We start from the raw sequence: 47,164 nt of genomic DNA, 5'->3' as shown, positions 1-47,164 counted from the left end.
TCAAACGAACAAATAGAGCAGATAGAATTTGCACTCAACCATCGTCCTAGAAAAACACTAGGTTGGTATACGCCTAGTGAAGTTATGGCTGGTTTTTATACTGTTGCACTTGCCGCTTGAATCCGCCATTTAATAAAATAAATCTCAGCGACTTTATCGAGATTGGAATCAGAGAGCTCGAGTCTCCTTTCCCGCTCCAGATTCAAAAAAGCCCTGATCGAAAGATCGGGGCTTTTTTTAGGCATTGCCTATTTTAACCAATAAACGCTGACCAGCCCAAAACGAGTGCTTAGTCAGAGTTTGTCTTCATTTAAAATTAGAAAGTGACCCGCTGATAATCACGATATTGCGGTGTCCAGAAATTATGCTCAATCGCTAACTGCAAGTCCTCAATACTTACTTTAGGCGCCACCCCATCCTCAATGGCTGCAAGGGCGACTTTCAACGCAATCTGCTTTGAAATAGACTGCAAATGATCGAGACTTGGCAATAAATCCGCTTGTGGGTCTTGCAACTTAGGCGAACAATCCGCCAAAGCATTACTAGAAGCCATCAGCATATTATCTGTAACACGCTTCGCACCCGAAGCAATCACCCCCAACCCAATTCCGGGGAAAATATAAGAATTATTGCACTGTGAAATATGATGGATTTTTTCCTGATAATTCACCGGTGCAAAGGGGCTACCTGTGGCAATCAGCGCTCTACCCTTAGTCCATTGCAAAATATCTGCCGGTACTGCTTCTACCTGTGAAGTCGGATTGGATAAAGGGAAAATAATTGGCTGCACGCTATTCTCAGCCATAGCTTCAACCACTTCCTGCGTGAATAATCCCGGTTGCCCCGAAACCCCAATCAGTACTGTTGGCTTAGCATGCTTCACGACATCTGTTAATGAAATCATGGCTTCAGCATCTGCCCAGCTTTCTACATGTTCAGCAGGCTGTGCCAATTTACGCTGAAAATTTAGTAAATTCGGCTGATTTTCAGTGATCAGACCAAAGCGGTCGACCATAAAGATTCGTGCACGTGCTTCGCTATCGCTCAAGCCTTCCGCAATCATTTGTTTAATGATCTGTTCCGCAATCCCGCAACCAGCTGAACCAGCCCCCAGAAATGCCACCACCTGATCTTTCAACTGCTTGCCTGCTGCACGCGAAGCGGCAATTAAACTTCCGACCGAAACCGCAGCGGTTCCCTGAATATCATCATTAAAGCAGCAAATGCGATCACGGTATTTTTCCAGCAAAGGCATGGCATTTTTCTGCGCAAAGTCTTCAAACTGAATCAATGCATCCGGCCAGCGCTGCTGAATGGCCTGAATCACCATTTCGACAAAAGCATAGTATTCATCGCCGCTGATCCGCGGTTCACGCCAACCCATATAAATCGGATCATTCAGCAATTGCTGATTATTGGTGCCGACATCGAGAGTGATCGGTAAGGTATACGCTGGGCTGATTCCACCACAGGCAGTATAGAGCGCCAATTTACCAATCGGAATCCCCATTCCGCCAATCCCCTGATCGCCTAAACCCAAAATGCGTTCGCCATCGGTAATCACAATCACTTTCACGTTCTTTTTATTAATATTGTGAATAATCTGCTCGATCTGATCGCGATCCGGATAGGAAATAAAGATCCCGCGATGACGGCGATAAATATCAGAAAAGCGCTGACATGCCTCCCCCACAGTCGGGGTGTAAATAATCGGCATCATCTCGCTAAGGTGATTTTCAATCAGGTGATAAAACAGGGTTTCATTGGTATCCTGAATATTACGCAAATAAATATGCTTGTTGATATCACTATTAAAAGCACAATATTGCTGATAAGAGCGCTGACTCTGTTCCTCAATGGTCTCGGTCACATGAGGAATTAAACCATGCAAATTAAAGCTTCTACGCTCTTCTTCAGTAAATGCAGAACCTTTATTGAGTAACGGGAGTTCTAATAAGGTGTTTCCAGCATACGGAATATATAAAGGGCGTTTACTGTTCAAATTTTCTCTGGGCATTATTTAACTCTTCTAATCAATCCTCGGCACTTCGCCGAAAACAATGACATCACTATCGTTATTTTATATAGCCTATCCTGATTTTAGCCTTTTGGGGTATTTAGTAAATTGATAATGCTTTTAGCAGGATTTTATAATCTGATAACGTAGCGTGATAGGAGAGATTTTGGTTAATTTTGTAATAAATTTCTTTTATCCATCAAAAATGCTTGTTCTATTTTAAAATCTCACTGATTTAAAATGGGTTATGGCCTATTTATATAGTGTTGATCTTTTTCATACTGCTAAGGCAGAAGATTGATTTGACAAAAAGTTAAAGCTCATCAAGGATAAAGTATAAATTCAATAATATAAATGAGTATAAAAATGAGTGAATTCCAGCCCCTTTATCAAGCTGATATTTTAGGCATCGGCTATGAGCAAGCCACCTTGAGCTTTCCAGATGACTATGAGGGCAAAGTTGTAGCAACCCTGATACGTAAAAAAGCAGCGCAGCCTACTCCTAAAGCGGTTTTATATATTCATGGATTTATTGATTATTTCTTCCAGACTGAAATGGCGGAACGCTTTAATCAGCAGGGTTTTTATTTTTATGCGCTGGATTTAAGAAAATATGGCCGTTCGATTCTGCCGCATCAGAACTATTATAATGTGCATGAGCTGTCTGAATATGATGCAGAAATTAGCCAGGCACTGGATATTATCGCAAGCGAGGGCCATGATGCTGCCCTGCTCTGTGGTCATTCTACCGGCGGCCTTATCACCACATTGTACGCGGCACATCACCCTAATCATCGGTTAATCAAAGCACTCTGGGTCAACAGTCCATTTTATAACTTTAATATGAATCCGATAAAACGTGCGCTCGGCATCCCGCAGTTAAGCAAACTGGCGAAAATTTTTCCCGACCTTAAATTTCCGAGTGAGTTAAATAAATGGTATGCCGCCAGTCTGCACAAGGATTTAAAAGGTGAATGGGACTTCAGTCTGGACTGGAAAAAGACCCGCTATCCAAGGGTACGGATCAGTTTTATTCGTGCCATCTATGAAGCACAAAAAGAAATTCATCGCGGTATCGAACTCGATATTCCGGTTCTGGTCATGCATTCGCATCAGACTTTATATCCCAAAAAATGGGGCAAGGCAGCGCAAACTAGTGATGTGATTTTGGGAGTTAAAGACATTCAGAAATATGCCAAAAAAATTAAAGCTGATGTCACGGTTCAAAGCATTCAGAATGGTTTACACGATCTGGTGCTTTCAGACAAATCTGTACGTGAACAGGTCTACCAGCAGCTGTTTCAATGGCTCAACAGCAAAGGACTATAATGCCGGCAAACAGGAAAGATGATTTTAGGCTCCTGTTTTCTGTTAAGTGTTTTGATTGAATAAAATAGCCCTCTTGAATGTAATCCGCAACCATCAGAAATACATGAATCCTTCGATTTTTTAAGCGCCAGTTAAATGCTTATTTCTTAGGATAAGCTTCGATTAAATATAAAATTTAATTCCTATACTTCATATTCCAAATGTTGTCTTTTGTAGCAAGCGTGTAATCAAAGCACCACCTGTCTTTTTCCCTCTTTATAGTAGAGCTGACTGCTGAAACTGTAGCATTTTCAATTGAGAAAATAGGGTCAGCATGTACCAATAACAATCATATAAAGGAATAGATTATGCGTTATGCAGACCCCAATACTGACGGTGCAAAAATTCAATTTAAAGCCCAATACGACAACTTCATTGGCGGCGAATGGGTCGCTCCAGTTAAAGGCGAATACTTTGACAATATCTCTCCGGTAGATGGCAAAGTCTTTACCAAAGTGCCGCGCTCTTCTGTAGAAGACATCGAATTGGCCCTAGATGCAGCGCACAAGGCCAAAGCACAGTGGAATACATCCTCAGCCACCACCCGTTCCAATATCCTGCTAAAAATTGCAGATCGTCTGGAACAAAATCTGGAACTGCTGGCGGTGGCAGAAACCTGGGACAACGGCAAGCCGATCCGTGAAACCTTAGCGGCCGATATTCCGCTATGTATTGATCATTTCCGTTATTTTGCCGGCTGTATCCGCGCACAAGAAGGCGGCATTTCCGAGATTGATGAAGATACCATTGCCTACCATTTCCATGAACCGTTGGGTGTGGTGGGTCAAATCATTCCGTGGAACTTCCCAATCCTGATGGCGGCCTGGAAACTCGCACCCGCCTTGGCAGCAGGCAACTGTATCGTGCTGAAACCTGCGGAACAAACCCCGGTCAGCATTTTAGTTTTAGCTGAACTGATTCAGGACATTTTGCCGCCGGGTGTACTGAATATTGTCAATGGTTATGGTATCGAAGTCGGTCGTCCACTCGCGACCAATCCGCGCATTGCCAAGATTGCCTTTACCGGTTCAACCGCAGTCGGTCAGCAAATCATGCAATACGCCACCGAGAATATTATTCCGGTAACACTGGAACTTGGCGGAAAGTCACCAAACCTGTTCTTTGCCGACATTATGGATCAGGAAGATGATTATCTGGACAAGGCACTGGAAGGCTTTGCCATGTTTGCCCTGAATCAGGGTGAAATCTGTACCTGTCCTTCTCGTGCCTTGGTGCAGGAAAGTATTGCCGATGAGTTTCTGGCGCGTGCGGTAGAACGGGTGCAACGCATTAAAACCGGTCATCCGCTCGACACCGACACCATGATTGGTGCGCAAGCCTCACAGGAACAGCAGGACAAGATTCTGGGCTGTATTGCTACTGGCCGCGAAGAGGGTGCGCAAATTCTGACCGGTGGTGAAGCACGTCAGGAAGTGGGACAAGGTTTTTATATTGAACCGACCATTTTCAAAGGCACCAATGACATGAAAACCTTTCAGGATGAAATCTTCGGGCCGGTGCTGGCGGTGGCGACATTTAAGGACTTTGATGATGCCATTAAAATCGCCAATGACACCATTTATGGTTTAGGAGCAGGTGTGTGGTCACGTTCAGCACACACCTCTTACCGTGCAGGACGCGCGATTCAAGCGGGTCGGGTCTGGACCAACTGTTATCATATTTATCCTGCACATGCGGCTTTCGGTGGCTATAAAAAATCAGGGATTGGCCGTGAGAATCACAGAATGATGCTGGATCATTATCAACAGACCAAAAACCTGCTGGTGAGTTATTCAACCAAACCGGCTGGTTTCTTCTAAGTATGAATTTTCTCAAAAGCGAACTGCGGTTCGCTTTTTTTGTTTTATTCAAGTTTTTTAATATCTGGTAAATTTTTCTGCTCTTGATCGTTGACCAGCAAAATAAAAATCTGAAAATCACAAAAACAGGAATAAAACTGTATAAAAAACAAATTAATACTTTAACTTAGAAGGACTTTGCCTAAGTTTTTCATTTTTTATGCATTTTAACTGTTCAAAAAACCTGCATAAAGCCCTGGCTTTCATTTAAAGTCGGCTTTTCATGATTCCCAAGACTGTGTATAACATTGAACCACTATAGGGAAACTAATAAGCATAGGCAAAATTGCTTAAAAAGCGTTAGACTATGTACCCAATAATGTCATGATTCGGTCTGATCAAGATCAAAAAAGAAGGTGAAGGTTGATGCCGCTCAATACTGTTGAAGAGCTTGTAGCAGATATCCGTGCAGGAAAAATGGTCATCCTGATGGATGATGAAGATCGTGAAAATGAAGGTGACTTAGTGATTGCTGCCACGCACGTACGTCCTGAAGACATCAACTTCATGATCACCCATGCACGTGGTCTGGTCTGCCTGACTTTAAGCAAAGAGCGTTGCCAGCAGTTGAATCTGCCTTTGATGGTCGATGCAAACGGTGCCCAGCATGGAACCAATTTTACCCTGTCAATTGAAGCAGCCAAAGGTATTTCTACCGGGATCTCACCGGCTGAACGTGCGCACACGATTCAAACTGCGGTGGCTGCTCATGCCAAACCGGCAGATATTGTACAGCCAGGACACATCTTCCCGCTGATGGCGCAGCCGGGTGGCGTATTGCACCGTGCCGGGCATACCGAGGCAGGTTGTGATCTTTCTCGTTTAGCAGGACTGGAACCGGCTTCGGTGATTTGTGAAATCATCAATGAAGATGGCACCATGGCGCGCCGTCCGGATCTTGAAGTTTTTGCTGAAAAGCATGGTTTGAAAATTGGCACCATTGCCGACCTGATTCATTACCGCATGACCAATGAGCAAACGGTTGAGCGTCTCGATCATCAAAAACTCGACACCGAATACGGCACATTTGATTTATATCGTTATCGTGAACTGGGCAACCCGGATATTCATTTGGCCTTGGTCAAAGGTGAGCCTAAAGATGGCGTGACCACCGTTCGTGTACATGGTTTTAATCCGACCCGTGATTTGCTCAAACTGAAAAAACAGGACGGCGAACCGGCCTGGAATTTAGACCGTGCACTAAAAGAAATTTCCAATAGTGATCGTGGTGTACTGGTCTGGATTGGGCAACGTCATTTACAGGATTTGGGTCCGGCTTTAGATACCTTAAATGCACCAAAAAATGTAAAATCAAATTCTGCACTGTCTCAGCAGTATCAGACCATTGGTGTCGGTGCACAAATTTTGCGTGATCTAGGCGTTGAAAAAATGAAGCTGCTCAGCTCTCCATTGCGCTTCAATGCACTATCAGGCTTTAACTTAGAAGTGGTGGAATACATCACCGCACAACAAACATCTTAAGAAATCATCGAGGTTGCTATGGCAGTTCGCCGTATTGAAGGTATGTTACATCTCGCGAACGAAGACCGTTATGCGATTTTAGTTGGTCGTTTTAACAGCTTTGTGGTTGAACATCTGTTAGAAGGTGCCATTGATACATTGAAACGTCATGGTGTATCAGAGGATAATATCACTGTTGTTCATGCCCCTGGTGCCTGGGAACTTCCTGTAGTTGCGAAAAAACTGGCAACTTCAGATCGTTTCGATGCCATCATCGCGCTTGGCGCCGTGATTCGTGGTAGCACGCCTCACTTCGATTTCGTTGCAGGCGAATGTGCCAAAGGTTTAGGCGTGGTTGGCCTGGACACTGGCTTACCTGTCATTAACGGTGTACTCACTACGGACAGTATTGAACAAGCGATTGAACGCTCTGGAACAAAAGCAGGCAATAAAGGTAGCGAAGCTGCCCTGACTGCGATTGAAATGGTTAACTTGTTAAAGGCTATTTAACGCTATGTCGCAAACACTTCAAGCAACTTATGCAGCAAAACGTAAAGCACGTCGCTTTGCTGTACAAGGAATTTATGAATGGCAAATGAGCCACAATCCGGTGCATGAGATTGAAGCACGTACGCGTGTGGAAAATGCCATGCATAAAGTGGATCTGAGCTATTATCATGAATTGTTGACTCAAGTGGTTGCCAATCATGAAGCATTGGATGCGCTCTTAATTCCGGTACTCGATCGTGAACTTTCAGCACTGGATGGTGTTGAACTCGCAACCTTGCGTCTAGGCGCGTATGAACTCAAAGAACATCTTGAGATTCCATATCGCGTGGTTCTAGACGAAGCGATCGAGTTGGCTAAACATTTTGGCGGTGCCGACAGCCACAAATACATCAACGGTGTATTGGATCGTTTAGCGACAACTTTACGTGCAGCAGAAAAGCAACAAGCAAACTAATTAAAGTCGAATTGTTGTATGGCTGAATTTTCGATTATCGACACCTATTTCAATCGCAAGAATACGCATTCTGTCGATTTAGGCGTCGGTGACGATTCAGCCTTGCTCACCCCTCCGCCTCAGCAACAACTGGTCATCTGTGCCGATACACTGGTTGCTGGACGACACTTCCCTCTCGATACAAATCCGCATGCCATTGGCTGGAAATCGGTTGCTGTTAATCTTTCCGATATTGCCGCGATGGGTGCAAAACCGCATAGTATTCTTCTGGCATTGAGCCTACCCCAAATTGATCATGACTGGCTCAAAGGCTTTAGTCAGGGTTTATACGATTGCTGCGATCAATTTGGCGTGAGTTTAATCGGGGGTGATACCACCCAAAGTCCGCATCTCACTTTATCTGTGACAGCCTTAGGCTGGGTCGATATTGGCCAAGCGGTGCCACGCTCAGGTGCAAAACCAGGTGATCTGATCTGTGTCAGTGGAACTGTCGGCGATGCTGCTTTTGCCTTAAATCATTTAGGTCATCCGCTACAGAAACGTCTGGACTATCCGACGCCACGTTGTCAGCTCGGTGCCTCCTTAAAAGGTCTGGCACATAGCATGATTGATGTCTCGGATGGTTTGGCCCAAGATCTTGGACATATTCTCAAAGCCTCGCAAGTCGGTGCCAAGCTACAACTGGAACATTTACCGATCAGTCCTGCCCTGCAGGCCTTAAGCGAGGCACAAAAATGGCAGTATGCACTGGCAGGTGGCGACGATTATGAATTATGTTTTACAATAAGCCCGCAAAATTACGAAAAATTATTGCAAAAACAACTTGATGTTTCGATTAGTATAGTCGGCACAATTCAGCAGCAGCACGGCTTAACTTTTGAAAAAGATGGCGTAGATCATTTGCTTCAATTTAATGGGTATCAACATTTTGCATAAACCTGCGATCAATTTTAAAGCCATGTCATGGACCGACCGACTGATTGTATTTAGTGGCGTTGGCTTCGGCTCAGGACTGGTGCCTAAAGCACCGGGGACCTTTGGTTCGGCTTTTGCACTGTTATTTATCCCGATTTGGCTGCATCTTGATTTTTTAAACAGTCTTTTTGCCATTGCCATCATGTCCCTGATTGGCATATATATCTGCGGGCATACTGCCAAGCTCATGGGCGTTCATGATGATGGCCGCATTGTCTGGGATGAATTCGCCGGACAATCCATCACATTTTTACCCCTGATCTATCTCGGCCAGATGAACTGGCTCTGGCTGCTGGTCGGTTTTGCGCTATTCAGATTATTTGATATCTGGAAACCGTGGCCGATTCGGGTCATTGACCGTCAGGTCGACGGCGGTTTTGGCATCATGCTGGATGACATCATTGCTGGCCTGTGGGCGGCTCTTTGTATTTTGATTTATTTTTACTTCACCGTGGCATAAGCCATATTTAGGATTAGAACATGTCAACGACTGTTATTATTCTTGCTGCAGGTAAAGGCACGCGTATGCGTTCAAGCTTACCGAAAGTATTACAACCGCTTGCAGGACGTCCTTTACTGGGTCATGTCATTGACACAGCAAAAAAATTAAACGCAGATAATATTATTACCATTTACGGGCACGGTGGCGAGCAGGTTCAAGCTGCTTTTACAGCACAAAAAATTAAATGGGTTGAACAGAGCGAACAGCTGGGGACCGGTCATGCCGTACAAATGACTTTACCTGTCCTGCCCCAAGACGGCGTATCGCTGATTCTTTCTGGTGATGTACCCTGTATTAACCCGCTTACCTTGCAAAAATTACTCGATGCCACTGCAGAAACTGGCATTGGTCTGGTCACACTCACCTTGCCAGATGCCAATGGTTATGGTCGCATCGTGCGTAAAAATGGTCAGATTCAGGCCATTGTTGAACATAAAGATGCAACGAACGAGCAACGTCAGATCCAAGAAATTAATACTGGCATTTATGCGGTCAGCAATGCCAAGTTGCATCAATGGCTGCCAAATTTAAGCAATGAGAATGTTCAGGGTGAATACTATCTGACCGATATTGTGGCGATGGCTCTGGCAGATGGTATGCAGGTTGCTTCGGTAGAACCTGAACAAGCCTTTGAAGTTGAAGGCGTAAATGACCGTGTGCAACTGGCAGCATTAGAACGTCAGTTTCAGGCATTTCAGGCCAAACAGCTGATGCAGCAAGGTGTACATCTGATTGATCCGAGCCGTTTTGATTTGCGTGGTAATTTAACTGTCGGTCAAGATGTACAGATTGATATCAATGTCATCATCGAAGGTGATTGCGAGCTGGGCGACCATGTTGAAATTGGTGCTGGCTGTATCATCAAAAATACCAAAATTGCAGCTGGGACTAAAGTGCAACCTTATAGCATTTTTGACAATGCTATCGTCGGTGAAGATACCCAGATTGGCCCTTTTGCACGACTGCGTCCGGGTGCGAAGCTTGCTGCCGAGGTGCATATCGGTAACTTTGTAGAAGTGAAAAATACCACAATTGGCGTAGGCTCTAAAGCCAACCACTTCACCTATCTCGGGGATGCTGAAATCGGTGCCGGTTCTAATATTGGTGCAGGTACCATTACCTGCAATTATGATGGTGTGAATAAATTTAAAACCATCATTGGTGATCAGGCTTTCATTGGTTCGAACAGTTCATTGGTTGCACCTGTGAAAATTGGCAATGGTGCTACAGTGGGTGCAGGCTCGACGATTACTCGTGATGTGGAAGACAACAGTTTGGCGGTAGAACGTTCTAAGCAATTTGCCAAAGAAAACTATCCACGTCCGCAAAAAATCAAGAAATAAGGGGGAATAAATATGTGTGGTATCGTCGGTGGCATTGCAGAACGTAGCATTACCAATATTTTGATTGAAGGCTTAAAACGCCTGGAATACCGGGGTTATGATTCAGCAGGTTTGGCACTCATCAACAATAGCCAGGTCCTGCGTGAACGTCGTGTCGGCAAGGTCGCGAATCTTGAACAGGCCGTAAATGAATCACAGATCAGCGGTTCACTTGGCATTGCACATACACGCTGGGCAACCCATGGCAAACCGACTGAAGAAAATGCCCATCCGCATATTTCTGAAAATGTGGCAGTGGTCCATAACGGAATCATTGAGAACTATCAAGAACTCAAAGATGATCTTGAAGCTTTGGGTTATGTCTTTACTTCACAGACCGATACAGAAGTGGTTGCACATCTGATCAATGACGCCCTGAAATCTACCCCAAGCTTAATGGAAGCTGTGCGCCAGGTGGTACCACAACTCAAAGGTGCTTATGCCCTAGGTATCGTGCATACAGATCATCCGGATGAACTGATTACCGTACGTGAAGGTTCGCCACTCGTCATTGGTGTGGGGATTGGCGAGAACTTTATCAGTTCTGACCAGCTGGCACTGCTCCCGATTACCAATCGTTTTATCTACCTGGAAGAAGGTGATATTGCGCGTTTGACCCGCAGCACGATTGAAGTTTTCGTCGATGGTCAACTGGTCGATCGTCCGGTCAAGGAACTGGATGCTGCGGTCAGCAATGCCTCTAAAGGTGAATATAAGCACTACATGCTCAAAGAAATTTATGAGCAGCCTGAAGCGATCAAACAGACCATTTCTCAAGCCTTAAATGGCAATGACCTGCGCGAAGACTTCCTTGCCAGTGCAGAACAGGACTTCACAAAAATCCAGCAAATCCAGATTATTGCCTGTGGTACCAGTTATCATGCCGGCATGATTGCCAAATACTGGTTTGAACAGCTGATTGATCTGCCGTGTCAGGTCGAGATTGCCAGCGAATTCCGTTATCGTACGCCAGTCATTGTGAATCACACGCTGTATGTATGTATCTCCCAGTCCGGTGAAACTGCCGACACTTTGGCTGCCTTACGTGATACACAAAAACGTGCAGCAGTCAAAGGACTGGACATCACCACGATGACCATCTGTAACGTGGCGACCTCTTCGATGGTGCGTGAAACTCAGCATAGTCTGTTGACGCTGGCAGGTCCTGAAATTGGGGTAGCGTCGACCAAAGCCTTTACCGCCCAGCTTGCTGCATTGATGCTGTTGGTCCTCAAAATCGGTTCGGTCAAAAATAGCATTTCTACAGAACAGATGACGGAGATCACCACAGAACTTTGGCATATGCCTAAAGTCATTCTCGACACCTTACGCCATGATGATGAAATTTTACGTCTCTCTGAACTGTTTGTTGAGAAGCAGCACTGCCTGTTCTTAGGCCGTGGTACGCACTTCCCGATCGCTCTGGAAGGTGCACTCAAACTGAAAGAAATTTCATATATTCATGCTGAAGGTTATGCCGCTGGTGAGCTGAAACATGGGCCATTGGCGCTGGTGGATAATGACATGCCGGTAGTGATTCTGGCACCACAGGACGATATGTTGGACAAACTCAAATCCAATATGGAAGAAGTGCAGGCACGTGGGGGTGAACTGTTCGTCTTTGCTGATGAAAACAGTGATATTAAAGCCAAAGACCGTCAACATGTAGTCTTTGTACCAAGCGTCGATCCAATCTTGGCACCAATTGTGTATAGCATTCCGGTGCAATTACTGTCTTATCATGTGGCTGTACTTCGTGGTACGGATGTCGATCAGCCACGTAATCTGGCAAAATCAGTCACTGTAGAATAATTTTTTTTGTTAACGACTGGGGAACCGGCCTTTTTTGTATATATCAACATAAGAGCATATAGAACATGACATTGACTTGCTTTAAAGCTTATGACATTCGCGGCAAACTGGGCACCGAGTTGAATGAAGACATTGCCTACCGAATTGGTCGCGCCTATGGACAAATCTATCAACCAAAAACAGTTGTCATTGGCTGTGACATTCGCCTTAGCAGCGAAGGCTTAAAACAGGCCACTATCCGCGGTTTAAATGATGCCGGTGTTAATGTACTTGATCTTGGCATGACCGGCACGGAAGAAGTTTATTTTGGCGCCTTCCATCTGGATGTTCAAGGTGGTATTGAAATCACGGCCAGCCATAATCCGATGGACTATAATGGCATGAAACTGGTACGTGAAAATGCCCGTCCAATCAGTGCCGATACTGGTCTTAAAGAGATTCAGGCTTTAGCAGAATCAGATGAATTTATTGACGTCAGCAATAAAGGCCGTACTGAGAAATACAATATTCTGCCTGAATTTGTAAATCATCTGATGAGCTATATTGATCCGGCAAAAATCCGCCCGATGAAACTGGTGGTGAATGCGGGTAATGGTGCAGCAGGTCATGTCATTGATGCAATCGAAGTAAAATTTAAAGAACTCAATATTCCGGTTGAATTTATCAAAATTCATCATGAAGCCGATGGCAACTTCCCGAATGGGATTCCCAACCCGATTCTGGTTGAAAACCGTGCTAGTACTCGCGATGCTGTGATTGAGCATGCTGCCGACATGGGCATTGCCTGGGATGGTGACTTTGACCGATGCTTCCTGTTCGATGAAAAAGGCCAGTTTATTGAAGGCTATTATATTGTTGGTCTTTTGGCTCAAGCCTTCTTGCTGAAGCAATCTGGCGAAAAAATTGTACATGATCCGCGTCTGGTCTGGAATACACTGGATATTGTAGAGCAATACCAAGGGATCACGGTTCAGTCAAAATCAGGTCACGCCTTTATTAAAGATGTGATGCGTGAGCATAATGCGGCCTATGGCGGGGAAATGAGTGCCCATCATTATTTCCGTGACTTTGCCTATTGCGATAGCGGCATGATTCCATGGTTACTGGCGATAGTAGTACTGTCTGAAACAGGAAAATCCTTATCTTCTCTGGTGGAGGAGATGATCGCCAAGTTCCCATGCAGTGGTGAAATCAACTTTAAAGTCGCCGATACCCAAGCGACCATCCAAAAACTTTTCGATCATTATGCCGATCAGCAGCCGGAGATCGATCAGACCGATGGGGTCAGCCTTAATTTTGGTGCATGGCGTTTTAATGTGCGGGCATCGAATACTGAACCGCTATTGCGTCTGAATATTGAAAGCCGTCGTGATCACAATCCCCGACCAATGCAGGACTATGTCGATGAATTGACTCAGCTGATTCAGAGTTAATCTTCACGCATACAGTACAATAAAATGGGAGCTGTTCATCAAAAGCTCCCATTTTTATTTATATCGTTATAAAAATTTTAACGATAGCCATTCGGATTCTGTTTCTGCCAGTTCCAGCTATCTGTCAGCATATCTTCAAGTTCATACTCAGCAGCCCAACCCAGTTCTTGTTGAGCACGCTGGCTGTCTGCATAGAAGCTAGCCAAATCACCTGTACGTCGTGTCGCGAACTCAAACGGAATCTGGATCTGATTCACCTGTTCAAAGGTATTTTTAATCGTTAACACTGATATGGGTTGGCCTGTGCCAATATTCCAAGCACGACAACCTTGATGATTTAAACGGTTCTGAATCGCCAGAACATGGGCTTTCGCTAAATCAACCACATGAATGAAGTCACGTTCACAGGTGCCATCTTCAGTTGGATAGTCATTGCCGAAAATGGAAAGCTTTTCACGCTTGCCTACTGCGACTTGGGTTACAAAAGGCATCAGATTATTGGGAATACCTTGTGGATCTTCCCCAATCTGGCCACTTTTATGCGCGCCGACCGGATTAAAATAACGTAATAAGGCAATCGACCAACGTTCATCCGCCACAGACAACTTTTCCAAGAGTTGTTCCACAATCAGCTTGGTATAGCCATAATTATTATTGGGCATACCGAGTAGCATATCTTCCTGATACGGAGAAGGATTATTTTCTCCATAGACCGTGGCTGAGGAACTAAATACCAGCTTAAAAACCTGTGCGCGCTGCATCGCCTGAACCAGGCTGATTGAACCGGTAATATTATTGTCAAAATAAGCTAGGGGAATTTGCTGACTTTCACCGACGGCTTTAAGCCCGGCAAAATGAATCACTGCATCAATCGAGTGTTGCTGAAATACCTGATCTAATAATTGAGCATCACGGATATCACCTTGTATAAATGTCAGGCTTTTTTGGGTCAACTGTTGCACCCGATTCAAAGACTCAGCAGCGCTATTGCAGAGATTATCTAAAACCACCACCTCATGGCCGGCATTTAATAACTCAACACAAGTATGCGAACCAATATAGCCTGCCCCGCCCGTTACCAGAATTTTAGCCATGCTGCTTCCCTAATAAAATGTTAATTAAACCTTGAGTTGAACCATCCAGACCACCTAGCTCAGACTGTTCACCATTCAAAATAGGCAGCAACTGGTTGGCAATTTCCTTGCCTTTTTCCACGCCCCACTGGTCAAATGGGTTGATATTCCACAGCACCGACTGAACAAACACCTTATGCTCATACAATGCAATCAGCATCCCCAGACTATAGGGATTCAGCTCTTGCAGTAACAAGGTACTGCTCGGCTGATTGCCTTCATACTGCTTATAAGCCGGCAAGCTAGCCAATTCGTTTTGATCCAGCGCTTCATTACCAAAAGCCAGTAAACGCGATTGCGCCAGACAATTCGACAATGCCAAATGATGCTGCTCGATTAATGCCTCAGCACTATCGGCATAGGTATATTGCTGACTGTTATAGCGCTTTACCGGTGCAATAAAGTCACAACTGACTGACTGGGTGCCCTGATGCAGAAGTTGATAGAAAGCATGTTGCGCATTCGGGCCAACCTCTCCCCAAATAATTGGACAGGTATCCAGCTGCACTTTTTCACCATTGCGCTGGATCGACTTGCCATTCGATTCCATTTCCAGCTGCTGCAAGTAGGAAGCAAAGTATTTTAGCCGGCCATCATAAGGCAGGATGGCATGGGTCTGAATATCCAGAAAATTGTTATTCCATGCACCCAAGAGCCCCATCAAGACCGGAATATTGCGCTCAAAAGGCTGATACTGAAAATGCTGATCGACCGCATAGGCACCGGCCAGCAGCTGCTTAAAACCTTCAATGCCGATACTCAGTGCAATCGGCAATCCGATACAGGACCACAGTGAATAGCGACCACCGACCCAGTCCCACAACAGTAGCTGGTTTTCCGGAGCAATTCCCCAGGCCGTCATTTTCTCCGGTTTGGTCGATACCCCGATAAAATGATGCTTGAGAATATAAGGATGCTGACCCAATGCTTTTTCCAGCCACAAACGCACGGTCTGGGCATTAGTGAGGGTATCAATCGTACCAAATGATTTGGATGAAATGATAAATAGCGTGGTTTCCGGACGCAGTTGATGCAACAACTCGGACAGCTGACTGCCATCCATGGTCGAGACGAAATGCACATTGAGTGGCTGGGCAGACTGGTATTTAAAATCCGATAAGGCATGAGTCACCATTAGAGGGCCAAGATCTGATCCGCCCACCCCAATATTGACCACATCCTGAATCACTTCACCGGTGGCGCCACGACGCTGCCCGGCATGGATTTGCTCGACCAAGGCATACATGCGCTCAAGTTGAGCATGCACATCAGCGGCCAGATCCGCATGCTGCTGATCCTGTGCTGGCAAGCGTAATGCCCAATGCATGGCAGCACGTTGCTCGGTATAATTAATATCCTGATTTGAAAATAAAGACCCGATCCAGGATCTTAGGTTTTGTGCATCTGCCCATTCAATCAGGCCCTGCATCACCGTGCTGTTCATTCTATGTTTACTATAATCGAAGACCAGCTGTTCAAACTGAATTGAATATTTGTTAAAACGCTGGGGGTCTGCAGCAAACAATTCTCGTAGATGCACCGCATCAAGTTGTTCTTTGCTCGAGGCGAGTTTTTGACACACAGTTTCAGTATTTAGATCTGGTTTAAGCTGACTTAACATTAACGTCCCACCCCAATATAATTAAAACCACGCGCCTTGATATAGGCCGGATCATACAGATTACGACCATCCAAAATCAGGGGATGCTGCATCAGTTTAATGAGGTGTGGATAATCTGGACTACCATACTGCTTCCAGGCAGTCATCAAACATAAGGCATCTGCACCTTCAACTGCCTGATATTGATCTTCACATAGGATTAGATCCTGCCGTATCCCATAGACTTTTTTAATATTGGCCAATGCTTGCGGATCATGCAGTTTGACCGTCACCCCTTGCGCCCATAATGCAGTGAGCATGGCATGCACTGGAGATTGCTGGATGCTCGGGGTATTTTCTTTAAAGGCTGCGCCCCAAATCGCCACCACTTTTCCCTGTAAATCGCCACGGAAATAATTCCATAGTTTGCGGAACAGTAATTCTTTTTGTTGTTCGTTAATCTCCCAGACCTGTTCCAGCAACTGGTTTTTCACCCCTGAATCTGCTACTGCATGCGTCAAAGTGCGGATATCATGCGAGAAGTTCTCTCCACCAAAACCGACGCCCGGAAACAGATAAGCCGAACCAATCCGGTTATCCGCCGCCATGCCTTGGCGCACCTGTTCAATATCAATCCCAAGTTTTTCTGCCACACTGGCCAGATCATTCATATAACTGATCCGGGTGGCCAGCATGCCGGAAATACTCAGCTTGGTAAATTCGGCATCCAGAACCGGCATAAATAAATACTGCTGCGCGCGTGGAAATAATGGGCGTAAGAGTTCTTTGATTTTAGGCTGTATATCTGCATGATCACAGCCCACAATCAGCTGGGTGGCCTGAGTAAAGCTACGCAGTGCATTGCCTTCCTGAATAATATCTGGCAGATAAATCCAGTCATCATTCGGCAGCAACTGCTGAAAGCGCTGGGTACCATGCAAGCCAAAGGTCGAGGCATTAATCATCAGTTTGGGATGGGCAAAACAGGCATGCCGGATGGTCTCTAGCATCTGAAATACCTGCTGTTCTTCAGTCGCATTAAAACTAAAGAAAAAAACATCCTGATTAAAATCCAGATGCTGAAAATTGCAACAGTTTAAAAAGCCAGATTTTTCCTGTTTTTGCAGTAATTGCTGTAGAGATTCATCCTGGAAATAGGGCCGAGCTGACTCATCTACATCGAAGCTGTTACACCAGACCACCTGATGACCACATTCAGATAAAAGGGCCGACATGACCCCAGAAAATAGGGTTTTTCCCAATACTGCGACTTTCATATTATTCCTTTTTATTATTTTTTCTTACAAAGCCAGTTCCTGAATTAATGCTTTAAACTCGGCACCGAGTTTAGGATGATCAACACCATAATGTAAAACAGCCTTTAAATAACCTAACTTGCTGCCACAGTCAAAGGTCTGACCTTTCATGCGATAGGCTTCTACGGCTTCGGTTTGCTGTAGCATGGCAATCGCATCGGTGAGCTGAATTTCATTGCCTGCCCCGCGTGGTGTCTGTTCCAGAAGCTGCATGATTTTTGCCGGCAGGATATAACGCCCGACCACAGACAGATTCGATGGTGCGGTGCCGACTGCCGGTTTTTCAACAATCCCTTGCATGACAATGCTTTCGCCTTCGGCCGGAGATGCGGCCACATCGACAATGCCATATTGATCCACCAGATGTTCAGGCACCGCTTCAACCATGATTTGTGCTGCTTGAGACGCGTCATAACGCTGAATCATGCGAGACAAATCATTTTCCGGATCCTGATCCTTGACCAGCACATCTGGTAATAATACCGCAAAATCTTCATCGCCAATCACGGCTTTGGCACAGAGTACTGCATGACCTAAGCCCAAAGGCTGCGGTTGACGTACACTAATAATACTTACACCGCTAGGCAGAATTTCAGTAATTTCCTTGAGTAAATCGGTTTTGTTTTTTTGCTCAAGCGTGGTTTCAAGTTCAAAATTACGATCGAAGTAATTTTCAATCGATGCTTTTGAAGAATGAGTCACCAAAATAATTTGTTCAATCCCGGCGGCTACCGCTTCACGGACCACATATTCAATCGCCGGACGATCAACCACAGTGACCATTTCTTTGGGAATCGATTTGCTGGCCGGTAAAAAACGCGTACCAAGGCCGGCCACAGGAAGAATTGCTTTCTTAATCATATCTATAAATAACCTAGTTCACTTGAATTTCGTTGCCACGGACATAACCATCGACATAGTATTCCAGCTGCGCCAATGCCCATTCAATATCGGACTGGGTCGCTGAAAGTTCATGCATCCGGTTAAATACTTCCAGAATTTCTGCCAATGGATAATGCTTCTCGACTGATCTCAAAATACGCTTATGCGAGGTAATTTCTGTATTTTCTTCATCAATCAGCAGTTCTTCATACAGCTTTTCACCCGGACGTAAGCCGGTATATTGAATTTCAATATCACCATTTGGATTTTTTTCTTCACGGACTTTGAGTCCACTGAGTGAAATCATTTGTCGTGCCAGATCCTGAATCCGTACCGGCTCGCCCATGTCCAGCAGGAACACGTCGCCTCCTGTACCTAAAGCACCGGCCTGAATCACCAGCTGCGAGGCTTCCGGAATGGTCATAAAGAACCGGGTCACTTCTGGATCAGTCACGGTAATTGGCCCGCCCTTGGCAATTTGCTGTTTAAACAGCGGTACTACTGAGCCAGAAGAACCCAACACATTACCAAAGCGCACGATACTGATCTGGGTCTGATCCTGAGCTTCCGCCATGGCCTGACAATACAGCTCTGCCATGCGTTTGGTTGCTCCCATGACATTCGTCGGACGTACCGCTTTATCGGTTGAGATCAGAACAAAAGTTTCAACGCCTTTTTTCACTGCTGCATTCACACTGAATGCTGTTCCCACCGCATTATTTTTCAGGCCAGCCAGCGGATTACACTCCACCAGCGGCACATGCTTATAAGCAGCAGCGTGATAAACGGTTTGTACGCCATATTGTTCAATCACCCGTTCTAACTTCCGTTCGTCGAGAACTGAACCTAAAATTGGAATAATTTCACACGTGGCAGTCAGACGTAATTCTTTATCAATACGATATAAAGCAAATTCTGTCAGTTCATAAATGATAATTTTGACAGGCTGATTTCTAATAATTTGGCGACATAGTTCTGAACCAATCGAGCCACCCGCGCCTGTGACCATGACTACTTTATTGTTAATATTTTTAGCCAAAAGCGCTGGAACTGGCGGTACAGGATCACGCCCCAGTAAATCAATAATATCCACTTCCTGAATATCAGAAATTCGAATTTCACCATTGACCAGTTTAGTCAGACCCGGAATCTCGGTAATTTTTAAATGAGCCGGCTCTAAAAACTTGATAATTTCGCTTTTACGTATTCGCCCTACTGACGGGAGTGCAATTAAAATTTCATCAATACGTAATTTAACCAAACACTTTAAAGCTCTATGTGGTGAATATACTTGAACCCCCCCAATATTCTGGCCTCTTAAAGACGGGTTATCATCAATAAATATAATCGGCAAATGCTCATGGGAGCGATTTAAAGTCGCTGCAACCTGTTGGCCTGCATAACCAGCCCCATAAATAGCAATCCGTTTTTTAGGCACATTAGCCTGTAAGTAGGATCTCACCACAAAACGAATCACACTACGACTAAACCAGATCCAGGCAAACATCATAAAGCCGAACATCAAGGGGATAGATGTCGGAATAAAAGCATGGGTGCTATAAGCCAGCAAGTACAATCCGATCACGCTTAATATCGTGGCCAGGCCCAATTTAACAATAAAAAACTCATTAAAAGTCCGTACAATAAAACGGTATACACCACAAATAAACAGCATGAATACCGCAATTATACTCACCCAAACCGAGCCAAAAGCAATGTTCGGCACAACCTCTGCACCAAGATCAAACTGTCGAATAGCATAACAAAGCCAGATTAGAACAGGGAAAATACAAAAGTCTAAAATGACTAAAAACGCGAGTTTTGCTGAACGTGGAGATTCAACCAGAGGAATTACAAGAGATTTCATATATTTTTCAGCACGTCATATCTTAATTTAAAGAAGTTGTTATTAAGACTTATGTTCTATGATACTTCCCACTTCCAAGAAAGAAAATGTAGGGATAATATTATTACTTGCAACTTTCACCCCAATACTTAAGTGTACAAATTGTTCAACCACCACATCATGATCCAATAATGTACCCATATTTAAAATAGCACCATCTTGGATAACCGTATTCGTTCCAATAACACACCCAGCCATAATACTTACCCCCTGCCCTATTTTTACACTAGGAGCAATGACTGTTTGTGGATGTATAATAGTCGTAATTGGTATAGATAAATCAAGCAGTAATTGTTGCCACTTTTGTCGTATTTGGTTATTTCCAACGGCAATGATGGCCTCGAAATCTTGTTGCTTAATTAAGGATAAGTTTTGAATATTTGAAACAATAGGATAACAACCTAACCATTGTTGCTCAGGCCATTGATCATCAACAAAAGAAATATTCTCCCAATTACCTAAAAGTTCAGCAACTTCAGCAATTGTTTGGCCAAAACCGCCTGCCCCAAGAATCAGTAATTTTTTTTCAGGCATTAGGCTTTCCTGCTTTTAATTTAATAGCAATCAATATTAAAGGTAAATAAGCAATCAGTACTGCCCATTCAGGGTACGCCCATGCTTGTGTAACCGTCAAATAAGCGATAGGAAATAACCACAATAGGTTAATCGCGGCAACCGCCAACGTCACGGGGGTATGACTCCCGCATTTACGCGATAAAATTTGATAGCTATGGCTTCGATGTGCATCATACATTTTATAGCCGCTCAATACGCGTTTTATTAGGGTATAAGTCGCATCGACCACAAATACACCTAGACAAATGATCCACGCACAAAACAGTGCCAAGTTTTCTTTTAGAGCGATAAGCGCCAAAATACCCAAAGTGAGACCGAGAAATCCGCTACAGGCATCGCCCATAAAAATTTTAGCCTTGGGAAAGTTCCACAATAAAAACCCAAATACACAGGCTGCCAATAACCACAATATGTCTGAGTTTAATGTAGTATTTAGCACATAATACAAAATGGCCATACTAACAACAGTGGTAATTGCTTCAACACTGGCAATGCCATTAATTCCATCCATAAAGTTATATAGATTCAACATCCACACCAAAAATAGTACCGCAATAATATTGGCGATAAAGCCGAGTTGCACACCATTAAAAGCCGTAACTTCGCTAAAGCCACCCAAGCTGATCACCACGCCAATGGCCACTAAAAAGTGTACTGCTAAGCGCAACATGGAATTAATGTGCCCATGGTCATCCAAGAAACCAAGTAAAGCGATGACAAAACCCGCTGCTATCAGGGTTAAACCAATATGTACGGTCAATTGTTGGCTATATATCAGCACAGCCAGCGCCAACAAGTAGCTACACACCACCGCAACACCACCTCCACGGGGCGTGGGTACACTGTGGGAACTACGTTCATTGGGGTTATCTATTATATTTTTCTTTAGGGCGTAGGCACGCATGAAATAGGTCATCGCAAACGCAAGTAAAAAGAAAATAATAAGGGGTAGCATGGACATATTTGTGACTAGGCTCAGTTTTGATGCGCTGTATTAAACATTTTTTCTAGGCTTGTATCGACATTATACGGTGCTGTCCAACCTAAAAGTTGTGTATTTTTAGTGGTATCTACCACCAGTTCTGAACATAGACGTGAAGCAACCGCTTTTTTCCCCACCAAACTTGCCAGAAAACTGATCAAACTTTTTGGTACAGGTAGCATTAGTAATTGGTTATTTTGGTATTTTGCTAATTTTTCAAATAGTTGTTTGACTGAAATGTCATCCTGATCACTGGCTAAAAATACTTCACGGTTCGCATTTGGATGAGTCATACAAGTATAAATCAGGTCAGCCAAGTTATAGACACTCACCATACTGCGTTTATTGTCTAAACAACCAATCGGTAAAGGGAGTTTTTTTCTTACCAAGTTCACCATACTTTTAAAGTTGGCTTTTACATTAGGACCATAAATGAGGACTGGACGAATAATAACCACTTCTAAACCTGTATGTTGAGATAGCTCAAGTAAGGCTTGTTCTGCTTCATATTTAGATAGGCCATATGGGTCATTTGTGTGGACATCGTCATTAGGATGAAAGGCTTGTGTCGTAGTTTGTTCGCCATTGACTTTAATGCTGCTTAAGTAAATAAAGCGTTTGACGCCACTTTGTACTGCTTTTTGTGCAAGGTTTAATGTGCCTTGTACATTGGTTTGGCGATATGCTTCAAGTGGTGATGCTGCAGTTTCATGCATGACATGCGCACGACCTGCACAGTGAATAATAACCTCAACCTCACTCAAATCGATATTGTCTAAATTGTCATTTAGGTCAAAATTAATATTACTAATATTTGGATGATCAAATGTTTGGGCTTTACGTGTATGCGCTAAAACTGAATCGCCTTTTTCAGCCAAGAATTGCGACAAATATTGACCTAAGAAACCGTTACTGCCTGTGAGTAAAATATGATTCATAATACCTTCACTGAATTTAACTTTATTTAGACTTATTCTTTCTTAAAAAATTATTATAAATAAAAGCTAGCATGTTTGAAGGAATAAGACGAATTGAAGCACGAGCTAAGAAAATTAGATTAGCTGCTACTGAACCTTGCAATTTCAACTCTTTTTTCAAATCTAAAAGCTTTTTCTCACTTTTAAAATATTGCCAACCTTTTCTACGTGCATACATGCCATTACCTACTCTCGCATAGAGTAATACATCAGAATGATTACCAACTTTATATCCTGCCCCAATTACTCGAAACCATAAATTATAATCTTCCATAAGCAAGTGATGTTGATAACCCCCCAAGCCCAAAATTATATCTTTTCTATAAGCGACCGCCATGTGATTAAAAGGACAACGTTTTAAGGCAAATTTTTTAATTTCCTCATATTCAGTAGGTACAATTTTCAACTTAGTTGCATCTTCAATAGTTTCATTAAATTCAATAATTTGACCACTAAATAAAACCACATCTGGATTTTTTTGTATATATTCTATTTGCTTTTCAAAACGATCAGGTAAACAGATATCATCTGTATCCATACGAAAAACCCAGTCGTGTGAGCAGTGTTTAAGCCCTTCATTTAGCGCCATGCCTAACCCAATATTTTGGCTTAATGGGATAACTTGTAAGGGCTGACCAATAATCTGTTGCCATTTTCCTACACATTGTTTAAGCTCTTCGCCAACTGGACCATCAAGTACCAAAATTATTTCATCGGGTTTAACGGTTTGTAAATCCCAAATACTCTCCAAAGCCTTATCAAAATATTGTAGATTTTCTTTAAAATACAATGACAATAATACAGAAAATTTCAAAATTTAAATCTCTTCTATGACCAATTAAATAGAACCTTTTTTATTTTTTATACCATCAATCATACCCTTATTCATAAAATGAAAATATTTCTTACCTTCACTTAAAAATAAAGTGTAATAAAAATATTTAACAAAGTATTTAATTCCATTTGAAAATTTCCAATATAAAGGAACATAATCTCTATTCAATAATCTAATGAAATTCCTAAATTGATAATAAGTTCTAATTGGTGCTGGAATATGAATATTCAAAGCTAAAAATTTTTTATCACCTTCTCCAAGTTGATGGCTTAAAATTTCGTCTTCAAAAATAAAAAAACGATAATTACCCTTATATTTAGCACGCCAACACCATTCGTGATCAACAGCATCGATAAATAGACCATCTTCCATAAGCCCCACTTTATTGAAACAATCAACTGCTATTAGTGAGGATGAACTAATTAACTCATTTACTTCAGTAATGTTATTATTAAATTTCTTACCTTTATTTATAACACCTTGATATTTTTTGTTTTCACCACGATTAAAAGGACGTGGTCCTACGGCTCCAACACTAATACTATTATCTTTCAAAAAGCTATAAACATTCATTAAGCTTTCAACTAAGTTTTCCGAAGGTATGCTATCCTGATCCAAAAATAAGATATAATCGAAATTCCTTTCTTGAAAAAATTTCAATCCTATATTTTGTGCGGAAGCAATACCTATATTTTTTCCTAATTTATCAAAGACTACATTACAATAATTTGAAAAATTAAAATTATTATCTACTATAGAATTATCTACAATATAGACAATTGATACTTGATTTGTTATCCTATTCAATATATTGTATAACATTAATAAATCTGGATTATACAAAACTATTATACAACCTATTTTCTTTTCTGAATTCATAAATCAACCTTAGCACAATAATTAAAACAATATGATTTGTATCTAAAAAATATGGATTACTAACGGCATATGTTAAATAAACTATATAAATAAATAATAAATCTTTATAAAATATTTTTTTAAATGCCAAATAAAACATTAGTCCAAAAAAAATCAACGAATTTAAAATACCTAATTGATATATATAATATACACCTTGCAGCTCAAAGTAAATATCTCCTGTGTAATCTCGAAATGAAGTTCTTACAGATAATGTTGAACCTAATCCATTACCAAAAGTAAAGTGATTAATATTATCAGTCAAACCACTGATCAAAACAAAAAATTGATCACCTCTTGTTCCTAATGAGTCTACTTTTCTCGATAGAACATCGGTAACATAATGAAAAATATAGCCTGCTGCTAAAATTACTGTAATTAACACAATTATTGCATTTAATATCCTATTTTTTCCAAAAAATATAGAATATCCAACTAAAAAAATAAAAGTAGATATCCAAAATGCGAAATTACCAGCAATGCATATACCAGCAAAAGCGATGAATCTATGAAATTTATTATATTTTAAAGAAAATTTAACTTCTTTAATAAACGTTAAGAAAAAAGCAAATGGTATAAGTGCATTGCCTTTTACTTGAATTCTATAAAAAAAATCATTATATGTATATAAATCTCCCCACCCCTTATCTATAAAAATCTCTCTCAATATCAAATATGAACTAGGTGTATAAAATATATTTAACACGAGCTCCATGAAAATCAAAAATAAAGACTGTAAAGTAATGAGGATAAAGAAAATCTGCAAAAATATTTTGGGTATGTTTTGAGCAAAATTACTTGATAACAACAAAATAATTGCTATCATAAAATGTATTATAAGGGTAGCTTCATTCCCTGAGAATAAGGAGTATATAAATAAAACACTCAACCATAAACTTATATAAGAAATACTGACTATACTATTTCTGTTAGAATTAATTAATAATAATAATAATATTATTATTGCAATATTTGATATAAATGAATAACTTGAAAAAGGAACTTGTCTGGTTAAGATAAATAATACAATAAAAAATAAGAAACAGCATAGACTATGTCTTCCGCTTACAGTCATCATTTTTCCCTTTAATAATATTAATCATATTAACCAAAATTTTAGCAAGATAGCCATGAAACCTTTCTTTAAAAAAATCCAAAACAGATAAGAAATCTACAAATTGTTAAAATTTTAAATCTTAACGAATTATAACCTATTTTTATTAAATTAATAACCTAGAATTCATAAATAAAACACAAAAAATATTCAACATACTAATTCTTTATAATGTTCCTGTAGTATACATATGAAATATAAACCATTATTAAAGTAATAACAGTTTCCACTAACAACATGCTATAAAAAACCCCCATCAACCCATAAGACCTTTGCATGTAGTTAAAGGTTAATAAAAATACAATCATCCCAAAAAAATATATTTTCTTTAAAACACGCCCTTTTCCAATAGGAATAATGTAAAGATTAACCATAATCATTGCAATAGAAATAATAATTTGATTAAAAATTCCAATACTCAAATAATCAACTAAATTAATATCTTTTGTAATAAAAATACCAATAATTTCCTCACCAATAAAATAATTTGTTGTTAGTGAAAATACACCTATAAGAATATATATTTTAAATACATTAATAAAAATGAAAAAGTTAGCACACAAAACCAAATCATAAAACAATAAAATATATGATCAGTTAATGGATAAAACTGATTCCCTACAAGTAAACCAATAAAAAAAACAAAAAACCAAGATACAACATGCAATGATAAAGGAGAAAAATAATCGACTTTTCCGCTAGTCAATATAAAAAATAAGAAAAAGAAAGTTATAAAAAAACCTAAGTAGATATATTCCATATTAACTTACTCAACTTTCCTTTAAGATATTTTTTTGATCAAGAAAAATTAACAACCCCATATCTACAAACATACGGATTGTCCATGCCCAAGCTGCACCAAGCAAACCATAATATTGAATTAGATATAATAATAAAAGTACGTATGGTACCACTTCGAATAGATGGAGCATTGCTGTAATTCTAGAGCCACCCTGTGCTTGTATACTAGTAAAAGGTACTTGAGCAATTGAATTAAAAATTAATCCTAAAATTAAAACTTGAAAAATAATAGTTGATTTTAATGCAAACTGACTACCTAGCCAAAGATCCAAAATATTTTCAGCAAAATATGCTGTAATAATACCAAACGGCACTATAGATAAAAAAACTAATAGATATGATATTTTTTTGATTTGCTTATTGTCTGCCTCTTTATCAGACAACATAGGAAAAATAGTCCGTGCAATTGCACTCGGGAAAATTCCAATTCTTGAAATAGCTTCTGAAGGTCCTGTATAAAAACCTACCACATTACTACCTACTTTATTAGCCAATATAAACCGATCAAAATAAGACATAATTGGACTAATAATATTACTTACCGCAATCCAACCACCGAAATTTATTAATCTTTTAAAAGTATCTTTATGAAATTTTAGTTTAACTATGTATTCTTTACAAAACCATAATACTAAAAGTATAGATATTACTCTTGATATTAATAACCCTATAACAGCAGATAATAAACTTGAGTCCAGCATCAAACCTATAGCTGGTAATAGAACCACTAGGGTGTTAGAAATAGTTTTAAAAATATTAAGTTTTAAGAACTCTTCTCTACCCTCTAACAAAGAACACCAAATTTGAGTTAATAAAAATAAAGGAATTGATAAAGATAATAGCATTAAAGAGTACTTAAAATTTTCAACCGCATAAGAGCTTACTTTTAATAGCTCTGATATAATGCTACTAAATACTATAATTAACACACCAGCTGCAACTCCAAGAATTAATACTAACAATGCTGATGTTGAAATAATTTTTAAGACTTCTTCTTCATTATTTTTAAAGATCGCTATCTCTCTAATGACTGAGCGAGTAATACCAACATCAAAAATACTCGCATAACCCACTAAAGCTAGAATAATAGTAAATAGCCCAAACTCTTCAATCCCAAGCTCACGAGCCATATACCCTAAGATAGGAATTGAAAGTATGCCTGGTATAATATAACCTGCTATATTAAAAAAACTATTTTTTGCTATCTTCATTTTAAGTTGCAAGCACTAATATTTGAAAATTTTGTTGCTTTTAAGTCTTTCTCACTCACCACTACTTCATCTACCCGATTTAAAGGCCACTCAATTGCAAGCATCGGGTCATTCCAAATAATAGCACCTTCGCTTTCTTTATTATAATAATTGGTAGTTTTATAAAGAAATTGAGTATTGTCTTCAAGTGCTATAAAACCATGTGCAAACCCTTCAGGAATCCAAAACATAGTTTTATTTTCCGCACTCAACTCTACACCAACCCATTCCCCATAAGTTTTAGAGTTTGGGCGAATATCAACAGCTACATCCCAAACTTTACCTTGAACAACACGAACCAATTTACCTTGAGCATATGGTTCGCGCTGAAAATGCAAACCTCTCAACACCCCTTTTTGCGAACAGGAATGATTGTCCTGCACAAATGTTGGGATAGGCAAATTTAACGTTTTTAATGCAGCTTCAAAACGCTGTTGATTAAAGCTTTCCATAAACCAGCCACGATCATCCCCAAATACTTGTGGATGAAGTACTAATAAACCGTCGAGTTTCGTTTTTTCAACTCTCATTTTACTTCATCCAATAATTTCAATAAGTATTGACCATAATCTGTTTTTCTAAGTGCTTCTGCACTTTCCTTAAGTTTTTCTTTTGAAATCCAACCTTGCTGAAAACCAATTTCTTCTAAACAGGCCACTTTTAGCGATTGGCGTTTTTCAATGGTATATACAAACTGACCTGCTTCTAGAAGAGATTCATGGGTTCCCGTATCTAGCCATGCAAAACCACGCCCAAGTAATTCAACATTGAGTGAGCCATCTTTCAAATAAGCATTGTTAATGTCGGTAATTTCTAACTCGCCACGTGCGGACGGTTTTACCTGTTTAGCAAACTCAACAACCCGATTATCATAGAAATACAATCCAGTGACTGCATAAGGTGATTTTGGTTTGGTTGGCTTTTCTTCAATGCTCAGCACTTTGCCTGTTGGATCAAACTCAACTACACCAAAACGCTCTGGATCAGTCACATGATAACCAAAAACTGTAGCGCCAACATCAACAGCATTTGCTATTTTTAATTGCTTACTAAAATTTTGACCATAATAAATATTGTCACCCAAGATTAAGCAAACGTGATCATTTCCTATAAATTCTTCGCCAAGAATAAATGCTTGCGCAAGTCCATCTGGTGAAGGCTGTTCTTTGTAGCTTATTTGGATACCAAATTGTGAACCATCGCCAAGCAACTTTTCAAAGTTAGGTAAATCTTCTGGAGTTGAAATTACTAGTACTTCACGAATACCTGCCAACATCAGAACAGACAACGGATAATAAATCATTGGCTTATCGTAAATTGGCAACAGTTGCTTAGATACGCCTTTAGTAATTGGATGCAAGCGGGTTCCTGAACCACCTGCCAATATAATACCTTTACGCTTTATACTCATTTATGAAATACCTCAACTACTGTTCTTTGTACATGCACTTTCCAATCTGGCAAATAGATTTGAAAAGCATGTTGAATTTTTTGATTATTTAATCGTGAATTATGTGGACGTTTAGCTGGTGTCGGATATGCTGCTGTTGGAATCGGATTAACTTGTTGAATGGCTAAATTCACACCTAAGTTTTTTGCTTGTTCAAATATATAGTTTGCATACTCAAACCACGATGTTTCCCCACTAGCAACCAAATGGTAAATACCAATTTTAGTTTGATCTCGCAATGTCTGCACAATCGCATGAGCACTTACATCCGCAATTAGCTCAGCTGACGTTGGAGCACCAATTTGATCATCAATAATAGATAGTTCTTCACGCTGCTGAGATAAAGTAAGCATTGTTTTTAAAAAGTTTTTACCTTTTTGAGCAAAAACCCATGATGTTCGAAATATCAAATAATTGCATTGAGCATTTTGAATAGCCTGCTCACCTAATGCCTTAGTCTTACCATATATATTCAAAGGTTTAAGGGCATCAGCTTCATTAAATTTAGATGTACCTTCACCATCAAAAACATAATCTGTTGAATAATGCACATAAAGTGCCTTAGTTTGAGCACAAGCCTCAGCTATCTTCCCTACTGCCACATGATTAATGAGATTAGCCATATCTTGTTCTGTTTCAGCCAAATCTACAGCAGTATAAGCACTTGCATTCACAACAACATTTGGCGCTATATCTATAATAGTTTGATAAATTTGATCAGGTTTACTTAAATCACCACACCATTGATTTAAACCATTTCGATCAAGTGAAATCACCTCACCCAATGGCGCAAGGGAGCGCTGAAGCTCCCAACCAACTTGTCCATTTTTTCCAAGCAATAAAATTTTCATTACTTAGCCTTGTATTGTTTTTCTAACCAAGATTGGTATTCCCCACTTTGAATATGCGCAACCCACTCCTGATTATTCAAATACCACTCTACTGTTTTACGAATTCCAGTTTCAAACGTTTCCGTTGGTGTCCAACCTAATTCATTTTGAATTTTTGTAGCATCAATTGCATAGCGTAAGTCATGCCCAGGGCGGTCTTTTACAAATGTAATCAATGACGCATACGTTTGACCATTGGCTTGTGGTTTTAACTCATCCAAAATTTTACAAATGGTTTTGACCACTTCAATATTCTGCTTTTCATTATGACCACCGATATTATAGGTTTCACCCACTACACCTTCGGTCACCACTTTATATAAAGCACGCGCATGATCTTCTACAAATAACCAATCCCGAATTTGCTGACCATTCCCATATACAGGTAAAGGTTTAGCATCCAGTGCGTTTAGAATCACCAATGGAATTAACTTTTCAGGGAAGTGATACGGACCATAATTATTTGAACAGTTGGTAACTATAACAGGCAGGCCATAAGTTCTGTGCCAAGCACGGACTAAATGATCCGAACTGGCTTTAGAGGCAGAATATGGAGAACTTGGCGCGTATGAAGTTGTTTCTGTAAACAGATCAGTCGTACCTTCTAAGTCGCCATAAACTTCATCCGTTGAAATATGATGAAAGCGAAAGTTTTGCTGAGCTTCGGCGTCAAGCCCCATCCAATACTTTCGAGCAGCTTCCAATAAAGTATAAGTTCCCACAATATTAGTTTGAATAAATGTTGCAGGACCATCAATTGAGCGGTCTACATGCGACTCTGCAGCTAAATGCATAATTGCATGAGGCTGAAATGCATCTATTGCAGCTGTAATTTGTTCTGTATCACAAATATCAATTTGTTTGAACTCATAGTTCGAGTGTTGATCAATTTCTTTTAACGATTCTAAATTACCCGCATAAGTCAATTTATCGATATTTAGAACTTGGTTGTTGGTATTTTGAATAATATGGCGGATGACAGCTGAACCAATAAAACCGGCGCCACCAGTGACAAGAATTTTCATTTATATGACCTTAAATTTCTTTTTAAGAATTTTACCAACAGGAGTATAAAATTTTGCAGCTATTGTAGACATAAATTAAAAAAAAGATATTAATATAGTATTAAATTTCAACCAATCATCAAAAAAATAAAAAAATAAATATAAAAATCAAAAAATTAAATTAAAAATGTAAATTAAAAATGTTTTGAAGATATTCAATAATTAGATTTTGCACTACAATCCTTTCCTAATAACGATGTATTAAAATTAAGGGCTTGAATGTGAAGTATCAAGGCACATCCATTTTATTCACTATTTCAATATTATTTTCTGGTTGTACGCTTACTTCCGGTTTGCAAACCTATGATTTGCCTCCTCAAGGTAATTACAGAACCGATCAGGGCGCAGAGCTTTCAGTCATACAAATTACGCAAGACAATATTCCTCGTATCGAACTCAATAACTCTCAGAATTCCAATACTATTTTTCACTTATTTAACAAGCATCAACAAGTCTATAAATTGAGTTCAGGTGATGTTCTCTCAATTCAACTTTGGGCCTACCCGGAAATCACCCCCCCTATTCAGGATATTTCAAATGTAAAAGCTGCAGGTTATCCCATAGACTCTAGTGGCAACATACAATTACCTTTAGTGGGACAGGTACGGGTAGCCGGGAAAACACTGGCTGAAACCAATCGTTTTTTACGCAGTCAATTTGCACGCTATTTGAAACACCCTGATGTGGTGGTTCGAGTATTGTCTTATGAAGGTCGTCGCTATTTTGTCAATGGACAAGTCATGCGTAGTGGCCAATATACGCTAAATGATCAGCCCATTAGCATCTATACAGCACTCGGACAGGCAGGTGGTATTAATACTGAAACAGGTGACAATACCAATATTCAATTGATCCGGGAGGGTCAAACTTTTGACCTCAATGTACTACAACTAGAGAAACAAGGCCTATCTTTACATCATTTACTGATTCAACCGAATGATACTATTTTTGTGAATACTAAACAGAATCAAAAGCTTTATGTTATGGGTGAGTCGAGTAAAAGCCAAGCGCTGGCTTTACGTGAACAAGGTATGACCCTAAGTGATGTTTTGGGTGAAAGTGAAGGAATTAATCCTTACTCCGCAAGTGCGGCTAAAATTTATGTAATGCGCACCGATTTAGTCACCAAGCAGTCCACTGTGTATCACTTGAATTTAAGCAGTTTTGGTAATTTGGGCTTAGCCAATCAATTCGAAATGAAAAAAAATGACATCGTTTATATTGATGCGACTGGATTAACGCGCTGGCAACGTATTGTTAACCAGATTATTCCGTTCTCTAGTGCACTCTATAGCTTTGACCAACTGGGTAAATAAAATATGCAAATTCGGAATATTTTGGTCGTCTGTGTGGGAAATATTTGTCGTAGTCCAATGGGTGAGTTTTTTCTCAAGAAAAGTCATCCTAACTTACATATTGAGTCTGCTGGTCTTTCTGCCATGGTAGGCCATAGTGCTGATGATAAGGCCATTGCAAGTATGGCAAGAAAATCAATTGATATGAGCTCACATGTCGCAAAACAAATTGATGCCAACTTAATCAAAACTGCAGATTTAATTTTAGTGATGAGTTCAAATCAACAAAAACATATAGAAAAGACTTGGCCATTTGCTAAAGGTAAAGTATTTCGTTTAGGACATTGGCAAGGTCATAATGTTCCCGATCCTTATAAGCTCGATCAAGCATTTTTTGAAGAAACATGTAATAACATCGAATCTTATGTTTCGGATTGGCAATCACATATTTAATTTTATCTAGTAGTTTATCCATGAATCAAAATTCAAGTACTAATGACGATACCATTGACTTAAAAGAATTATTTTTTTCGTTAATTGCACAATGGAAAGTGATCGCGCTTTGTATCATACTGAGCTTAACCTTCGCATTACTTTATTTACGTGTTACTCCCTCAATTTATTCTGCTGATGCAATGGTTCTAGTAGAGGATAATAAAGGCGCTGGAGCTGCTGCCCTCTTGGGTGGGTTGAGTGATGCTATTCCCGGAGGAATGGGTGGAAAATCTCCCGCAGATGCTGAGATTGAAATCTTAAACTCACGCATGATTTTGGGACAAACCATTCAAAATTTGCACCTTGATATCCAAATTAAAGATAATAGTAATACTTTATTTAATCGTCTGATTAAAAACGACAAAGCTGAAGTTCTTTATAAAAAGGATATAGTGGTTTTCCAAAAAGAAAATCAAGCCTTCTTAATCAAAACATTAAAAATTCCAAATTACTATCTAGATAAAAAATTAGAGTTAAAATTCACGGATAACAACCAGTTTACTTTCTCTTATAAAGATGAAGTGATATTTAAAGGTCAATTGAATTCGAGCAATCAAGCCATAGATTCTAAGGGCCTTTGGGAAGTGGCAATATTTAGCAAATCTCCGTTTAAAGAAACATTTACTATTACTAAACTTGCACTACCTACAGCAATGCAGTTCTTAAAAAATGACTATGGTGTAGCAGAGAGAGGGAAAAACTCCGGTGTTATTGGTCTAAATTATAATGGCAATGATAAGGAACATATTACTCAAGTTCTGAATAATATTTTATCCGTCTATCAAATACAAAATATTCAACGCAAGTCTTTAGAATCTAAACAAACTTTAAATTTTCTAGACAAACAGCTGCCGGAACTTAAACAGCAACTTGAGGAATCAGAAATCAAGTTCAACCGTTTCCGTGAGCAATACAATACTATCGATGTGACTCAAGAAGCCGAGTTAATGTTAAAGCAAAATGTTGAACTGGAAAAGATGAAAATCCAATTACAACAACAGCAAGCGGAACTTTCTTCAAAATATACCCCTGATCACCCTCTAATGTCAGCCATTAATGCTCAACTTGCTGAAATTAGTCAGAAAACATCAGAAATGACACAGTCTATTAAGCGTTTACCAGAAACACAACGATTATATTTACAGCTATATCGAGATGTAAAAGTAAATACTGAACTGTATACCGCACTCTTAAATAGCTATCAGCAATTGAAAATTGCAGAGGCTGGTGAAATTGGTAATGTCAGAGTTATTGACCAAGCTGTTGAACCCGTTAAGCCAATTAAACCCAAGTCATTAATTACAATAATTTTATCAATTTTTGTCGGTGGTTTTATTGGAGTATTGATTGCACTATTACGAAATATGATGCGTTCAGGCATTAAAGACGCAGCGCAAATTGAAAATGAGCTTGATCTGCCAGTCTATGCCACTGTACCGCGCTCTGTTATTCAAGAAAGTCGTATTAACCTATTAAAGAAGAAAAAGAATATTCCTATTCTTGCGGTTAAAGATAGCAGTGATATCGCGATTGAAAGCCTCCGTAGCATGCGAACAGCAATTCATTTTGCCTTAATGAATGCGACCAATAATGTGATTGCAATTTCTGGCCCTGCACCTGAAATTGGAAAATCATTCATTACCACTAACCTTGCTACTATTTTAGCGCAAGGGGGAAAACGGGTTCTGGTCATTGATGGTGATCTACGTCGTGGCTATTTACATAAGTACTTTAATGCCGAAGTGCAACCAGGTTTAGCAGAATTATTGAATCACCAAAATAGCTATGAAGAGGTGGTGCAAAATTCAACTGTAGATAACCTGTTTTTTGTGACACGTGGTAAGAGTCCGGTTAACCCGTCTGAACTATTAAGTACAGATCAATTCAAAACTTTCCTAGATCAGGCATCTGCTCATTTCGATCATGTACTGATTGATACGCCACCTGTGCTTGCGGTGACCGATGGCATCATTATTGCGCAATATGCAGGCGTGAATTTATTGATTGCCCGTCATGCTAAAACGCAAATTAAAGAACTTGAAATTACTGTTAATCGTTTTGAACAGGCCAATGTCAAAGTCAATGGCGTGATTCTAAATGATGTACAACAAGGGGCAGCAGGTAGCTATGGTTATAATTATGCCTATGCTTATACCGCAAATAAAGACAATGACTAATTCATTGTAAACTTTGATATCACACCTTGCTAGAGGCAGGGTGTGATAGTTCTCTCTATCACATTTATTCCACATGTTCATTGTTGAAAAAATCAACTAAAAACCCTATCTTGGTTACAGTTTAAAACTCCTGAGAATATACAAAAATGTTACCTAAAACACTGCTCGCCAGCTTGGCATTAAGCTCCTCACTAACCTTTGCTCAAGGCATCGTTTTAAATGACCAAAACCTGCGCACCGATTTAAACTGGTTAAATCAGCAAGGTGTGATTCAAGTTAGCACTTCGACCTGGCCAATGAGTGGTGATGAAATCCGACGCGCCCTTTCTCAGGCCCAAGTCAGCAATAATAATCAGCAAAGAGTCATTGATTCAGTCATGGCTCATTTGAATACCAACAACCAGTTACTTAAAGCATCACTATTTGCAGAGACAGATCAAAAAAATATTCCTCAAGTCTTTGGCGACCAGCAAAAAGCCCAATACCAAGCGGGTATAGAGTTAAATACAGGCAATCAAAATTGGGATGCCAGACTTCGTATCAATGCAGAAAAAGATCCCCAGATTGATAATGATCAAGATGTGAATGTTGAAGGGTCTTACCTCGCAGGTAAGTTATGGAATCAATGGCTGATTGCTGGACAAATTCCGACCTACTGGGGACCTGGTCATGATGGCAGCTTAATTCGGGGTGATGCCAGTCGTCCTGTGTATGGTGTGACCATGCAGCGTGCCGAACAGCATGCTTTTGCAAGCAAATGGCTATCTTGGATTGGACCTTGGCAATATCAAGCCTTTGCCGGACAACTGGATGACTACGATGCTGTACCTGATGCCAAACTGATTGGCTTACGTGTCACCGCACAACCTTTACCATATTTGGAGCTGGGTGCATCGCGTGCTATGCAATGGGGTGGTGGTGACCGTTCAGAAAGTCTGTCTACACTCTGGAATGCTATAAAAGGCAATGATAACTTTGATAACAGTGATGATGATAAGTCTAACCAAATTGCCGGTTTTGATGCACGGTTAAGCTTACAATCACTGGTGCAAGTACCAATGGATATCTATGCGCAATATATCGGTGAAGACGAAGCAGGTGGCTTACCGGCCAAAAAAATGTATTTGGCTGGAGTCGATTATTCTTCTAGTTATAATAATATGCCTTTCCAGCTGTATACTGAATGGACAGATACCCGTAGTAATGGTAGTGCTGATGGTATTTCATATAACCACCGTGTTTATACCGATGGTTTTTATCAGCATGGTTACCCATTAGCACATGCGATGGGTGGTGATGGTCAAATGGTTTCTGTGGGTGGTGATATTCGTTTCGATCGCCTCAATCGTGTTAATGCTCGAGTGCTGTTTGCCAAGTTGAATGAGTCTAACCGAACTACTAATTTAGCTTTTCCAGCGCAGGATGAATTAAAAGCTGTTGATGTGAGCTGGACCCATTATTTACGCCCAGATATTCCACTGAAACTAAATGGCTGGATCAGTGATTCAGACTTACGTGGTAATGATGGTGGTGCATCGATTGGAATTGAATTTCCTTTAGAAAAAAGCTTGTTTTCTTACTAAGCTCTTTGCAAAATACAATTTCGGTTAGAGCAATCTTTGTTCCTAGACATTCTCGAACAATGATTAAAATCTGAAAAATAAAAAAACCAGCCATTGCTGGTTTTTTTATATCTTCAAACTTCAACATAACTGCGGTGTCCACTTGCTAAAAAACCACCCATTCTGCAAGATTTCTCAAAATTTTCTGCTAAGATGGAATGAACCTCAACGATAACATTAGATTGGAATAATACATGAGTAAGGCCTTACCGATTGCTGTCGCTGTTCTTTTAGGCGGTGCCGCGCTAGTACCTGTTTACTATGCAACTCAAAACCCAGCTGCTCAAACCACAAAAGCATCTAAAGATGCCTCGGCTGTTTCTAAAATTAGCTATGCACTCGGTTATGAAGTCGCTCATCAAACTCCACCTGAGCTGGATATTAACAGCTTTGTGACAGGCGTTCGCGAAGGTCATGCCCGTACCGCTCCTGCTTATACTGAAGAAGAATTACAAGCAGCTTATGAGCAATTCCAAAAAGAAATGCAGCAGAAGCAAGTCGATAGTGCCAAACAGGCTCAGGCATCAAGTGATACTTTCCTGACTGAAAATGCCAAAAAAGCTGGGGTAAAAACTACCGCATCTGGTTTGCAATATGTAGTGACCAAAGAAGGTACAGGCAAACAGCCTGCAGCAACTTCAATTGTAAAAGTACATTACACAGGGAAATTAGTTGATGGTACCGTGTTTGACAGTTCGGTTGAACGTGGCGAGCCGATTGAGTTCCCACTCAATCAGGTCATTCCAGGCTGGACCGAAGGTCTGCAACTGATGAAAGAAGGCGGCAAAGCAACCCTGTATATTCCATCTAAACTCGGTTATGGTGAACAGGGCGTGCCAGGTACGATTCCTCCACACAGTACTTTGATTTTTGATGTGGAACTCATTGAAGTCAAATAATCTATAAATAAGGAGAGCAATGCGCTCTCCTTTATTTTGAGAATAAATATGAAAATACAAATAAGCTTGATGGTTTTACTGCTAAGTTCTGGCAATCTGCTTGCCAAAGATGTGACCAATAAAAGCCCGGAAGCTGAACAGGTCGGTTATAGCTTTGGTTATCTGATGGGGAAAAGTAATGCCGACTCTTTGCAAGGGATTGATCTGGATGCTTTCAGTGCCGGTTTAAAAGCTGCTGCTGCCGGAAAACAATCCACTTTAACTGAAGAAGACATGGCTCGAGCGCTGACCCAGTTTAAACGTCAAAGTGAAGCCAAAGAGCTGATTGAATTAAAACAAAAAGCTGAAGAAAACACCAAAATCGGTCAGGCTTTTCTGACAGAAAATGCCAAAAAAGCAGGGATAAAAACGACTAAATCTGGCCTGCAATATCAGATTCTTCAGCAAGGCAAAGGCAAATCGCCAAAAGCCGATAGCAATGTCCGCGTACATTATGAAGGCCGTTTGATTGATGGTACGGTTTTTGATAGTTCAATTGCCCGCAATCAGCCTGTGGTCTTCCGTACCACCCAAGTGATTACCGGTTGGACTGAAGGCCTGCAACTGATGAAAGAAGGTGCCAAATACCGCTTCTTCATTCCTGCAGAACTGGCCTATGGACAAATTGGTTCAGGTGATGTGATTGAGCCAAACAGTACCTTAATTTTTGATGTGGAATTACTGGAAATTATTAAATAATAAGTCCTATTTTTCCAGATCTAAAATCGGAGAGGTTCTATATTGGCCTCTCTTTTTTTATGGGCTTAAGTATCCGTAAATCGCAGGTTTTCATGTCACATTCCGATCAGTTTTGCTATGTTATGTTTTAATCAAGCAATTCAACAACAATAGAGGATGTCAGCATGGCAGCAATCAAAACCCGCGAAATTCATTATACTGCGGAGGATGGCAGCCCATTAATTGGTTATTTTGCCGCCCCAGAGACAGATACCCCTGTTGCCGGTGTACTGGTCGCACCAGAATGGTGGGGTCGTAACGAATATACCGAACAGCGTGCCCGTGAACTTGCAGAACATGGCTATGCGGCCTTGGCCATGGACATGTATGGGGATAAAAAAGTCACGACCAATTCTGATGAGGCATATCAGTGGATGATGCAAACTTTTGCAGATCCTGACACCATCGTTAACCGTGCCACAGCGGCTTTGAATACCTTGGCAGCGCAGGATGAAGTTAATCCCGAAAAACTTGCAGCGATTGGTTTCTGCTATGGCGGCAAAGTCGTACTGGATCTGGCACGTGCCAATGCACCTTTAAAAGCGGTGGCCACTTTCCATGCCAACCTGTCTCCGAAAGCACCGGCTCAGGAAGGTCAGGTACAGGCAGAAATTTTAGTGCTGCATGGCGAGCTGGACAGTATGGTAACGCTGGATGATGTCGCCAGCTTCCGTGAAGAAATGCATGCCGCCAAAGTCGAGCATGAAGTGATCGTATTTGAAGATGCCAAACATGGCTTTAGCAACCCGCTCGCCGATGAACGGGCCAAAGCCAATGGTGTGGATCTTGGTTACAATGCCGAAGCCGAACAAAAAAGCCTGACGGCAATGTATGCTTTACTTGAACGTCATCTGGCTTAAATACAACTGCTCGACTGGCGACCAAGCCAAGTAGTTCAGAGACTCATTGAAGAAAAGAACGATAAATCCTACCAGAGGAGAATGCTGATTATGGCTGAAACCAACTGCCTTTACTGTAACTATGACGAATATGACGTCATTGCCAAAAATGATTATGGTGTGGTGCTGCCTGAACCGAATTCATTATCCGAAGGTCACTGTGTGATCATTCCACTACGACATGTGGCTTCATTTTTTGAAGTGACGGACAAAGAACGTAAAAGCCTGATGTCTTTGCTCGAACAGGCACGTAATGAGCTCAATTTACGTTACCAGCCCGCCGGTTTCCATGTCGGTTTTATTGATGGTGAGGTATTTCAGGAAAAGGTCGAACATCTGCATATTCATATTATTCCGCGCTATAAAGACAAAGTATTGAAGCTGGATGAACGCTGGGGGATTAGCGACTAAATCTTTGCTGTTTTAAAATAAATGCTCTTCGGAGCATTTATTGTTTGTGTTATTAAGCCGATATCCATACACACTACTCCGCAGTTTTTATCTACTTTTCACATTTCAGGCTTGCCGATTCCGCTATAATGGCTGCTGCTTATTCGGTTACTATTTATCCATGTTTGTATTTTCAGATGCCCTGTTAGAATGGTTTGATGTGCATGGTCGTCATGACTTGCCTTGGCAGGTGACAGATGATCCCTACAAAGTCTGGGTCTCTGAAATCATGTTGCAACAAACCCAAGTCAAAACTGTGCTGCAATATTATGAACGCTTTATCCAGCGTTTTCCGACCGTTCAGGACTTGGGTCAAGCCTCTTGGGATGAGGTCGCACCGTACTGGGCAGGACTGGGCTATTATGCCCGTGCCCGTAACCTGCACAAAGCTGCCGGCATGGTGACAGCACAGCAGCAGTTTCCCCAAACTCTGGAACAATGGATTGCCTTGCCGGGGATCGGCCGTTCCACCGCTGGTGCCTTAATGTCACTGGGTTTACGCCAATACGGCGTGATCATGGATGGCAATGTCAAACGGGTCTTGTCGCGTTTCTTCGCAATTGAAGATGATCTGTCCAAACCCATTCATGAACGTGCTTTATGGCAACTGGCTGAAGAATTATGTCCGGTCGAACGTAATCATGACTATACCCAGGCGATTATGGATCTCGGGGCTACAGTCTGTACCCCAAAAAAACCTCTGTGCCTATATTGTCCGATGCAGCAACATTGCAAAGCGCATCAGCAGGGTCTGGAAAATGAATTACCATTCAAGAAAGCCAAAAAACCGGTGCCAGTGCGCTCAGCACAAGTATTATTGATTCAGTCCTCTAATGAATGGCTGTGGCAACAACGACCCAACAGTGGCCTGTGGGGCGGACTCTGGTGTTTGCCAATTATTGAAAATGCCCATGAATTCGAACAGCAATGTCAGCAGCTTGGCCTAAAAAATATCCTCAAAAAAGTCCAGATCAGCCATAGTTTCACCCACTTCACCTGGCAGCTTGAAGCAACCGTTTTCGCAGTGGATCAGGATCAGCAGGAACATCTGGCGATTGAACTGCAAAGCAACTGGATGCGTCCAGAGACAGCCATTGATTGCGGTCTGCCGACAGCAATGAAAAAATTGATCTCTGCCGTTAACCTATGACATAGTCTGAACAAAGCATCATATCGATCAGCTCAGAATGAGCATTGCCAATATTTAAGGATGAATAACGTGCGCCAATACCTTGCTTTGACCTGGGTGGCTTTGATTGCCATATTACTGACCGCCTGTAGCAGTACGCCGAAACAACCTTCTTCTGCACAGTTAAATCCGCTACTGGTACAAAAACTGCAAAATAAGCGAATGCCTTCTTCACTGCCCATCCCGGTGGCACGTGTACAGGCACGTGAATTACAGGATACCTGGGGGGCGTCGCGCAGTCGCGGACGTTTGCATGAGGGCATTGACATCATGGCTCCACGTGGAACCAAAGTCTTTAGTGCCACAGAAGGTCTGATTGCAGATTTACGCAATAACAATTTGGGTGGTAAAGTAGTCTGGATTCTCGGTCCGGGCGGCTCCTGGCATTATTATGCACATCTGGATGGACATAAACGCGGCCTGAAAGTAGGTGATGCTGTCAAAAAAGGCCAGCTCATCGGCTATGTCGGCAATAGCGGTAATGCCCGACATACTGCACCACATCTGCATTATGGTATTTATTTACAGGGCAAGGGGCGCGGTGTGGTCAACCCCTACCCCTATTTACGTTAATTTTAGGATATTTACATGTCAGAAACGTTGATCAACCGTCTGGTAGAATTTGCTGAATCAGGCAATCAACAAAAAATCGTGCTGAATGGTCAAAGCTACCAGGGCTGGGTGATGGAAATTACCGAAGATGCGCTGCTGATCAGTACCGGTTATACCGACAAAAGTGGTAAAGACATGTGGATTCAATTTAGCGATCTGGATCAGGCTGAACTGTCGTACTGGGACAATCAGCAGGATCAATGGGCTGTGTTTAAATTATAAAACCATAAAAACAAGGAGCATGGCATGACTCTGCAACGCTGTGGCTGGTGCTCCAATGATCCGCTGTATATCACCTATCATGATCAGGAATGGGGACAAGCCCTGCTGGATGAAAATCGCCTGTTTGAAATGCTGTGTCTGGAAGGACAGCAGGCCGGTCTAGCCTGGATTACCGTACTCAGAAAACGTGAAGCGTATCGTGAACATTTTTTTCAATATTCCATTCAGTCGATTGCAGCACTTACAGATCAACAACTCGAACTCAAGCTTAAGGATGCCCGCCTGATCCGTCATCGTGGCAAGCTGCATGCCATTCGCGAGAATGCCCAAGCATGGCTCAAGCTGCAACAGCAAGACATCAATGTAGGGCAATGGCTCTGGTCTTTTGCCCAGCAACCACGACTGAATAATGATGTTGCGGATTATCGTCAGGCAGCGGCACAGACTATCGAAAGCCAGATCATGTCAAAAGCCTTAAAAAAGGCCGGTTTTAAATTTGTCGGACCCACCATTTGCTATGCCTTTATGCAGGCCGTCGGTATGGTCGATGATCACGAAAATCATTGTCACTTTAAAACAATATATTCCCATTCAAAGAAGAGCTGAATTTATGTCGAATAATATTATCCACGCTTATGCTGCAATGTCAGCAGGTGCTGCACTCGAACCCTATCAATTCGATGCTGGTGAACTACAGCCACATCAGGTCGAAGTCAAAGTAGAATACTGTGGCCTGTGTCATTCTGATATTTCAGTCCTCAATAATGACTGGGGTTCATCCGTTTATCCGGTCGTGGCTGGACACGAGATTATCGGCATCATCACGCAACTGGGTGGCGAAGCCAAAGGCCTGAAAGTGGGACAACGGGTTGGCATTGGCTGGACTGCGGAAAGCTGCCAGTATTGCGATCCGTGTATTTCAGGTCAGCAGGTACTCTGTACTGGCGGCCAAGTGGCGACTATTGTCGGACATGCCGGTGGTTTTGCCGACAAGGTCCGTGCTGGCTGGCAATGGGTCATTCCCCTGCCTGAAGATCTGGATCCTGAAAGTGCCGGCCCTCTGCTCTGTGGCGGGATTACCGTATTCGATCCGATTCTGAAACACCAGATTCAGGCTATTCATCATGTTGGCGTAATTGGTATTGGTGGTTTAGGGCATATGGCCATCAAGCTGCTCAAAGCTTGGGGCTGTGAGATTACGGCTTTCACATCAAATCTGGATAAAACCGATGAGCTGAAAGCCATGGGTGCTGATCATGTGGTGAATAGTCGTGATGTCGCTGCCCTAAAGGCACAGCGTGGCAAGTTCGATTTATTGCTGAGTACGGTCAATGTCACCTTGAACTGGCAGGCTTATCTGGCCACTCTGGCACCGAACGGTACAGTACATATGCTCGGTCTCCCTTTAGAACCGATGCAAATTCCGGCGGGCATGCTGATTGGCGGCGCTAAATCGGTCACCGGCTCACCGACCGGTTCACCTGCGGCACTGCGTCAGTTACTCCAATTTGCCGCACGTAAAAACATTGCGCCACAAATTGAAGTCTTCCCGATGTCACAGCTGAATCAGGCCATTGAACATCTGCATTCCGGTAAAGCCCGCTACCGGATTGTATTAAAGGCAGATTTCCAAGCTTAAACTCTGACTGTTTCAATCTGGCAAAAAGACCCAGCAATTGGGTCTTTTTTTTATTGCAATACTTCCGGCAAAACTGCAAGGCCTGCAGGCTTGGCCAGCTCTGCTTTCATCTTTTGTAGCATCTGATAAGGCTGTTGCTGCACGAACATATTTACAAAAGTTAAGGGAATCGAGCCTTCCGGATTGGCATAACCATAAGTTGAAACCTTGACCTGATTATTGGCCAGCTTTTGAAAAGTCCAATCCCCCTGATAATCGGTCAAACGCACATAATTCGGATTTAAGGGATAACCGGTCTGAATGGCTTTATTCTTGATACTAATCTGTCCATTGGCTTGCTTGATCATCTTGCCCTGTACAATCAGGTCGCGGTCTTTTAACGGAAATGGAAAATCCAGCACCATATACAAGGTAAATTCGCCTTTTTTATCATCACGTGATAAGACCTTGATGCTGCCCATATAAGGCACCCATTGCACGGCATGCTCGATATCCAGAATCAGCGACACGGCATTTTCAATTGGTGCATGGTAGGTAGTTTCTGCCTTATATAGAAAGACCGGATTCTGCTGATCCTGATAGGTCCAGACCTTGATATTATTTTTATCAATACTCAGTTTGGTATTCTCGGCCGGCTTTGCCTGCGCAATGGCACCAAGCGCCACTGCACAGAGCAGGAAAATCATTTTTTGCATTTTATTATTCGTCTTATTTTCGTTTTAGATCTTTTTTATAAATGATTTTGACTGGATTTTAAACCTGAATATCGTTAAAACCCAGCACGTCTTTCATGTCATATTTACGCGCTTCACGACCTACGACCCAGGCAGCAGCACGTACTGCACCGCTGGCAAAGTTCATGCGGTTGGTGGCTTTATGGGTAATTTCCACACGTTCACCATCAGCAATAAACATGGCGGTATGTTCACCGACGATATCACCACCACGAATGGTCTGGAAACCAATGCTTTGACGCTCACGCGGACCGGTATGACCTTCGCGGCAGTACACAGCGTCTTCTTTTAAGTCACGACCCAAAGTTTCCGCAATCGCCTCACCCCACATCAAAGCTGTACCCGATGGCGCATCTACTTTGTGACGGTGATGTGCTTCAATCACTTCGATATCAACCGTATCGCCAAATACTTTAGAGGCCAGTTCAAGCAGTTTGATCGAAACGTTCACACCCACTGAATAATTCGCTGCATAAACCACAGGGGTTTCAGCTGCTGATTCATCTAAATAAGCTTTTTGCTCATCATTCATCCCCGTGGTACCAATCACGATGGCAACACCTGCTTCACGGCAAATTTTCAGATGATTGACGGTCGCTGCCGGTGCGGTGAAATCAATCACGACATCACAGTTTTTGACCACCTCTGCAAGACTACCCACCACCTTGACACCGACTGCACCAATCCCGGCAAGTTCGCCCGCATCTGCGCCTAATAGGGTACTTTCAGGGCGTTCTACTGCAGCTGCCAATTGATAACCGGCTTCATGCACAGCCTGAATGAGGATACGCCCCATACGGCCGCCTGCACCCAAGATTCCAATGCGTGGTGTAGCTGACATAACATAGTCCTGATGTTGATCCAAAATTGCTCTTACTATAGCAAAACTGCGGAATAACACTAAGATGCATTGCATAAAAATCAATGAAAATACTAAAAGAGTGAAACCACTGATATTGATAAGTGTTTCAATCCGGTCTTTGGAATTATGGGCTAGATCTCATCCAGGTCGTCGGATATGGATCAATAGTACGCATGAACCTAACCGTTATCAAAAAGCAGCTTTCAAATCAGATGGAGAACATTCAAGCTTCGGGGGCAGATTAGGATCCTTTCAATTCAGCTCAGCTTATCTCTCACTGAAGCGATGAACCTAAGTCACTTAGGAATGATCTACACAATTTTGAAAATTTTTCCACTTAAGGTACTTTGAAAGCACATCTCAAAACTGGGACGAATATCTTCACCATCTACAGTGATATGTTTTATATTGGAATGAGATTGTGTTTTAGAAAAATGATGATCGACTGTTGCTTGAATAGCGTGTTGAGCCCCAAACTGATCCTTCACACTGATACTTTGTTTAAGCATATCTATACCTTTAATAATAGTTAAAGTGGCAAAATATCCACTAAAAATTTGATGTTTCTTAATTTTATCTTTAAATAACTTTATGATTTAGCTTAAATAATTGATTTAGAGAAGTATAGAATGTACGGCCATCTAAGTTTAAATCTACCTCAACTCCAGATGAAAGAAGAACTCTTTTACCCACTTCAATTCTTTTTAAACCCTGACGTGTATTTTGCATTTTATTGAGAGGAATTAATGAAACAATAATTTCAGTACCATTTTTAGATTTTGCAATTAAATCATTTATTTTTAACAACTTGAATCCTGTTTTTCTAAAGATTTTTCCAATTTGGAAAATAACTTAAAATTAAATTTTGAACGATAAAAAAAGCACTTATTAAGTGCTTTTTTTACTGTTTATTCTTGCTTAGATAGCAACAATATTTACAGCATTCGGTCCTTTTTGACCTTGAGCTACACTGAATTCAACCAGTTGGCCTTCCATTAAGGTTTTAAAACCTGAACTCGCAATTTCGCTGAAATGAGCAAAAACATCTGGACCTGATTCTTGTTGAATAAAACCAAAACCTTTAGTTTCGTTGAACCACTTTACAGTACCTTTAACAACATTTGAGTTTGACATAATATATCCTACTAATTTTTTAATAATTTTTAGTCAATTTATTGACTGAATATAACTTTGAAATAATAAAGAATGAGACTTAAAATCTGAAAAAAACGAAGGATTATGACTAAAACTGCGATACTTAAAGAAGATTTACCGAAACAAGACTTTTTTCTAGTTAAGTTAACTATACACGAAAAATTTAATTAATCAAGTTTTCTTATATATATATTTATTTTATTTATTAAAAAATGAAATTTTAAAAATTTATAGTGATTTCAACAAGATTAAGCTTTCATTGTCATGATAATAAAATAAGAGTATTCTGCTGTACTGGTAAATTTGATAAGTAATGAATGCGATTATATAGCTCGGTAATAACAATATTGGCCTTTTTAATTTCGGCAATGATGCTTTTTTCTCACTTACAAAATATCTATCACCCTCCAAATTTGGACTCATACTTTCTATTTAGATAGTCAAATATAAAAACAGAAACCGCTTTTTAGGCGGTTTTTATGTTTAAGCGATACCTATCAAACAATAAGATAACTATCAACTAATAAATAGCATCTTCTAATCTAACCTGAGTTCGATGAAATATTTTAGCTTTTTAGCAAGTTTTGGAAAGTTGGCTTATTTGGATTTAAGCAATAAGCCACTATAGCAGCCATAATATTCACCATAAAGTTATTCACCGAACGATGAC

Annotated in this window: 45 protein-coding genes and 2 pseudogenes; 24 read left to right on the top strand and 23 right to left on the bottom strand. The window is 41.0% G+C overall.

Annotated elements, in window-relative coordinates:
* Positions 1-120: pseudogene (locus FTU45_RS12660) on the top strand (IS30 family transposase); the annotation flags it as partial.
* Positions 121-316: 196 nt separating this feature from the next.
* On the opposite strand, the gene FTU45_RS12655 reads toward FTU45_RS12660, so the two are convergent.
* Entirely contained in the window at positions 317-2,017 is a 1,701-nt protein-coding gene (locus tag FTU45_RS12655) for an NAD-dependent malic enzyme (protein ID WP_074383716.1), read from the bottom strand.
* Positions 2,018-2,383: 366 nt separating this feature from the next.
* Here FTU45_RS12655 and FTU45_RS12650 point away from each other — a divergent pair, with 366 nt between their 5' ends.
* From FTU45_RS12650 to FTU45_RS12605, 10 genes are all read left to right on the top strand, one after another.
* Positions 2,384-3,346 carry an alpha/beta hydrolase gene (locus FTU45_RS12650; protein ID WP_180076497.1) on the top strand — a complete coding sequence of 321 codons (963 nt, stop codon included), beginning with the start codon at positions 2,384-2,386 and terminating at the stop codon, positions 3,344-3,346.
* Positions 3,347-3,693: 347 nt separating this feature from the next.
* On the top strand, positions 3,694-5,205 hold the full coding sequence (locus tag FTU45_RS12645) for an aldehyde dehydrogenase family protein (protein WP_005094691.1): 1,512 nt from the start codon (positions 3,694-3,696) through the stop codon (positions 5,203-5,205).
* Positions 5,206-5,610: 405 nt separating this feature from the next.
* Positions 5,611-6,726: a bifunctional 3,4-dihydroxy-2-butanone-4-phosphate synthase/GTP cyclohydrolase II gene (gene ribBA / locus FTU45_RS12640; RefSeq protein WP_180076496.1), complete on the top strand. Its 1,116-nt coding sequence runs from the start codon at positions 5,611-5,613 to the stop codon at positions 6,724-6,726.
* 18 nt (positions 6,727-6,744) lie between these two features.
* Positions 6,745-7,215, top strand: a complete 471-nt coding sequence (ribE, locus tag FTU45_RS12635) for a 6,7-dimethyl-8-ribityllumazine synthase (RefSeq protein ID WP_044109358.1) — start codon at positions 6,745-6,747, stop codon at positions 7,213-7,215.
* A gap of 4 nt (positions 7,216-7,219) precedes the next feature.
* Positions 7,220-7,669 (top strand): transcription antitermination factor NusB, encoded by a 450-nt coding sequence (gene nusB / locus FTU45_RS12630; RefSeq protein WP_004728813.1) that lies wholly within the window; start codon positions 7,220-7,222, stop codon positions 7,667-7,669.
* Between the two features lie 18 nt (positions 7,670-7,687).
* Positions 7,688-8,605, top strand: a complete 918-nt coding sequence (thiL, locus tag FTU45_RS12625; protein WP_180040439.1) for a thiamine-phosphate kinase — start codon at positions 7,688-7,690, stop codon at positions 8,603-8,605.
* On the top strand, positions 8,583-9,104 hold the full coding sequence (locus FTU45_RS12620; protein WP_180076495.1) for a phosphatidylglycerophosphatase A: 522 nt from the start codon (positions 8,583-8,585) through the stop codon (positions 9,102-9,104). The genes thiL and FTU45_RS12620 overlap by 23 nt, the downstream gene beginning before the upstream one ends.
* 20 nt (positions 9,105-9,124) lie before the next feature.
* The gene (gene glmU / locus FTU45_RS12615; protein WP_180076494.1) at positions 9,125-10,489 is read left to right on the top strand and encodes a bifunctional UDP-N-acetylglucosamine diphosphorylase/glucosamine-1-phosphate N-acetyltransferase GlmU; all 1,365 of its coding nucleotides are present in this window, start codon (positions 9,125-9,127) and stop codon (positions 10,487-10,489) included.
* A 12-nt stretch (positions 10,490-10,501) separates the two neighbouring features.
* The gene (glmS, locus tag FTU45_RS12610) at positions 10,502-12,340 is read left to right on the top strand and encodes a glutamine--fructose-6-phosphate transaminase (isomerizing) (RefSeq protein ID WP_180076493.1); all 1,839 of its coding nucleotides are present in this window, start codon (positions 10,502-10,504) and stop codon (positions 12,338-12,340) included.
* A gap of 65 nt (positions 12,341-12,405) precedes the next feature.
* The gene (locus FTU45_RS12605; protein ID WP_180076492.1) at positions 12,406-13,773 is read left to right on the top strand and encodes a phosphomannomutase CpsG; all 1,368 of its coding nucleotides are present in this window, start codon (positions 12,406-12,408) and stop codon (positions 13,771-13,773) included.
* 77 nt (positions 13,774-13,850) lie between these two features.
* Here FTU45_RS12605 and galE read toward each other — a convergent pair whose 3' ends face one another.
* The 16 genes from galE to rfbB all read right to left on the bottom strand — a co-directional run bounded on the left by galE (position 13,851) and on the right by rfbB (position 31,428).
* Entirely contained in the window at positions 13,851-14,867 is a 1,017-nt protein-coding gene (galE, locus tag FTU45_RS12600; RefSeq protein ID WP_004728838.1) for a UDP-glucose 4-epimerase GalE, read from the bottom strand.
* Complete coding sequence (pgi, locus tag FTU45_RS12595; RefSeq protein ID WP_180076491.1) at positions 14,860-16,527, bottom strand: glucose-6-phosphate isomerase; 1,668 nt, start codon at positions 16,525-16,527, stop codon at positions 14,860-14,862. Before pgi ends, galE begins: the two co-directional genes overlap by 8 nt.
* On the bottom strand, positions 16,527-17,783 hold the full coding sequence (locus FTU45_RS12590) for a nucleotide sugar dehydrogenase (RefSeq protein WP_180076490.1): 1,257 nt from the start codon (positions 17,781-17,783) through the stop codon (positions 16,527-16,529). The genes pgi and FTU45_RS12590 overlap by 1 nt, the downstream gene beginning before the upstream one ends.
* A gap of 24 nt (positions 17,784-17,807) precedes the next feature.
* Entirely contained in the window at positions 17,808-18,683 is an 876-nt protein-coding gene (galU, locus tag FTU45_RS12585; protein ID WP_180076489.1) for a UTP--glucose-1-phosphate uridylyltransferase GalU, read from the bottom strand.
* A gap of 13 nt (positions 18,684-18,696) precedes the next feature.
* Entirely contained in the window at positions 18,697-20,571 is a 1,875-nt protein-coding gene (locus tag FTU45_RS12580) for a nucleoside-diphosphate sugar epimerase/dehydratase (RefSeq protein ID WP_180076488.1), read from the bottom strand.
* A gap of 42 nt (positions 20,572-20,613) precedes the next feature.
* Positions 20,614-21,144, bottom strand: a complete 531-nt coding sequence (locus tag FTU45_RS12575; RefSeq protein ID WP_180076487.1) for an acetyltransferase — start codon at positions 21,142-21,144, stop codon at positions 20,614-20,616.
* Complete coding sequence (locus tag FTU45_RS12570) at positions 21,137-22,147, bottom strand: glycosyltransferase family 4 protein (RefSeq protein WP_180076486.1); 1,011 nt, start codon at positions 22,145-22,147, stop codon at positions 21,137-21,139. Before FTU45_RS12570 ends, FTU45_RS12575 begins: the two co-directional genes overlap by 8 nt.
* Positions 22,148-22,161: 14 nt before the next feature.
* Positions 22,162-23,106, bottom strand: coding sequence for an NAD-dependent epimerase/dehydratase family protein (locus FTU45_RS12565; RefSeq protein WP_180076485.1), 945 nt, complete (start codon positions 23,104-23,106; stop codon positions 22,162-22,164).
* Between the two features lie 22 nt (positions 23,107-23,128).
* The gene (locus FTU45_RS12560) at positions 23,129-23,959 is read right to left on the bottom strand and encodes a glycosyltransferase (protein WP_180076484.1); all 831 of its coding nucleotides are present in this window, start codon (positions 23,957-23,959) and stop codon (positions 23,129-23,131) included.
* Between the two features lie 24 nt (positions 23,960-23,983).
* Positions 23,984-24,859, bottom strand: a complete 876-nt coding sequence (locus FTU45_RS12555; protein ID WP_180076483.1) for a glycosyltransferase family 2 protein — start codon at positions 24,857-24,859, stop codon at positions 23,984-23,986.
* Positions 24,816-25,604, bottom strand: a complete 789-nt coding sequence (locus FTU45_RS12550) for a hypothetical protein (protein WP_180076482.1) — start codon at positions 25,602-25,604, stop codon at positions 24,816-24,818. The genes FTU45_RS12555 and FTU45_RS12550 overlap by 44 nt, the downstream gene beginning before the upstream one ends.
* Positions 25,605-26,782: 1,178 nt before the next feature.
* Entirely contained in the window at positions 26,783-28,024 is a 1,242-nt protein-coding gene (locus tag FTU45_RS12545; RefSeq protein ID WP_180076481.1) for a flippase, read from the bottom strand.
* Positions 28,021-28,593, bottom strand: a complete 573-nt coding sequence (gene rfbC / locus FTU45_RS12540; RefSeq protein WP_180076480.1) for a dTDP-4-dehydrorhamnose 3,5-epimerase — start codon at positions 28,591-28,593, stop codon at positions 28,021-28,023. Before rfbC ends, FTU45_RS12545 begins: the two co-directional genes overlap by 4 nt.
* Positions 28,590-29,474 (bottom strand): glucose-1-phosphate thymidylyltransferase RfbA, encoded by an 885-nt coding sequence (rfbA, locus tag FTU45_RS12535; protein WP_180076479.1) that lies wholly within the window; start codon positions 29,472-29,474, stop codon positions 28,590-28,592. The genes rfbC and rfbA overlap by 4 nt, the downstream gene beginning before the upstream one ends.
* Positions 29,471-30,364 (bottom strand): dTDP-4-dehydrorhamnose reductase, encoded by an 894-nt coding sequence (rfbD, locus tag FTU45_RS12530; protein WP_180076478.1) that lies wholly within the window; start codon positions 30,362-30,364, stop codon positions 29,471-29,473. The genes rfbA and rfbD overlap by 4 nt, the downstream gene beginning before the upstream one ends.
* On the bottom strand, positions 30,364-31,428 hold the full coding sequence (gene rfbB / locus FTU45_RS12525) for a dTDP-glucose 4,6-dehydratase (RefSeq protein ID WP_180076477.1): 1,065 nt from the start codon (positions 31,426-31,428) through the stop codon (positions 30,364-30,366). The genes rfbD and rfbB overlap by 1 nt, the downstream gene beginning before the upstream one ends.
* Positions 31,429-31,688: 260 nt before the next feature.
* Here rfbB and FTU45_RS12520 point away from each other — a divergent pair, with 260 nt between their 5' ends.
* From FTU45_RS12520 to FTU45_RS12460, 13 genes are all read left to right on the top strand, one after another.
* Positions 31,689-32,783 (top strand): polysaccharide biosynthesis/export family protein, encoded by a 1,095-nt coding sequence (locus tag FTU45_RS12520; protein WP_180076476.1) that lies wholly within the window; start codon positions 31,689-31,691, stop codon positions 32,781-32,783.
* A 3-nt stretch (positions 32,784-32,786) separates the two neighbouring features.
* Entirely contained in the window at positions 32,787-33,215 is a 429-nt protein-coding gene (locus FTU45_RS12515; protein ID WP_180076475.1) for a low molecular weight protein-tyrosine-phosphatase, read from the top strand.
* A 20-nt stretch (positions 33,216-33,235) separates the two neighbouring features.
* A complete protein-coding gene (locus tag FTU45_RS12510; RefSeq protein WP_180076474.1) occupies positions 33,236-35,434 on the top strand; it encodes a polysaccharide biosynthesis tyrosine autokinase in 2,199 nt (732 codons plus the stop codon).
* Between the two features lie 146 nt (positions 35,435-35,580).
* Positions 35,581-37,017: a capsule assembly Wzi family protein gene (locus FTU45_RS12505; RefSeq protein ID WP_180076473.1), complete on the top strand. Its 1,437-nt coding sequence runs from the start codon at positions 35,581-35,583 to the stop codon at positions 37,015-37,017.
* Positions 37,018-37,250: 233 nt separating this feature from the next.
* Positions 37,251-37,955, top strand: coding sequence for an FKBP-type peptidyl-prolyl cis-trans isomerase (locus FTU45_RS12500; RefSeq protein ID WP_005245452.1), 705 nt, complete (start codon positions 37,251-37,253; stop codon positions 37,953-37,955).
* Positions 37,956-38,003: 48 nt separating this feature from the next.
* The gene (locus FTU45_RS12495) at positions 38,004-38,693 is read left to right on the top strand and encodes an FKBP-type peptidyl-prolyl cis-trans isomerase (RefSeq protein ID WP_180076472.1); all 690 of its coding nucleotides are present in this window, start codon (positions 38,004-38,006) and stop codon (positions 38,691-38,693) included.
* Positions 38,694-38,857: 164 nt separating this feature from the next.
* On the top strand, positions 38,858-39,592 hold the full coding sequence (locus FTU45_RS12490; protein WP_180076471.1) for a dienelactone hydrolase family protein: 735 nt from the start codon (positions 38,858-38,860) through the stop codon (positions 39,590-39,592).
* Between the two features lie 90 nt (positions 39,593-39,682).
* Positions 39,683-40,042 carry an HIT family protein gene (locus tag FTU45_RS12485; protein ID WP_180076470.1) on the top strand — a complete coding sequence of 120 codons (360 nt, stop codon included), beginning with the start codon at positions 39,683-39,685 and terminating at the stop codon, positions 40,040-40,042.
* A 160-nt stretch (positions 40,043-40,202) separates the two neighbouring features.
* Positions 40,203-41,231, top strand: a complete 1,029-nt coding sequence (mutY, locus tag FTU45_RS12480) for an A/G-specific adenine glycosylase (protein WP_100355450.1) — start codon at positions 40,203-40,205, stop codon at positions 41,229-41,231.
* A gap of 69 nt (positions 41,232-41,300) precedes the next feature.
* Positions 41,301-41,843 carry a M23 family metallopeptidase gene (locus tag FTU45_RS12475; RefSeq protein WP_005173640.1) on the top strand — a complete coding sequence of 181 codons (543 nt, stop codon included), beginning with the start codon at positions 41,301-41,303 and terminating at the stop codon, positions 41,841-41,843.
* A 15-nt stretch (positions 41,844-41,858) separates the two neighbouring features.
* A complete protein-coding gene (locus tag FTU45_RS12470) occupies positions 41,859-42,104 on the top strand; it encodes a hypothetical protein (protein ID WP_004728896.1) in 246 nt (81 codons plus the stop codon).
* 24 nt (positions 42,105-42,128) lie between these two features.
* Positions 42,129-42,710 carry a DNA-3-methyladenine glycosylase I gene (locus FTU45_RS12465; protein ID WP_004728898.1) on the top strand — a complete coding sequence of 194 codons (582 nt, stop codon included), beginning with the start codon at positions 42,129-42,131 and terminating at the stop codon, positions 42,708-42,710.
* A gap of 4 nt (positions 42,711-42,714) precedes the next feature.
* Positions 42,715-43,743: an NAD(P)-dependent alcohol dehydrogenase gene (locus FTU45_RS12460; protein WP_180076469.1), complete on the top strand. Its 1,029-nt coding sequence runs from the start codon at positions 42,715-42,717 to the stop codon at positions 43,741-43,743.
* Positions 43,744-43,793: 50 nt separating this feature from the next.
* Here the strand turns inward: FTU45_RS12460 and FTU45_RS12455 are convergent, their stop codons facing one another.
* The 6 genes and pseudogenes from FTU45_RS12455 to FTU45_RS12430 all read right to left on the bottom strand — a co-directional run.
* Positions 43,794-44,438, bottom strand: a complete 645-nt coding sequence (locus FTU45_RS12455; protein WP_180076468.1) for an START domain-containing protein — start codon at positions 44,436-44,438, stop codon at positions 43,794-43,796.
* Positions 44,439-44,496: 58 nt separating this feature from the next.
* Positions 44,497-45,318, bottom strand: a complete 822-nt coding sequence (gene dapB, locus FTU45_RS12450; RefSeq protein WP_180076467.1) for a 4-hydroxy-tetrahydrodipicolinate reductase — start codon at positions 45,316-45,318, stop codon at positions 44,497-44,499.
* Positions 45,319-45,650: 332 nt separating this feature from the next.
* A complete protein-coding gene (locus tag FTU45_RS12445) occupies positions 45,651-45,848 on the bottom strand; it encodes a hypothetical protein (RefSeq protein WP_004280859.1) in 198 nt (65 codons plus the stop codon).
* A gap of 70 nt (positions 45,849-45,918) precedes the next feature.
* Complete coding sequence (locus FTU45_RS12440; protein ID WP_004647679.1) at positions 45,919-46,146, bottom strand: hypothetical protein; 228 nt, start codon at positions 46,144-46,146, stop codon at positions 45,919-45,921.
* Between the two features lie 111 nt (positions 46,147-46,257).
* Positions 46,258-46,473, bottom strand: a complete 216-nt coding sequence (locus FTU45_RS12435) for a cold-shock protein (RefSeq protein WP_004280856.1) — start codon at positions 46,471-46,473, stop codon at positions 46,258-46,260.
* 587 nt (positions 46,474-47,060) lie between these two features.
* Positions 47,061-47,164: pseudogene (locus tag FTU45_RS12430) on the bottom strand (IS982 family transposase); the annotation flags it as partial.

Origin of the sequence: Acinetobacter sp. YH12106, from assembly GCF_013418995.1 — a bacterium.
Classification (GTDB): domain Bacteria; phylum Pseudomonadota; class Gammaproteobacteria; order Pseudomonadales; family Moraxellaceae; genus Acinetobacter; species Acinetobacter pseudolwoffii.
This window is presented reverse-complemented; position numbering and strand designations above follow the sequence as displayed.

Coding starts and splice junctions, on each gene's coding strand:
- mutY (WP_100355450.1), top strand. CDS start 40,203: ATGTTTGTATTTTCAGATGCCCTGTTAGAATGGTTTGATGTGCATGGT.
- FTU45_RS12495 (WP_180076472.1), top strand. CDS start 38,004: ATGAAAATACAAATAAGCTTGATGGTTTTACTGCTAAGTTCTGGCAAT.
- FTU45_RS12565 (WP_180076485.1), bottom strand. CDS start 23,106: ATGAATCATATTTTACTCACAGGCAGTAACGGTTTCTTAGGTCAATAT.
- FTU45_RS12515 (WP_180076475.1), top strand. CDS start 32,787: ATGCAAATTCGGAATATTTTGGTCGTCTGTGTGGGAAATATTTGTCGT.
- FTU45_RS12505 (WP_180076473.1), top strand. CDS start 35,581: ATGTTACCTAAAACACTGCTCGCCAGCTTGGCATTAAGCTCCTCACTA.
- FTU45_RS12645 (WP_005094691.1), top strand. CDS start 3,694: ATGCGTTATGCAGACCCCAATACTGACGGTGCAAAAATTCAATTTAAA.
- FTU45_RS12590 (WP_180076490.1), bottom strand. CDS start 17,783: ATGAAAGTCGCAGTATTGGGAAAAACCCTATTTTCTGGGGTCATGTCG.
- FTU45_RS12650 (WP_180076497.1), top strand. CDS start 2,384: ATGAGTGAATTCCAGCCCCTTTATCAAGCTGATATTTTAGGCATCGGC.
- galE (WP_004728838.1), bottom strand. CDS start 14,867: ATGGCTAAAATTCTGGTAACGGGCGGGGCAGGCTATATTGGTTCGCAT.
- FTU45_RS12555 (WP_180076483.1), bottom strand. CDS start 24,859: ATGAATTCAGAAAAGAAAATAGGTTGTATAATAGTTTTGTATAATCCA.
- thiL (WP_180040439.1), top strand. CDS start 7,688: ATGGCTGAATTTTCGATTATCGACACCTATTTCAATCGCAAGAATACG.
- ribBA (WP_180076496.1), top strand. CDS start 5,611: ATGCCGCTCAATACTGTTGAAGAGCTTGTAGCAGATATCCGTGCAGGA.
- rfbA (WP_180076479.1), bottom strand. CDS start 29,474: ATGAGTATAAAGCGTAAAGGTATTATATTGGCAGGTGGTTCAGGAACC.
- rfbB (WP_180076477.1), bottom strand. CDS start 31,428: ATGAAAATTCTTGTCACTGGTGGCGCCGGTTTTATTGGTTCAGCTGTC.
- FTU45_RS12445 (WP_004280859.1), bottom strand. CDS start 45,848: ATGCTTAAACAAAGTATCAGTGTGAAGGATCAGTTTGGGGCTCAACAC.
- FTU45_RS12570 (WP_180076486.1), bottom strand. CDS start 22,147: ATGTCCATGCTACCCCTTATTATTTTCTTTTTACTTGCGTTTGCGATG.
- FTU45_RS12545 (WP_180076481.1), bottom strand. CDS start 28,024: ATGAAGATAGCAAAAAATAGTTTTTTTAATATAGCAGGTTATATTATA.
- rfbD (WP_180076478.1), bottom strand. CDS start 30,364: ATGAAAATTTTATTGCTTGGAAAAAATGGACAAGTTGGTTGGGAGCTT.
- ribE (WP_044109358.1), top strand. CDS start 6,745: ATGGCAGTTCGCCGTATTGAAGGTATGTTACATCTCGCGAACGAAGAC.
- FTU45_RS12460 (WP_180076469.1), top strand. CDS start 42,715: ATGTCGAATAATATTATCCACGCTTATGCTGCAATGTCAGCAGGTGCT.
- FTU45_RS12510 (WP_180076474.1), top strand. CDS start 33,236: ATGAATCAAAATTCAAGTACTAATGACGATACCATTGACTTAAAAGAA.
- FTU45_RS12455 (WP_180076468.1), bottom strand. CDS start 44,438: ATGCAAAAAATGATTTTCCTGCTCTGTGCAGTGGCGCTTGGTGCCATT.
- FTU45_RS12605 (WP_180076492.1), top strand. CDS start 12,406: ATGACATTGACTTGCTTTAAAGCTTATGACATTCGCGGCAAACTGGGC.
- galU (WP_180076489.1), bottom strand. CDS start 18,683: ATGATTAAGAAAGCAATTCTTCCTGTGGCCGGCCTTGGTACGCGTTTT.
- FTU45_RS12465 (WP_004728898.1), top strand. CDS start 42,129: ATGACTCTGCAACGCTGTGGCTGGTGCTCCAATGATCCGCTGTATATC.
- FTU45_RS12580 (WP_180076488.1), bottom strand. CDS start 20,571: ATGAAATCTCTTGTAATTCCTCTGGTTGAATCTCCACGTTCAGCAAAA.
- glmU (WP_180076494.1), top strand. CDS start 9,125: ATGTCAACGACTGTTATTATTCTTGCTGCAGGTAAAGGCACGCGTATG.
- nusB (WP_004728813.1), top strand. CDS start 7,220: ATGTCGCAAACACTTCAAGCAACTTATGCAGCAAAACGTAAAGCACGT.
- FTU45_RS12500 (WP_005245452.1), top strand. CDS start 37,251: ATGAGTAAGGCCTTACCGATTGCTGTCGCTGTTCTTTTAGGCGGTGCC.
- dapB (WP_180076467.1), bottom strand. CDS start 45,318: ATGTCAGCTACACCACGCATTGGAATCTTGGGTGCAGGCGGCCGTATG.
- FTU45_RS12620 (WP_180076495.1), top strand. CDS start 8,583: ATGGGTATCAACATTTTGCATAAACCTGCGATCAATTTTAAAGCCATG.
- rfbC (WP_180076480.1), bottom strand. CDS start 28,593: ATGAGAGTTGAAAAAACGAAACTCGACGGTTTATTAGTACTTCATCCA.
- FTU45_RS12435 (WP_004280856.1), bottom strand. CDS start 46,473: ATGTCAAACTCAAATGTTGTTAAAGGTACTGTAAAGTGGTTCAACGAA.
- glmS (WP_180076493.1), top strand. CDS start 10,502: ATGTGTGGTATCGTCGGTGGCATTGCAGAACGTAGCATTACCAATATT.
- pgi (WP_180076491.1), bottom strand. CDS start 16,527: ATGTTAAGTCAGCTTAAACCAGATCTAAATACTGAAACTGTGTGTCAA.
- FTU45_RS12490 (WP_180076471.1), top strand. CDS start 38,858: ATGGCAGCAATCAAAACCCGCGAAATTCATTATACTGCGGAGGATGGC.
- FTU45_RS12470 (WP_004728896.1), top strand. CDS start 41,859: ATGTCAGAAACGTTGATCAACCGTCTGGTAGAATTTGCTGAATCAGGC.
- FTU45_RS12655 (WP_074383716.1), bottom strand. CDS start 2,017: ATGCCCAGAGAAAATTTGAACAGTAAACGCCCTTTATATATTCCGTAT.
- FTU45_RS12485 (WP_180076470.1), top strand. CDS start 39,683: ATGGCTGAAACCAACTGCCTTTACTGTAACTATGACGAATATGACGTC.
- FTU45_RS12575 (WP_180076487.1), bottom strand. CDS start 21,144: ATGCCTGAAAAAAAATTACTGATTCTTGGGGCAGGCGGTTTTGGCCAA.